Here is a 55,148-nt window from a genome sequence, read left to right on the forward strand (position 1 = left end):
GAGGAACGTCGCCTGCGGGTCCTCCTTGCGGATCGCCCGAAAGGCGGTCGGCGCCGTGAACATCGCCACCGCCTTGTGCTCGGCGATCACCCGCCAATAGGCGCCGGGATCGGGCGTGCCGACCGGCTTGCCCTCGTAGAGGATCGAGGTCGCGCCCAGCAGCAACGGCCCGTAGACGATGTAGCTGTGGCCGACGACCCAGCCGACATCGGAGGCTGTGAACATCACCTCGCCGGGCTTGACGTCGTAGAGCTGCGTCATCGTCGCGAGCAGCATGACCATGTGCCCGCCATTGTCGCGGACGACGCCCTTGGGCCTGCCGGTGGTGCCGGAAGTGTAGAGCACATAGAGCGGATCGGTCGCGGCGACTTCGACGCAATCGGCCTTGCGGCCATTGGCACGGGCAGCGGCAACCAAGGTCCGCCAGTTCTTGTCGCGACTGACATGCATGGAGGCGTCGGCCTGCGGCCGTTGCAGCACGATGCAGGCGTTGGGTTTATGCGTCGCTAGATCGATCGCGGCGTCGAGCAGCGGCTTGTACTCGACCACCCGCGTCGGCTCGACGCCGCAGGTCGCGGTCATGATCAGCTTCGGCGTGGCGTCGTCGATACGGGTCGCCAGTTCCTTGGCCGCGAAGCCACCGAACACGACCGAATGCACCGCCCCGATCCGGGCACAGGCCAGCATGGCGATGGCTGCTTCGGGGATCATCGGCATGTAGAGGATGACGCGATCGCCCTTGCCGACGCCCTGGTCCTGCAGCACGGCCGCGAGCGTCGAGACCTCGTCGAGCATTTGAGCGTAAGTAAAGCTCGCCTTGGTGCCCGTGACCGGACTGTCGTAGATCAGCGCCGTCTGCTCGCCCCGGCCGTCGCGGACATGCCGGTCGAGCGCGTTGAAGCAGGTGTTGCAGCTCGCATCCGGGAACCAGCGGCCATAGATTCCGGCCTCCGCATCGAAAATCTTCTGCGGCGGCCTGATCCACTCGATGCCCCCCGCGATCTCGGCCCAGTAGGCCTCAGGGTCCCGCTGCCAGGCGGCATAGATCTCAGCATAGCGGCTTGCATGGCTGGCAGTCATGAAAAGCGTTCCTCTTCGCCTGCTATCGGCCTAGAGCTGAACTCCGGGCTGGCCGTCTGCGGGCCGGATTTGGCGCGGGATCGTGCCCATGTCCGCTCCTTGCGCGCAAGCGTTCGTCCGTCAGACTTTCAGCGCAACCGGATGGGCTGCGCTGCACACCCGGCCCAGCCGGCAGCCGCGCGGGACGATGACCTTCGACCTCACCTTCTTTGCCGTCATGGTCCCGGCCGTCGTCCTGATGGGGCTATCCAAGGGCGGCTTCTCGGGGCTCGGCCTGCTCTCGCTGCCGCTGATGGCGCTGCTCGTCTCGCCGGTGCAGGCAGCGGCGATCATGCTGCCGATCCTGATCATCCAGGACGTCGTCACCGTCTGGTCCTATCGCCGCGAATTCGACCGCAGGAACCTCGCAACCCTGCTGCCGGGCATGCTGCTCGGCGTGCTCGCCGGCTATCTCCTGGCGGCGAAGGTTTCCGACGCCGTCGTCGGCCTCGCGGTCGGGGTGATCTCGATCGGTTTCGCCTTGCGCCGGCTTCTCGCCGGCAAGACCTCAGCCCAGCCGGTGACGAAGGCGAACTACACGGCCGGCACGGTCTGGGGCGCGATCTGCGGCTTCACCAGCATGATCGCCCACGCCGGCGGCCCGCCCTTCCAGATCTATGCGATGCCGCAGCGCCTGCCTCCGGCGGTTTTCGTCGGCACCGGCGCGCTGTTCTTCGCGCTGATGAACTGGATCAAGGTGCTGCCTTATTTTGTCCTCGGCCAGTTCAGCAGCCAGAACCTGATGGCCTCGACTGCGCTCGCCCCGGTCGCGATCCTCTCGACCATCGCCGGCGTCTGGCTGGTCCGGCGCGTCCCGGCCGAGCGCTTCTACACCATCATTTACTGGCTGCTGATCGCAGTCGGCGTGAAACTGGTCTTCGACGGGCTGCGTCCACTCTTCGGCTGATTGCCCGCAGCGGGCGGCGCTTCTAGGCTGGTTGGCAACGACAGCTGGGAACGCCGAACGCTATGCCGATTTCGCCTTACGACACCGATCTCGACCGCAACCCGGCGAACTTCCAGCCGCTCTCGCCGCTGCCCTTCCTCGAGCGCGCCGCCAGCGTCTTCCCGGACCATATCGCCGTCATCCATGGTCCGCTGAGGCGGCCTTACGCCGAGCTTTACGCCCGCACCCGCCGCCTCGCCTCGGCGCTGAAGCAGCACGGCATCGGCAAGAACGACACGGTTGCGGCAATGCTGCCGAACACCCCAGCCATGCTCGAATGCCATTACGGTGTGCCGATGTGCGGCGCGGTGCTGAACACGCTCAACACCCGCCTCGATGCCGCGATCATCGCCTTCTCGCTCGACCATGGCGAGGCCAAGGTGCTGATTGCCGACCGCGAGTTCTCTGGGACGGTCAAGGAAGCGCTGGCGCTCTGCAAGGCGAAGCCGCTGGTCATCGATTACGACGACCCCGTCTATGACGGCCCGGGCGAGCGCCTCGGCAGCGTCGAATATGAGGATTTTCTCGCGCAGGGCGATCCCGATTTCGACTGGGTCATGCCGACGGACGAGTGGGACGCGATCGCGCTGAACTACACCTCCGGCACCACCGGCGATCCCAAGGGCGTGGTCTACCACCACCGCGGCGCCAACCTGCTCGCGACCTCGAACGTGCTCACCGGCGGCATGGGCCGGCACCCGGTCTATCTCTGGACCCTGCCGATGTTCCACTGCAATGGCTGGTGCTTCCCCTGGACGATCTGCCTGCTCGCCGGCACCCATGTCTGCCTGCGTCAGGTCCGGGCCAAGGCGATATACGATGCACTGGCCGAGCATGGCGTCAGCCATATGTGCGGCGCGCCGATCGTGATGTCGGCACTGCTCAACGCGCCCGATGCCGAGCGCCGCAGCTTCCCGCAGAAGGTGAATTTCTTCACAGCCGCTGCGCCGCCGCCCGAGGCGGTGCTCGCCGGCATGGCGCAGGCCGGCTTCAACGTCGTCCATCTCTATGGGCTGACCGAGGTCTATGGCCCCGCCGTGGTCAACGAGTGGAACGGTGCCTGGGACGCCTTGCCGGGTGGCGAGCAGGCGGCGCTGAAGGCGCGCCAGGGCGTGCGCTATCCGGCGCTGGAAGGGCTCGACGTGCTCGATCCGGAAACGATGGAGCGCGTGCCGCATGACGGCCAAAGCCTCGGTGAGGTGATGTTCCGCGGCAATGTCGTGATGAAGGGCTATCTCAAGAACCCGAAATCGACCGCCGCCGCCTTCGCGGGCGGCTGGTTCCATTCCGGCGATCTCGGCGTGATGCATCCCGACGGCTATATCCAGCTCAAGGACCGCTCCAAGGACATCATCATCTCCGGCGGCGAGAACATCTCCTCAATCGAGGTCGAGGACGCGCTCTACAAGCATCCGGCTGTGCACGCCGCCGCCGTCGTCGCTAAGCCCGACGAGAAATGGGGTGAGACGCCCTGCGCCTTCGTCGAGCTGAAGCCGGGGCAAACCGCCACGCAGGACGAGATCATCGCCTGGTGCAAGACGCTGCTTGCCTCGTTCAAATGCCCACGGACCGTGGTCTTCACCGAGGTGCCGAAGACCTCGACCGGAAAGATCCAGAAGTTCAAGCTGCGCGAGATGGCGCGGGCACTGTGATGAAGCGTCGCGCGATGGCGGCCCGTGCCCATTGGCCGACCCGCGCGACAGCTCATCGACGATTCAGCTCGGGATCAGGACGTTGGAGTAGTGCACGGCGGAAAACGGAAAATCCGTGCTTGCCCATTGGCGCAATGCGCGGAAGAGCTTTGCGTAATAGCCCCTCTCATAGGCCGACGGCGTTACCCACCAGCTGATATCGACTTCGCACTCCGCCAGTTCTTCTGAAAGCGACGTGCGCCTTCCCAGCGGGTAGAGATAACAACAGCCGAGATACTCCCGGTCGACGGTGTATACGGCGTAGCTGAACGAATACCCTTCACGAAATTCGCACTCGTGCCAGACCAGATCGATGAAGTTGCCATCCTCGGTGACCGCAACCGTCGGCCAGCCACCCCCGCGCGTCTTCTGGATCAGCGCGATGCTGGCGTTGATGCCGGCAACATCGTCCGCGAGATGCTCGCGCCCGAGGACCGTCGCGACAAGATCCTCGAAAAACAAGGTCGAAGGTGCGAGGAACTCCGCAGGCAGCAGGATGGGTTTTACGAGTCGAGTATAGTCCACGGTCTCTTCCTACTCGCCGATCAAGCCGACATCTGCCGGCCTCGGCCGCCGACCTTGGCATCATAGAGGGCAGCGTCGGCGCGGTGGTAGACCTCCGCGAGCGTATCGCCGGGCCGGATCTGTGTCAGGCCCGCTGAGAACGAATAGTGGAAGCTTGGCTGCGACGGCAGGGATCCAGGCCGGCCGACCGCTCTGAACAGGCGCTCGATCAGGAGCTCGGCTGCCGCCGGCCCGAGCTGCGGCAGGATCAGCAAGAACTCCTCCCCACCAACCCGCCCGAAGCTGTCGGCGGGGCGCAGATTCCTCTGCACGCTCTTGCCAAAATCGATCAGCACCGCATCGCCGAACTGATGGCCGAAACGGTCATTGATCTGCTTGAAGCGATCGATATCGAGCAGCGCGACGCAGGTTTCGCTGCCCTCGCCGCGGCTCTCCCTGGCAATAATCTCCTGCAGCACGCTCATGCAGTAGCGCCGGTTCGAGATCCCGGTCAGTTCGTCGGTCTGCGAAGCCTTGCGGGCACTGTCCCGGTCTTGCCGCAGACTGCGTTCGCCGGTTCGCAGCTCGGTGATGTCGGACGCTATGCACAGCATCCAGCCGGTCGGCGAAACCGTTTCGGTCATCCATAGCCAGCGGCCATCGGTGATATCGGTCTCGAAGGCGCGGTAGGCGGTTTTCCCGCGGCGGGACCGGGCCGAGGTCAGCCAGTGCTCGAAATCCTCGGTCGCGAAGGCGACACCGCGGCGCTGCTCGAAATTGCGCCGCACGATCTCAGCCCAGCTGATCGCCTCGTGCGCGGCGACACCATAGGCCGCGCGATAAGCAGCGTTCGATCTCCGCAGGATGTCCTGCGGATCGAAAAGCGCCACGAGCGTGCCGCTGGTCTCGAAGAGGCTCTCGGTGATATCGCCGAACAACGCCATGTGCGCCGCACTCCTGACGATACGTTACGTGGGAGTGTTTAGCGGCGGGTAAAACTGTGCTGCGCAAAGCGCGCGTTCGTCGCGAGCTGCCGCGGCTCACGGGCGGCCTCACAGCTCGGCCGCCGCCCAGTCTCCGACCCGCGCAAGGAATTGCTCAGCTGCGTTCAGCTCGGCGAGCGCGATCCACTCATTCGGCTGATGCGCCTGCGCGATCGAGCCGGGGCCGCAGACCAGCGCCGGGATGCCTGCCTGCTGGAAGAAGCCCGCCTCGGTCCCGAACGGCATCGCCATCGGCGGCCATATCCCGCCGAGCCGGCGCGCTACTCCGACGGCTGGACCGGCTGGGTCGCAAGAGAGCGGCGGCACGCGTGCAAGCGGCATCGTCTCAACGCTCACCCCGGCAGCCAACCCGGTCGCTAATCTTTCAATTGCGGCGAGCACAGCGCCGGCAGTCGCTTCATCGGGTGGCCGGAACTCCCAAACGACCTCGCAACGCTCCGGGATGATGTTGATGGCGCTGCCGCCCTCGATCTTGCCTATGTTGACGCTGGTTCCACTACACGCATCACCAAAGGCCGCGAGCGTCGCGACGAATGCCGCCGCCGGCTCGATCGCGCTGGCGCCGAGGCGCGGATCGCTCGAATGGGCGGCGCGGCCGTGGAAGACGCTGCGGTAGCCGTAGAAGCCGCGATGGCTGAGCCCGATGCGCATCTGCGTCGGCTCGCCGATAACGGCGAGCGCCGGAGCCAGATCGCGCGCCTGCATGTCGGCGATCAGGAGTGGGACGCCGAGACAGCCGACCTCCTCATCATAGGACAAAGCCAGGTGGATCGGCCGCCGAAGGTCCCGGGCCCGCCAGCCGGGTACCGCTCCAAGACAGGCGGCGACAAACCCCTTCATGTCGACGGCGCCGCGGCCATGTAGCTGCCCGTCGCTGCTGGTGAGCACGAACGGGTCGCTCGCCCAATCCTGGTCGTCGACAGGAACGACATCGGTATGCCCGGAGAGGACGATGCCGCCCGGCATGTCGGGGCCGATCGTCGCCAGGATATTGGCCTTGGCGCCCGAGGCATCGCTGGTCAGATACACCCGCGCTCCGAGCCCTTCCAGATAGTTGGCGGCCCAGTGGACCAGATCAAGATTGGAATGCCGCGACGTCGTGTCGAAGGCCACGAGCCTGCGCAGGATCCCGGTCGTATCCATGACCACTCTCAGAGCCGGGTTGGGCCGGGTTGAGATGCCGGCCGCTGCCGGGCACCCACCCAATTCCCGGTCGCGAGGAAGAAACCGGCGAGGATCAGCGCCATCCCCATGACGTGGAAGCCGCGTACCGGCTCGCCCAGCGCGATCATCGCGAGCAGGGCCGTGAACAGCGCCACGAGATGGAACGACACACCGGTGACGCTCGGTCCGAGAGTAGCGACGCAATGCCCCCAGAGGATGAAGGCGAGCAGCGAGGCGAACACGCCGATATAGAGAACCGCAGCAACCGAACCCGCATCGGTCGGGATGCGTGCGCCCTGTGCCAGCTCGAGGGCCCAGAACGGCGCGAGCACCAGCAGGCCGGCCGCCATGGTGGCAGCCAGGAACACCAGTGGGCTCAGGCTCGCCGGCTTGCGCCGGAGCAGGACGGAATAGATGGCGTAGTTCGCGACGGCGATGAGCACCAGAAATTCGCCGCCATCGGCCCGCAGGCCACCTAGCTGTTGCAGATCGCCGCGCGCGACGATCCACACGACGCCGGCGAAGGACACTGCGATGCCGGCGAGCGTCCGGCGCGAGACGCGCTCGACGCCGAGCGCGAAGGCCGCGAGGGGCACCATCAACGGCAGGGTCGAGTTCAGGAAGGCGACGCTGGCTGCAGGCGTCGTCCGCAACGCGAGATATCCCAGCGCGTTGTAGCCGGCGACGCCGAAGGCGCCGCAGGCGGTGATCAGGGCAAGATGCTGCCGGAGCAGCGCCCGCTCCCGCCAGGCCTGCTTGCCGATGAAGGGAGCAAGACAGGCCAGCGCCACGAGCCAGCGTCCAATGGCCAGCGAGACCGGCGGAAAGCTCGCACCGAGCGCGCGACCGAGGACGAGATTCCCGGCCCAGAACAGCGGCGGCAGCCAGAGCAGCAGAAGCGGACGCACCCAGAGCCTTTGCAACAAAGCAGACATCGCCGCCTCACACGCCGTCGAGGCCGATGCGCACGCGCCGGTTGTGCCGGCCCTTGTTGTCGATCTTCAGGATCCGCACCGGCCGCGACGCCCCAGTCGAAGCCAGATGCGTGCCGCCGCAGGCCTGGCGATCGAGCCCGACGATATCGACGACCCTGATCTTGCCATCGGCCGTCGGCGGCGGCGTAACCGAGCGCGAGCGGATCAGGCCGGGCTCGTCGAACGCTTCGTCCTCACCGACATAGGTCTCACGGACTGCCAGGTCCTGGGTGATCACGTCGTTGATAGCGCCCTCGAGGCCGCGCAGGCGCTCGTTATCCGCCTCTGGCAGGTCGAAATCGATCCGTGCGGTCCCGTCCTCGTTCATCTGGACGCCGGTCACGAGCGCGCCGTCGAAGCCCTGATAGACCAGCGCATTGACGATGTGCAGATCGGTATGGAGCTCGCGCATGAGCTGCCGGAACGGGCGGTCGACCTGCGCGGCGACGGCGCCCGACAGCATCACCGGCTCGACGAGCAGGTGCCAGATGCCGTCCGTCTTCGTCTCGAAGCCGGCGATCAGGACCTCGCCGCCCGACCAGTGCAACGTTCCCCTGTCGGGGAGCTGGCCGCCGCCACCAGGATAGAACGGCGAGCGATCGAGCCGGACGCGGCCCGGCTCGGCAGCCACGACCGCGGTTTCGAGGTCGAACACCTCCGGCTCGTCCAGGCAGAAATAGCGCGTCACGCGAAGACTCCTTTTCGTTGGGGAGTCTGGCGGGTTGGCTCAGCGCGGTATTGGCGGAAATTGATCGATCAGATGGCAGGGCCGGCCCGTTGGTACTGAAGCGGCGTGATCCCAAACGAGCGCTTGAAGTGCCTGGTCAGCGCGCTCTGGTCATAGAAGCCGCTGGTCAGGGCTGCATCTGCGATGGGCGCGCCGGCCTTCAACTGGCGAATCGCCGCCTTCAGCCGGAGCTGCGTGAGATAGGCGTGAGGCGTTAGCCCGATCGTGCGCTTGAACAGGCCGATGAGCTGGAACGGCGTCATGTCAACCCAGAGCCCCATCTCGTTCAGGTTCAGCCCGTTTTCGGCATGCTGGACGGCCATCCGCCGCGCCACGGCTGCAACCGCCTTCTCGTCGCGTGGGGCGATCGGGATCAACCGGGCACCGTCGCCATGGCGCGCGAACAATTGGCCGAAGCTGGCGACGAGGAGCTCGCGCTCTTCGAGCGGATCCTGACCATCATCGAGCGAGCGATGCAGCCGGGCGAAGGCTGCGATCAGATCGGCATCGCCGAGGACATTGCGCATGAAATAGGCCGGCCGACTGATCCCGAGATCGGCGGTGACCTGATCGATGGCAGGCTGCGTCAGGTAGATCGAGCGGTAGCGCCAACGCTTGCTCCAGCCCATGCGGCCGGAATGGGGCTCGGCGGGATTGAAGACCAGCAGGACGCTCTCCCGGGCCTCGTCGCTGCGCCCGCGGCTCTTGAACTCCGCGCCCCCGCTCTCCGTCACGGCGACGACGAACGCATCGTGCTGGTGCGGGGCGTAGTCATGCGTCGTGAAGTCAGCGTGGAGGCAGCTGAGCCCGTCGACGCCGGCCGCATTCCAGTAGCGAGTGGTGTTGCGTGTATCGACCCGGGCCAACGGCGCATCCCTCGTGGCGCAGCGATTCTTGCACGATCAACGCAGCGCGTCCAAGCCCGGCCGCGCTGGCGACCGGAAGGCTGGTGGCTGGCCCGGTGCTCGACCCCCAAAAAACCGGCCCCTTTCGGGGCCGGTGACGCGCCTTGCGCGGATTCGTCACGGGCCGCCGCGGCCCGCTCTGTCATCTCAGTGCAATGTCGGTGACGGCATGGTCAACCGCACGCGCTCGATCTCGTCCTTCAGCAGCAGCTTCTTTCGCTTCAGCTCGGCCACGCTGAGATCGTTCGACGAGGGGCTCGATACCGCCTGGGCGATAGCTTCCTCGAGCTGGCGATGCTTGCGTTCAAGCTCGGCGAGATGGGTCTGCAGCGACATCTGGATCCTCCTGATGAGCGTTCTGGCAGGTCAAGTCTGACACAGAGCCGGCTTCGCGTCTGCGGGGCAGACGTGCACCGCACCATGAGTTTCTGTGATCCCTTCCGGGACCTTTCCCGAGGCGCGTGAATGCGAGCGAGCCAGCCTTGCATCTGCCCGGGCGGCACCCTTGCCGCGCCGCCCGCACCTGCGCATAGTCGGCCGCGATCGCGGCGATGATGAGACGGCTTCATGGGATTCGAACTGAGCCCGGAGGAGATCGAGGTCCTGGAGGCGGAGCTCGCGCGATTGCGCGAGGAGCATCGCGACCTCGACAGCGCCATCGATGCGCTCGAACGGCTCGGCCCGGTCAACCAGATCCAGATCCAGCGCCTGAAGAAGCGCAAGCTCTATCTGCGCGACCGGATCTCCTATCTCGAAGACCAGCTGACGCCGGATATCATCGCTTAGGCGCGGAAATTCCGCGGGAATCCCGATTCCGCGCTTGCCTGTGACGTTGCGGCCGGTCTAGATCGCGCGCTTCCTCCCTCCTGCCGGGAAGCATCTGATCTCATGGCCGAGCCGACCCCTCCCGTCGCCATCATCATGGGCAGCCAGTCCGACTGGGCAACGATGCGCCATGCCGCCGAAACGCTTGGTGAGCTCGGCATCCCCTTCGATGCGCGCATCGTCTCGGCCCATCGCACGCCCGACCGGATGGTCGACTTCGCCAAGGGCGCGAGAGCAGCCGGATTCAAGGTCATCATTGCCGGCGCCGGCGGCGCGGCGCATCTGCCGGGCATGACGGCTTCGCTCACGCCGCTCCCCGTCTTCGGCGTGCCGGTCGAATCCAAGGCGCTCTCCGGTCAGGACAGCCTGCTCTCGATCGTGCAGATGCCGGGTGGCATTCCGGTCGGCACGCTCGCCATCGGGAAGGCCGGCGCGATCAACGCCGCCTTGCTCGCCGCCGCCGTGCTCGCACTCTCCGACGACGCTCTCGCCGAGCGACTCGACGCCTGGCGCGCCAGGTTGAGCAATGCCGTCGCCGAGCGCCCGAAGGACGAGGCATGAGCCAGCCTGATCCACGCGGTCTCGGCCCTGGCGCCGTGCTCGGCATCCTCGGCGGCGGGCAGCTCGCCCGCATGCTGGCGCTCGCGGCGGCCGATCTCGGCGTACGCGCCCACATCTTCGCGCCCGAGCCCGACAGCCCGGCCTATGAGGTCGCCGCCCGCCACACCATCGGCGCTTATGAGGACGAGGCGGCGCTCGCCAGCTTCGCCGACGCCGTCGATGTCGTGACCTACGAGTTCGAGAACGTCCCCGCTGCGACCGCAGCCTTCCTCGCCGCCCGCACGCCGCTGCATCCCGGCGCCCGGGCGCTCGCGGTGACGCAAGACCGTCTCACCGAGAAACGCTTCGTCGCCGGGCTCGGCCTTGCCGTCGCGCCGTTCGAGCAGGTCGACTCGCTTGCCGATCTGGAGCAGGCCGTCGCCAGGCTCGGCCGCCCCGCCGTGCTCAAGACCCGCCGCTTCGGCTATGACGGCAAGGGTCAGGTCAAGATCGCCGACGACGTCGATCTCGCGCAGGCCTGGGACGAGATCGGCCATTTCCCGGCGATCCTCGAAGGCTTCGTCACCTTCGCGCGCGAGGTCTCGGTCGTTGCCGCCCGCGCTGCCGATGGCTCCTTCGCGGCCTTCGATGTCTGCGAGAACGAACATCGCGACCACATCCTGGCGCTGACGCAGGTGCCTGCCCGCATCGATGTGGCTGCAGCCGACGCCGCCATCGAAGCGGCACGGCGCATCGGCGAGGCGCTCGGTTACGTCGGCGTCTTCGCCGTCGAATTCTTCCTGGTCGAGGGCAAGACCGGCGAACAGGTCGTCGTCAACGAGATTGCTCCGCGCGTCCACAACTCCGGACACTGGACCAGCGAGGGCGCGCAGACCTCGCAATTCCACCAGCATGTCCGCGCCGTCTGCGGCTTTCCGCTCGGCGCGACGACGCGGCGCGGCCGCGTCACCATGGAGAACCTGATCGGCGACCAGGCGAACGACTGGCGCGCCATCCTGGCCGAGCCGGGCACGCATCTGCACCTCTATGGCAAGCGCGAGGCCAGGCCCGGCCGCAAGATGGGCCACGTCACCCGCGTCGTCCCCGAGGACGACTGAGGCGTGACGCCGGATCAGGCGAAACCCGCGTGTTTGCGCGCGTTTTGCCGCGCTGCAGCGTGGACAGGTCACGGGAATTCTGGTATCCGCACGACCTTCGCGGCGATCTTCCGGACGGGAGGTCGCCGCCCCGATTCCGGACCACCGACAACGACGGACTAAGAGACGTGCAGGTTCTCGTTCGCGACAACAATGTCGACCAGGCGCTGCGGGCGCTGAAGAAGAAGATGCAGCGCGAGGGCATCTTCCGTGAGATGAAGCTTCGCGGCCATTACGAGAAGCCGTCCGAGAAGAAGGCGCGCGAAAAGGCCGAGGCCGTTCGCCGCGCCCGCAAGCTGATCCGCAAGAAGCTGCAGCGCGAAGGCCTGCTGCCGGCGCCGGTGAAGCCGAAGCGCCCCGAGCGTCCCGCTCGGCCGGCGGTCTGACCACGCAAGGCTCCGGCCGCCGCCCGCTACCGTTCTGATATCTGTGTGCGCCTGGAGCTTCTCCGGGCGCTGTCATTTTTGTAGCGTCGTTAACCAAACTTTGGCAGGGCTTGGGCGTTTTGGAGGATGGGCGGCGCACCGGGGCGGTCGCGGCGCATGGCAGGCGAGAGCTTGAGCAATGGATAAGAACATGGTCACAGGCAGGAACTGGCTGATCGCGACGGGCCTGGCGCTCGCGCTCGCAGGCTGCGACACGGTGAGCATGGGCTCCGGCGCCGGCGTTGCCGAACTCCAGACCGAGAACACCGAAGCCGCGAGCGTCAATATCGGCTCCCTGAGCGAGGTGGTCAGCCGCAACCCGAACGATCCGCAGGCCTACAATACCCGCGGCGCGGCCTATGCCCGTGTCGGCCGCTATTCCGACGCCATCTCCGACTTCACCAAGGCGGTGCAGATCGATGCCAATTTCGCGCCGGCCTACACCAATCGCGGCCTGGCGCTGCGCCAGAGTGGTCGCAACGACGCTGCGCTGCAGGATTTCAACCGCGCCACCACGGCCAATCCGAACTACGCCCCGGCCTATATCGCCCGCGCCAATCTGCTGCGCCTGCAGGGCAACAGCCAGCAAGCGCTCGCCGATCTCAACACCGCCATCCGCCTCAACCCGGAATCGGCCGAGGCTTTTCATGCCCGCGGGCTGGTCTACCAGAAGGAAGGCCAGCACCAGCATGCCGTCACCGATTTCGACTCGGTGATCGACCGCAATCCCTATACCGCCCCGCCTTACATCGCCCGTGGCGAGAGCCTGAACGCGCTCGGCAAATACGACTCGGCGCTCGAGGACTTCACCGCCGCGCTCAATGTCGACAACCGCAATGCCGCCGCCTGGGCCGGCCGCGGCTTCGCCTTCGAGAAGCAGGGCAAGAAGACCGAGGCGAGCGAGGCCTATCAGCGCGCCCTCGGCCTCGACGGCAACAACCAGATCGCTCGTGCCGGCTCCGCCCGCCTCGGCGGTGGTGGCGGGATGTTCCGCCTCTAAAGCCGGATCCCCGCCTACTGCCGCGCCGCTGCGGTCACCGTCTCGCTGCCGGCCAAGCGTCCGGCATCCAGGTCGGCGAGGAAGCGCCTGATCTCCGGCGCCGAGCCATGCGCCGGCAGGTTCTCGTGATTGCCCTCCGGAAAGCGCACGAAGCGCTTCGGCGGATTCGCCAGCGCAAACAGCGCCTCACCCTGGTTGAACGGGATGACGCCATCGCGCTGGCCATGCAGGACGAGCAGCGGCGCCTTGACCTTGCCGATGACCTGATCCGAGCGGAACTGATCGTGCATGAACAGCCCGACCGGGACGTAAGGGTAGAGCTGCTGCGCCACCGCGGCGGTCGAAAGGTATGGCGCTTCCAGGATCACCGCCTTGAGCGACATTTCCGCCGCCAGCTTCACCACGACGCCGGTGCCGAGCGACTCGCCATAGCCGACCAGCCGCTCGGCGCCGAAACGCGCCACGGCGGCCGCATAGGCCGCGCGCGCATCCTGCGCCAGGCCATCCTCGGTGGGTAAGCCGGTCGAACCGCCATAGCCGCGATAGTTGACCGCGAACAGGCCGGTTCCATCTTCGGTCAACGCACGAAAGCGCGTCTGCCGGATCGGGCGGCCGAAATTGCCGGCATTGCCGTGGAAGAACAGCAGCACCGGCTTGCCCTTGCGCGGCGGCACCACCCAGGCGATCAGCTTCTCGCCATCGGCAGCGGTCAGCGTCGCCTCCTCGACACCCGGCAGATTGGCGCCGGCGATCTCAGCACGCGCCGGATTGCGCGGATACATCATCTCGCGCTGCTTGAGGTAGAGCAGCGCCAGCACGGCGGCATAGGCGCAGAGCGCTCCGATAGCGAGAAGCTTCAGGATCCTGCGCATCACCGGCTTCCTTCAGGCCTCGCCAGAAACGAAAGGGCCGGCATCGAGCCGGCCCTTTGCGACGTTCCAATGACGAGTGCCGCTATCAGTGAGCCATCGCCTTGACGATCTCGTCGGTGACCTTCTTGGCGTCGCCGAACAGCATCATCGTGTTGGGCCTGAAGAACAGCTCGTTCTCGACGCCGGCATAGCCGGCCGCCATGCCGCGCTTGATGAACAGTACGGTCTTGGCCTTCTCGACGTCGAGGATCGGCATGCCGTAGATCGGCGAGGCCTTGTCGGTCTTGGCGGCCGGGTTGGTGACGTCGTTGGCGCCGATGACGAAGGCGACATCGGCCTGGCCGAATTCCGAGTTGATGTCCTCGAGCTCGAAAACCTCGTCATAGGGCACATTGGCTTCCGCCAGCAGCACGTTCATGTGGCCGGGCATGCGGCCTGCCACCGGATGGATGGCGTACTTGACCTCGACGCCTTCCTTCTTGAGCAGGTCGGCCATCTCGCGCAGCGCATGCTGAGCCTGTGCCACCGCCATGCCGTAGCCCGGCACGATCAGGACCTTGCCGGCATTCTTCATGATGTAGGCCGCGTCGTCGGGCGAGCCCTGCTTGACCGGGCGAGCTTCCACCGCGCCGCCCGCACCGGCCACGGCGTCATCGCCGCCGAAGCCGCCAAGGATGACCGAGATGAAGCTCCGGTTCATCGCCTTGCACATGATGTAGGACAGGATCGCGCCGGACGAGCCCACGAGCGCGCCGGTGATGATCAGCGCCATATTGCCGAGCGTGAAGCCGATGCCCGCCGCCGCCCAGCCCGAATAGGAGTTCAGCATCGAGACGACGACCGGCATGTCCGCGCCGCCGATCGGGATGATCAGCAGCACGCCGAGCGCGAAGGAGACCAGGACGATCAGCCAGAACAGGACATGGCTTTCCGTCTTCAGGAAGATCAGCAGCATCACGAAGAGCGCGACGCCAAGGCCGATATTGATGGCGTGGCGCTGCGGCAGCATGATCGGCTTGCCGCTCATTCGCCCGTCGAGCTTGAGGAAGGCGATGATCGAGCCGGTGAAGGTGATCGCGCCGATGGCGACGCCCAGTCCCATCTCGAACAGGCTGGCGCCCTTGATCTTGCCGACCTGGCCGATGCCGAAGGCTTCCGGCGCATAGAGCGCCGCCGCCGCCACCAGCACGGCGGCAAGGCCGACCAGCGAGTGGAAGAAGGCGACGAGCTGCGGCATCTGCGTCATCTGCACGCGCTTGGCCATATAGGCACCGAAGCCGCCGCCGATGGCGATGCCGAGGATGACGAGCAGCCAGCCGGAGAAGCCGGCCGGCGGATAGAAGATCACCGTGGTCAGCACGGCGATCGCCATGCCGATCATGCCGTAGCGGTTGCCCTGGCGCGAGCTCGTCGGATGCGACAGCCCGCGCAGGGCCATGATGAAGAGGACGCCTGAGACGACGTAGAGAAGGGCGGCGAGATTGGCGGCCATGCGCGTCAGCCCTTCTTCTTGTACATGGCGAGCATCCGCTCGGTGACGAGGAAGCCACCGAAGATGTTCACCGAGGCCAGGATCAGCGCGATGAAGCCGAAGACCTTGGCCCAGAGCGGCCCGTCGCCCATGGCAGGCGCCACCTGGACACCGACCGCCAGCAGGGCGCCGACGACGATGACCGAGGAGATCGCGTTGGTGACCGACATCAGCGGCGTGTGCAGGGCCGGCGTCACCGACCAGACCACGTAGTAGCCGACGAAGACGGCGAGCACGAAGATGGCGAGCCGGTAGACGGTCGGATCGACGCCAGTCGCAGCGCCAGCGGCGGCCGCAGCCTGGTCGGCATATTTCTCGGCGAGTTCAGCGGCCTGTTTCGCCAATGCCGCGGCGGAGCGGGCCTGTTCGAGCGCCTGTTCGGGTGTCGGATTAGCCATGACGTGACACTCCCCTATGCAGTGCGTTAGGCCTTCGCCGCGAAATTCGGATGGATGACGGCGCCGTCCCTGGTCAGGCAGGTCGCCTTGACCAGCTCGTCATCCCAGTTCACCGCGAGCTTCTTCTCGGCCTTGTCGATCAGCGTCTCGACGAAAGCGAAGAGGTTCTTGGCGTAAAGGCTCGAGGAGGTCGCCGGCAGGCGGCCGGGCACGTTGAGATGGCCGACGATCTTGACGCCATTGGCCGTGGTCACGATCTCGCCCGGCTTGGCGAGTTCGCAATTGCCGCCGCGCTCGACCGCAAGATCGACGATCACCGAGCCGGGCTTCATGCTCTCGACCATCGCCGCCGAGATCAGCTTCGGCGCCGGGCGCCCCGGGATCAGCGCGGTGGTGATGACGATGTCCTGCTTGGCGATATGGCTCGCCGTCAGTTCGGCCTGCTTGGCCTGATAGTCCTTGGACATCTCCTTGGCGTAGCCGCCAGCGGTCTGCGCCTGCTTGAACTCCTCGTCCTCGACGGCGAGGAACTTGGCGCCGAGCGATTCGACCTGCTCCTTCGTGGCCGGGCGAACGTCCGTCGCAGTGACGATCGCGCCCATGCGCCGCGCCGTTGCGATCGCCTGCAAGCCGGCAACGCCGACGCCCATGATGAAGATCTTCGCCGCCGGCACGGTACCGGCCGCGGTCATCATCATCGGCAGCGCCCGGCCGTATTCGGCGGCGCCGTCGACCACCGCCCGATAGCCGGCGAGATTGGCCTGCGAGGACAAGACGTCCATCACCTGCGCACGGGTGATGCGCGGCATGAACTCCATGGCGAAGGCCGCGACATTGGCTTTCGCCAGCGCTTCGACCTGCGCCTCGCTGCCATAGGGGTCCATGATGCCGACGACGAGCGCGCCGGCCGGCAGGCCCGCGATCTCGCTTTCGGCCGGACGGCGCACCTTCAGCACGATGTCGGCGCCGGCCAGCGCCTCGGCAGCATTCTCCGCCAGTTTGGCGCCTGCCGTCTCGTATTCGCTGTCCGTAATCCCGGAGGCGAGGCCCGCCCCCTTCTCCACTGCGACATCGGCCCCGAGGCCAATGAACTTGCGGACGGTTTCCGGCGTCACGGCGACGCGGGTCTCCGCCCCTTGCGTTTCGGCTGGGACAGCGATGCGCATGGAGGCCAGGCCTTTCGGGCTTAGTAGAGGAGGAGCGCGAGCAGCATCAGAACGAGGGGAACGAGCGTGGCGCGCCAGCCGATCGACGGGGCGGCGATGCCGACGCCGGTGCCGACCAGCGTCAGCAGCGTGCCGATGATGGCGGTACCCCAGGCATGCTTGGCGCCGCCGACAGCGAGCGCCGCGACGATCGCGAGGCAGGCGACGGTGCCGACTTCGGCGAAGTGGATGAAGCCCACGTAGGTGCGCTCGTGCTCCGGGTAGTCCATCTGCGGAATGTCGGCAGCGTGTCCGTGGTCGGCCATGAAAAAAGTCCCGAGTTCAATCCTGTCCTTTACGCCCTGTACCGCACCTGAAAAGGGTCGGCAACGGAGCGCCGGAGCGAGCGCGCCCATTTTGTAGGCAACAGCCGCATGACGCTAAGGAAAAACCGTATCCGGCATGACTTAAATCGATTTAACTGACGATGTCGAGCATGACTTGCCGTGGTAGCCCCGGCGGACCATGTGGCACCGCGTCACAACTGTATTGCCGATTCTGATCGTCAGGAATTCCCAAGACCAACCGTCGCGAGCGCCCCTCTTTGCTCGCTCTCCACCCGCGCGACGCTGAAATTCTCGATCTCCTGCTCGAACAGCCGGTGGAAGTTGAGCTCGGCGTCGAGATGCAGGAAGACGCCGCCCAAGCCGATCGCGGCGCGGTCCATGAAGACGAATTCGCGTGGCACCGTCACCGGCCCGCGCGCCTTCAGCGCCGAATGAACCTGGAAGGCCTGCTTGCGACCGTATTCCGACGGCTTGACGCCCTCGGCGATGCGGCGCGTGCGGTCCTCCAGCAGCGGGCCGTAGATGAACTTCGCCCAGATGTTGAGCGTGTCGATCAGCTCCTTGTTGAGCCCCTTGAAGCCCCAGACCTCGTAGGCATGGACGACACGGGCTTCGTCGCCTTCGAGCAGGCCGCGATAGAGATCGACCACGCCGCCGACGAAGCTCGGCGGAAAGATCCGGATGCAGCCATAGTCGAGCAGGTTGATACCTCCCGGCTCGCCGCCCTCCTGGAAGACTGTGTAGTTGCCAAGATGCGGATCGCCATGGATGACGCCGTGATGGCTGAACGGCCGCCACCAGGCCCGGAACATCGCGGTCGAAATCCGGTCGCGGACCTGCTGGCTCGCCTGCTTGTGGTTGAGGATCTTGTCGCCATCGAGCCAGCCCATGGTCAGGAGCCGGCGCGTCGACAGCTCCGGCACGACCTCGGGCACGTGCACCTCCGGCGTGGCAGCCAGCATGTTCTGGTAGAGCGCGACGTGTTTGGCCTCGCGGCGATAGTCCAGCTCCTCGCGGACGCGGGCGCTGATCTCCTTGGCAATCTCGCTGGTGTCGATCACTGCGCCCATGCGCCGGTGCAGACCGAACAGGATCTCAAGCTGCGAGATGTCGGCTTCGACAGCCGATTCCATGTCGGGATATTGCAGCTTGCAGGCGACCCGGACGCCGTCGAGAGTCGTCGCCCGATGCACCTGCCCGAGCGAGGCTGCCGCAGCCGGCTTAAGATCGAACTCGCCGAAGCGCTCGCGCCAGCTCGGACCAAGCTCGGCCTGCATCCGGCGCTTGACGAAGGCCGCCCCCATCGGCGGTGCCTCCGATTGCAATTTCTGCAGTTCGGCGGCGTATTCCGGCGGCACCACGTCGGGGATGGTGGCGACGAGCTGCGCCACCTTCATCAGCGGCCCCTTCAGCCCGCCGAGCGCCTTGGCCAGCGCCTCGGCATTGGTGGCGTTGCGACCCTCCAGCCCGAACAGCTTGGTGCCGGCGATCCGCGCCGCTACCCCGCCGACATTGGCGCCGACGCGGGCATAGCGCGCCGCGCGGGCGGAGAATCGATTGGCTTCGCTATCGCGTTCGGACATCGGGGCTCGCGCGGCTGATGACGGGCTGCTACCCGATGTAGGCGCTCCGCCAGGGAAAGCCAGCCGACACGCTGTCTCAGGAACGTCCAGTCTTCGCGACCGCCGCCAGCTGCGCCCTGACCTCGGTCACACTTGCCGGCCGCCCACCGGCCGCTTCGACCTTGCTGACCATGTCGGCGATCAGTTTCACATTGCTGCGCCTCTCGCCGAAGCGCGCGTCCTCCAGCCCGGCACGGACATGGACGCCGCGCGCGACCGCCGGGGCTATGATCTCAGAGAGGTCGACGCCGAGCCCGGCGATCATCACCGGAGCCTCAGGTGCACACTCCGCCAGCAGTGCGAGATGGGCCTCCAGCGCATAGGGTTTCGGCGGAAAGCCCCAGGCAAAGGCGTCGGAGAACATCAGCCGGTAGATCGGCGTCGGCATGCCCGGATAGGCCCTGGCCAACGCAGCCCCGAGCCGGGTGAAGCCGGGCTCGTAGATCGCATAGCTCGGATGGATCTTGTGGCGCTGGGCGACGTCCATCCCCTCACGGATATGCTCGCCGGGGTTCTGGTAGATGAAGCCGGCCTCGCCCTTGGGAATGCCCGCAAAGGTCGTCCAGTTGCACGAACCGGGGTCGAGCACGCCCCATTCGACCAGCCCGCGCTTCGCCAATTCCTCGAGATGGGTGTAGCGGCCGGAGCCGATCAGATCGCCGGCATAGCCTGATCCCAGGATCGGAATGGTCGGATAGACGATCGCGTCGACCTTCGCCCTGATGCCCTCGATCGCCTGCGCATAGAGCTCCCAGTCGTCGCGCTGGCGGCCGGTCTCGACATCGTAGACATGCAGATGGACGATCGCGGCGCCGGCCTCGACCGCCGCGATCCCATCCGAGACGATGTCGGGGATCGCGATCGGGATGCCGGGCTGGCGCTCCTTGCCCCAGGGCCCGTTGATCGCAGCCTCGATCCAGATCGGCTTGCTCATGCCGGTGCATCCTTCGGCCAGTTGTCGCGGATCCAGCGCGTCAGCCCCTCCTCCTCGACCTCGCCGGCCGCGAGCGCGAGGATGATCGCGGCGGCATCGGCTTCACTGGGCGCGAACTCGATTCCGTTCAGCCGAAGGAAGATGATCAGCGCCAGCAGCGAGACACGCTTGTTGCCATCGATAAAGGGATGGTTTTTGGCGATGCCGAATGCATAGGCCGCTGCCAGCGCCGCCATGTCAGTCTCGCCATAGGCAAAGCGGTTGATCGGCCGCGCCAGAGCGGATTCCAGCAGGCCGCGATCACGAACGCCGTCGGGGCCGCCGAAGAGCACCAGTTGCTCGGAATGGATATCGGCGACGACATCGGATGTGAGCCAGAACGGCTCGGTCACTTCGCCAGCTCGCGCAACGCATTGGCGTATTGCTTCATTGCCTTGCGGGCGATCGCCATGGTGCGCTCATGCAGGTCGGCGTGCGGCGTCAGCTTGAAGGCGCCTTCAGGCTGCTCGACCACTGTGAGCTTGTCGCCTTCCGCCAGCTTCAATCGCGCCAGCAACTCCTTCGGCAGGATGATGCCGACCGAATTGCCGATCTTCCGGACCTGCAGGACCATGGCCTGCTCGGCCGCGGGCTTCTCGGGCTTGTTCATGGCGCGCTCCGGAGCTTGCCTGTTGTACGAAATGTATAACAGACAAATGCCTAGCAGTCAGCGCCGCTCTCAGTGACGGTTGTCCTCGGCAGCCTCCTTCGAAAAGAGGCTGCCAAGGATAGATACGTTCGCCTCACTCGCCCTTGTTGACCGAGATCGGCTTCAGCACGTTGCTCGGCTGGACATACTTGGCGACCAGCGCGTCATAGGTGCCGTTCGCCTGCAGGCGCTCCAGCGCGCCCTTGACCGCGTCGCGCAGCTGGCCGCCCTCGGCCGTCTTCGGGAACGGGATGCCGGTGAGCGAGCGGGTGAAGGGCTCGCCGAGCGGGATATAGGTGTTCGGCTCGAGCTTCTGGAAATGGCTCATCGTCTCGCTGCCCTGGACGCCGCCCTGCAGGCGCTGCGTCTTGAGCTGGGTGCGGGCGTCGACCGAGCCTTCCGTGCCGACCACGGTGATCGCCGGCTTGCCCTTGGCGACGCAGTTGGCGTCGCTCCACTCGCCGATCTGCTTCGGCCAGTTGGTCGAGCGACTGGCGCCGACGCTCTTGCCGCAGAGATCCTCGACCGACTTGATCGTCGAGGCGAAGGCGGTGACGGTATAGAACTGCGCGCCCGAGACCATGTAGTCGACGAAATCGACCGTCTCGCGCCGGGCCGGCAGGTCGCTCATGCCGGCCATCACCATGTCGACGCGACCAGTCGTCAGCGAGGGCAGCATCTGCGCGAAGGCGGTGTCCTGCCATTCGGCCTTGACGCCGAGCTCCTTGGCGATCGCCTCGCCGAGCTCGTAGTCGAAGCCCACCATCTGGTTGGTCGCCGGATCCTTGTAGACGATCGGCGCGTAGTTCGGCTGGGTCGCGATGACGATCTTGCCGGCGGTCTTGATCCGATCCGGCAAGGCCTGGGCCTGGGCGGCGAGCGCGGTGCCGGCGAGCAGCGCGGCGGCGAGCGAAAGGCGAAGCATGGTGGTCTCCCTCTTGTCTTTGCTTAGGTGCACTTGGTCTTGGGTCACTTGAGGACGGCGGCGATGAAGTCGCGGGTGCGGGCCTGGCTCGGCGCGACCAGCACCTGCTGCGGCGGGCCCTGCTCGACGATCTCGCCCTTGTCCATGAAGACGACATCGCTCGCGACCTCGCGGGCGAAGCCGAGCTCATGGGTGACGACGATCATGGTCATGCCGGAGGCGGCAAGGTCGCGCATCACGTTCAAGACTTCGCCGACGAGCTCCGGGTCGAGCGCCGAGGTCGGCTCGTCGAACAGCATCACCTGCGGCTTCATCGCCAGCGCACGGGCAATCGCGATGCGCTGCTGCTGCCCGCCGGAGAGCTCGATCGGATAGGAATCGCGCTTCTCGGCCAGGCCGACGCGATCGAGCAGCGCCATCGCCTCGGCGATGATCTCGCGCCGCGGCCGCTTCAGCACGGTGAGCGGGCCCTCGATGATGTTCTGCAGCACCGTCATGTGGTTGAACAGGTTGAAGCGCTGGAAGACCATACCGGTCTTCAGGCGCTGGCGCGCGATCTCGGCGTCGCTGAGCTCGTGCAGTTCGTTGCCGACGCGGCGATAGCCGATCAGCTCGCCGGCGACGGTGATCGCGCCGGCATCGATCTTCTCGAGCTGGTTGATGCAGCGCAGCAGCGTCGACTTGCCGGAACCGGACGGGCCGATGATGCATTGCACCGCGCCCGGCTGGACCGAGAGCGAGACCTTGTTCAGCGCCTTCAAGGGGCCGAACTGCTTGGTGACGCTGGCGGCGACGACGATCGGGGACAGCGGAGTCACGCGGCGGCCTCCTCGGCAATCTGAGGCTTGGCGCGGCGCTCGCCCCTGCCCTTCGAGAAGGCGCGTTCGAGGAAGAACTGGCCGATCTGCAGGAGAGTGACGACGAGCAGGTACCAGCCGGCCGCGACGATCAGGAGTTCGATCACGCGGGCATTGGCGTAGTAGACGTTCTGCGCGTTGCGCAGGATCTCGGAGAACTGGATCACGCTGGCGACCGAGGTCAGCTTGACCATGCTGATCACCTCATTGCCGACCGGCGGGATGATCACCCGCATCGCCTGCGGCAGCACGATCCGGCGCAAGGTCGTCAACCGCGTCATGCCGATCGCCTTGGCGGCCTCGGTCTGCCCGACGTCGACCGAGAGGATGCCGGAACGAACGACTTCGGCTGTATAGGCGCCCTGGTTCATGCCGAGGCCGAGCAGCGTCGCCATGAACGGGCCGATGATGTCGATGGTCCGCCACTCGACCACGCCGGGGATGCCGATCGTCGGGAAGACCAGCGCCAGGTTGAACCAGAGCAGGAGCTGCAGCAGCAGCGGCGTGCCGCGGAAGAACCAGATGTAGAACAGCGCGACACCGCGCAGCACCGGATTCGGCGACATGTACATGATCGCGAAGACGACACCGAGCACGATGCCGAGCCCCATGGCGCAGACGGTCATGATCAGCGTGTTGACGAGGCCGGCGAGAATGGCCGGCGCGGTGAAGAACTGCGCCACCACCGGCCAGGCGATCTGCCCCTGCGCGAACGCCTTCACGATCCAGGCCAGCACGAACAGGATCGCCGCAGCGGCGATCCAGCGGCCATAGAAGCGCTTGGGAACGATGGTCAGGCCGGCGAGCTCGGCAAGGCCGCGGTCCGGCATGGTCTGGGTTGCACTGCTCATGCCGCGCGCTCCCTCGTCCACTGCGCAAAGCCGGAAAGCCAGCCGCGGAAACGGCCGATCTGCTCGACGACCCGCGCCGGCGCCGTGCCGCCATGGCCGCTGCGCGCCGCCACCGCCGCATCCAGCGTCAGCACCGCGAGCACGCTCTCGTCGAGGCGCGGATCGATCGCGCGCAATTCCACCGGCTCCAGCCCTTCGAGCTCGCGGCCTATCTCCTCGCAATAGCGCACCAGCGCGCCGCTGATCTCATGCGCCTCGGCGAAGGGCACGCCCTTGCGGGCGAGATGATCGGCGACTTCGGTCGCCAGCGCAAAGCCAGCGCCTGCCTGCGCCCGCATCACCTCGGGCTTGGCCTCCATCGTCGCGACCAGCCCGGCGAAGGCCGGCAGCACCTCGCCAAGCACGTCGACCGCGTCGAAGGCGGCGCGCTTGTCCTCGGCGAGGTCGCGGTTATAGGCGAGCGGCAGGCCCTTCAGTGCGCCCAGCATGGCGACAAGGTCGCCTGTGAGACGGGCCGCCCGGCCGCGCGAGATCTCGGCGATATCAGGGTTCTTCTTCTGCGGCATGATCGAGGAGCCCGTCGCGAAGGCGTCGTCGAGCACGACCCAGCCGAACTGGCGCGAGGTCCAGAGCGTCACCTCCTCTGCCAGTCGCGACAGGTTGGTCGCCAGCATCGCCGAAACGAACAGGAACTCCGCGACATGGTCGCGCGCGCCGACGGCGTCGACCGAGTTTTCGCACGGGCCGTCATAGCCGAGCGCCCTGGCGCTGAGCTCCGGCGTCAGCGCGATCGCCGAGCCGGCGAGCGCAGCGGCACCCAGCGGCGAAAGCGAGGAACGCTTCTCCCAGTCCTGCAGGCGGGAGGCATCGCGCGACAGCGCCTGGCCATGCGCCATCAGCCAATGGCCGAAGGTGACGGGCTGGGCGCTCTGCAGATGGGTGAAGCCCGGGCAGACAGAGGCCGCATGCCGCTCGGCCTGGCCAGCGATGGCATCGAGCAGTTCGGCCAGCATCGCGCCGATCACCCGCGCCTCGGCGCGCAGATAGAGTTTCAGATTATTCGCGGCTTGGTCGTTGCGCGAGCGCCCGGCTCTGAGCTTGGCGCCGGTCGCGCCGATCCGTGCGGTCAGCACGCGCTCGATGAAGGTATGGACGTCCTCATCGCTCTCGTCCGGCGCGAGCGTCCCGGCGGCGAGATCGGCGGCAATCGCTTCGAGCGCCGCGACGATGGTCTTGAATTCGTCCTGGCTGAGCAATCCGGCGCGCTCCAACTCGGCCGCATGCGCCTTGCCGCCGGCGATGTCCTGCGGGGCGAGGCGGGCATGGGCGCCGGCCGCGCTCGACAGCTTCATCATGCGCGGGTCCGGCGACTTACGAAAACGGCCGCCCCAGAGACGCGTATTATGGTTCATGATCTTCTCCCCTACCGGGAACCCTGCCCTCTTGACCGCGCAACCGGCAAACGAAACGATCTCCTCAAGGGTAGTCGTTGAAGGAATATCTATTGGCCGGCCGCAATCTCCCGCCGTCGACCACGGCGCTTAGGGTTTTCCTCGCCGTTGCCCGCCTCGGCTCGACGGCGAAGGCGGCCGGCGAGGTGCATCTGACCCAGAGCGCCGTCTCCAAGCAGATCCAGGCGCTGGAGGAGCATCTCGGCACCGAACTGTTCGAGCGCAGCCCCGTCGGGCTGAAACCGACCGAGGCCGGCACGATCTACCGCCCCTATGCCGAAGCCGCGATCGAGCAGATGGAGCGCGGCGCCCGCCGCCTCGCCGAGCGCGCCGCGATCGGCCGGCCGATCCGCCTGCACATGATCGCCATCGCCGGCGAGCGCTGGCTGATGGAGCGCTTCCCCGAATTCGCCCAGGCCCATCCCGAGATCGACGTCCAGTTCACCAATTTCGTCAGCGAGAACGAGATCGAGGAAGCCGATCTGGAGATCGTCCACGGCTTCGGCCCGTGGCCGGACCGGGAATCGCATTACCTGTTCGGGCGCCAGGTCGCGCTCGTGGCGGCCCCTTCCGCGCTCGAGCGCCTGGGCGGCTTCAATCGCGCCGCCGACATCCAGAAGATGACGCTGCTGCAGCATTTCCAGATGCCGGCCTTCTGGGCCGAGTTCACCGAGGCGCACGGCCTGCGCGGCGCGGTTCCAGCCCACACGGTGCGCTACGGCTATTATTCCGTGATCATCCGAGCCGCCGTCGCCGGGCTCGGCGTCGCGCTCGCGCCGCGCTGCTATGTCGCCGAGGAACTGGCCTCGGGCGCATTGGTCAATCCGCTCGGCCTCAGCTTCGACAGCGCGACCGGCTGCTGGCTGACCGTCACACCGCAGAGCGAGCGCAGCCCGGCCCTCGACGCGCTGGTCGCCTGGCTCTGCGAGGAAGGCCGCCGCTTCGATGCGGCGGGTTGAGCCCCTCCCCGCCATGCTCTAGACCGGCCGCGATGCTTCCGATGGCGAAGGCCCGATGCGCATAGCCGTGACCGGACGGACCGGGCAGGTCGTCCAATCCCTCCTTGCTCGCGCCGGGGCGGCAGGCGTGACCGTCATCCCGGTCGGCCGGCCCGAACTCGATCTGGCGCAGCCGGAAAGCGCCCGGCAGGCGCTGGGCGCAGCGCAGCCCGACTGCATCGTCAACGCCGCCGCCTACACCGCGGTCGACAAGGCCGAGACCGAACCGGACTTGGCGATGTGCATCAACGGCGAGGGTGCCGGAGCTGTGGCGGCAGCCGCTGCATCCCTCGGCGTGCCGCTGATCCATATCTCGACCGACTATCTCTTCGACGGCATGGCGCCGCGTCCCTGGCTGGAAACCGACCCGACCGGCCCGCTCTCGGCCTATGGCCGCTCGAAGCTCGCCGGCGAGGAAGCCGTTGCCGCCTCGACCAACGACTGGACGATCCTGCGCACCGCCTGGGTCTACAGCCCCTATGGCGCCAACTTCGTGAAGACGATGCTGCGCCTTGCCGAAACCAGGGACGAGCTCGGCGTCGTCTCCGACCAGCTCGGTTCGCCGACCAATGCGCTCGACCTCGCCGATGTGATCATCGGGATCGCGAAGGCGCTGGTCGCCCGGCCTAGGGCTGCCTCGCTGCGCGGCGTCTTCCACGCCGCCGGCACGGGCGAGGCAAGCTGGGCCGATCTCGCCGAGGCCGTCTTCGCTGCCTCGTCTGAGCTGGGCGGGCCGAACGCCGCCGTCCGGCGCATCGCCACGATCGACTACCCCACCCCCGCCCGCCGGCCGAGCAATTCCAGGCTCGACTGCAGCCTGCTCGCGCAGCGCCACGGCCTACTCCTGCCGCCCTGGCAGGACTCAGTGAAGACCTGCGTCGCCACGCTGCTCGCGAAATCGCGAAGCTAAAGGAGCCATCATGAAGGGGATCATCCTCGCCGGCGGCAGCGGCACGCGGCTTCACCCGATGACCATGGTGACGTCGAAGCAGCTGCTGCCCGTCTACGACAAGCCGATGATCTACTACCCGCTCTCGACGCTGATGCTCGCCGGCATAAGCGAGATCCTGATCATCTCGACGCCCGAGGACGCGCCGCGCTTCGAGGCGCTGTTTGGCACTGGCGAGCGCTGGGGCCTCAAGCTCTCCTACGCGGTGCAGCCGAAGCCGGAAGGGCTGGCGCAGGCCTATCACATCGGCGCCGATTTCGTCGCCGGCGGCCCGTCCGCCCTGATCCTCGGCGACAATCTCTATTACGGCGACGGCCTCACCGATGTGCTGCACCGCGCCGCCGCCCGCACCAGCGGCGCGACCGTCTTCGCCTATCGCGTCAGCGATCCCGAACGCTATGGCGTTGTCTCCTTCGACGCGACCGGCAAGGCGCTCTCGATCGAGGAGAAACCCAAGGCCCCGCGCTCGCACTGGGCGGTGACCGGCCTCTATTTCTATGACGCCGAGGTGGTCGAGATCGCCCGCAAACTGAAGCCCTCGGCCCGCGGCGAGCTTGAGATCACCGACGTCAACCTCGCCTATCTCGAACGCGGCGCGCTCAGCGTCGAGCGGCTCGGGCGCGGCTATGCCTGGCTCGACACCGGCACGCCGGATTCCCTGGTCGAGGCCTCCGAATTCGTGCGTACGCTCGAGCGCCGCCAGGGCTTCCGCATCGCCTGCCCCGAGGAGATCGCCTTCGAGAACGGCTGGATCGACCGCGAGCAATTGCAGGCGCTCGGCCAGGCCCTGTCGAAGAGCGGCTATGGCCAGTACCTGCTCGGCGTCGCCGGGCGCGATCACTCGGCCTGACACCGCACTTCCCCTGACGATGCAGAGCGCTCATGCTGCATCGGCGCTGGCCGAAGCCGATGGGCTGATCGAGATTGCGTCGCAGCCGCGCCGAAGACGTGCACGAGGACCGAACACCACATGAACGCCCCCGCCAGCACGCCCGGCGCCTCCCGGCATCCCGCTCTCGATGATCTGACCACCGCCCTGCGCGAACTCCTCGGCCCGCGCTGCTCCACCTCGGACAGCGAGCGCGAACATCACGGCCATGGCGAGTCCTATCACCCGACCAAGGCGCCCGATGTCGTCTGCTATCCGCAGACCACCGAGGAGGTCAGCCAGATCGTGAAGCTCTGCCATCAGGCGAAGGTGCCGGTCATTCCTTTCGGCGCCGGCACCTCGCTCGAAGGCCATGTCGTCGCGCTGCATGGCGGCGTCTGCATCGACCTCTCGCGCATGAACGCGATCACCGCCGTCAATGCCGAAGACCTGGACTGCACAGTCGAGGCCGGCGTCACCCGCAAGCAGCTCAACGAGCACCTGCGCGACACCGGCCTGTTCTTCCCGGTCGATCCCGGTGCCGACGCGACGCTCGGCGGCATGACCGCGACGCGCGCCTCGGGCACCAATGCGGTGCGCTATGGCACGATGAAGGACAATGTGCTGGCGCTGACCGTCGTGCTCGCTGACGGCACGATCCTGAAAACCGGCGGCCGCGCCCGCAAATCCTCGGCCGGCTACGACCTCACCCGCCTCTTCGTCGGCTCCGAGGGCACGCTCGGCGTCATCACCGAGATCACGCTGCGGCTCTATGGCATTCCAGAAGCCAGCTCGGTCGCGGTCTGCTCCTTCCCGGACATCGCCAGCGCGGTCAATTGCGCGATCGAGACGATCCAGTGCGGCATCCAGGTCGCCCGCGTCGAACTGCTCGACGAGACCTGCATGCGTGCGATCAATCGCCACAACAATCTGAGCTATCCCGAGACGGTCGCGCTCTTCCTCGAATTCCATGGCACGGAAGCGGCTGTGGTCTCACAGGCTGAAACCGTGCAGATGCTGGCCGAGGGCCATGGCGGCGAAGGCTGGCGCTTTGCGACCAGCTCCGAGGAGCGCAACAAGCTCTGGCAGGCGCGGCACAATATGCACTACGCGCTGCTCGCCTTGCGTCCCGGCGCCAGCAGCTGGGGCACCGACACCTGCGTGCCGATCTCCCAGCTCGCCGCCTGCATCACTGAGATCAAGGAGCACGCCAAGGACGCGCCCTTCCCGGTCACGGCGCTCGGCCATGTCGGCGACGGCAATTTCCACATGGGCTTTCTGATCAGGATGGATTCGCCGGACGAGATCCGCGAGGCCGAGCGGCTGAACGGCCTGCTGGTCAACCGCGCCATCGAGCTCGGCGGCACCTGCACCGGCGAGCACGGCGTCGGCTATGGCAAGGCGAAGTTCCTGCGCAAGGAGCATGGCGACGCCGCCGTCGAGGTGATGCGCACGCTGAAGGCGAGCCTCGACCCCGACAACATCATGAACCCCGGCAAGGTGCTGCCCGCCTGACGCTCCGTCGTGGAATGACCGGGTTCGGCGGGCCGTTCACGGTTATTGCGGATCAAGTCAGGTCACGGTTCAGGCCGGCTTGATTTTCGCGCTACGAACGACGTCTCCCCATTTCGCAGTCTCGCGCGCGACGAAGGCCGCATAGTCGGCCGGTGTTCCGCCGACCGGTTCGGCGGTCTGGATCGCAAATCTGCGCTGCACCTCCGGCAAGGCGAGCAGCTGGTTGAAGACGGCATTGATCCGCGTCACGAGCTCGGGCGCGGTTTCCCCGGCGACGTGGATGCCGTGCCAGGTCAAGGCCTCGAAGCCGGGCACGTCGAGGCCGATCGGCCTCACCTCCGGCAAAGCCTTCACCGGCTGGGTGTTCCCAACTCCGATCGCCCTGACCGAATTCGCCTCGATGAAGCTGCGCGAGGTCGAGATCGTCGAGATCGCCAGCTGCACCTCGTTGGTCATCGTCGCCTGCAGCACCGGCCCGCCACCACGATAGGGGACATGCGCGATCTCCACCTCCGCCGAGCGCTTGAACAGCTCCATCATCAGGTGCGACGCTCCGCCAGGGCCGGCCGAGGCGTAGTTCAGGCTTCCGGGTTTCGCCTTGGCGAGAGCGATGGCGCCCTTCACGGTTCCGTCCGAGACGCTCGGATGCGCGATCATCACCATCGGCAGGTTGGCCAGATGGATCGCATGCCGGAAGCTGCTTTCGACATTATAGGGCAGGCTGGCGAAGAGCGACTGGGCGACAGCATTCGCCCCGATGTCGCCGAGCAGGAGCGTGTGCCCATCGGGCATGCTGCGCGCGACCTCGGCCGCGGCGAGCGTGCCGCCGGCTCCTGGCTTGTTCTCGACGATGAGCGGCTGCCCCGCCGCGTTCTGGAACTGCTCGGACAGGATCCGCGCCAATGCATCTGCCGCGCCGCCGGCAGCAAAGGGGATCAGGATGCGAACCGGCCGATTGGGCCACGCGCCCTGCGCCCGCGAAACGGCCGGGAACGCGGCCAGCCCGCAGCTCATCATCCCGCTAGTGAACGCCCGTCGTGTCGGTCCCCTCATGACCTATCCTCCCATGTTCTGTTTTCTTGGCGATGACATCGTCATGGCGCCCGATGCCGAGCAGCTGCCGTGCCATGGCCGGCGACGCCAGCGGACGCCCCTGTCTTGCTGCATGCGCCACCCATTGCCTGACCAGCGCGGCATTGCCCGGAGCGACTGAGCCGTCGTTCAGCCGCCGGATATCCTCGAGCCCGGTCCGCACATGCCCACCCTGTGCCACCGCCAGCTCGAGGATGGCGACATGCGTCGCGATGTCCGAACCGGTCTGCGCCGACACCGACCATTCGCTCTCCTCCGGCAGTTCGCGAAGGAGCCATTCCAGCAGCGTGGCGTCCGGCTTCAGCGTGCCGGGCAATCCCATCACGAACTGGAAGAAGAGCGGCCGGCCGATGCCCGCTGCAGCCAGCCGCGGAACGCATTGGAGATGGGCGCTGTCGAAGATCTCGATCTCCGGACGCAGCCCGACCCGAGCAATCGCCGCCGCCAGCGACATCTGGAAGCTCGGATGATTATCGTAGAGGCGATCGGCGATGTTGAAGCTGCCACCGGCGAAGCTGACGATCTCGGCGCCGGTCCCGACCACCGCCAGACGCTGGGCATGCGAAGCGCGCCCGCCATCGTCGCCAGCCGAGAAATCGAGCACGGCATCGCAGCCACTGGCCCGGATCGCAGCAGCGATGGCGGAATAGACGGCCGGTTCCATCGTGGTCTCGCCGGTCGTCAGCCGCGCATGGATGTGGATGACGGCCGCCCCAGCCGCGTGGCAGGCGATCGCATCCGCGACGATCGCGCCTGGGTCGAGCGGATGTCCAGGGCCGGCGGCCAGAGGCGATATGCCGCCGGTGAGAGCCGCACAGACGATCAATGGCTTGCCTTCCGACCGATGCTGGGCTGTCACGATCATTCTCTGACTGCTTATGATAACGTTAACAGTGAACGTTATCATTCGTGATTGTCAAGACGATCGCCAGCACGCAATGTGGAGTGAGGATCACGAGCGAGGACAGCCACGCCGCCATGCGCGACTCCGTGGATCAAGGCGCCGGCAACGCGACGATACGCGACGTCGCGAAACGCGCCGGCGTTTCCATCATGACGGTGTCGCGCGCCTTCAGCTCTCCCAAGACCGTGGCGGCGGCAACGCTGCTTCGGATCGAAAGCGCAGCCGACGAGGTCGGCTATGTGCCGCATCGGCTGGCGGGCGCGCTGCGCTCAGGCGTGTCGCGCATGGTCGCCGCCATCGTTCCTTCGCTGGAGAACAGCTTGTTCGCAGCCTTTCTTCAGGGCCTTTCCGATGGGCTTGCAGAGAACGGGCTGCTGCTGACGGCCGGCGATGCCGGACGCCGTCCCGACGCGGAAGACCGCCTGATCGCGGAATACCTTACCCTGAAGCCCCGCGCACTCGTGCTGCACGAAACCGCGCACAAGCCGGAAACGGTCGCGCGCCTGCGCCGGCTCGACGTGCCGGTGATCGAGGTCGGCGATCTCGTCGACGATCCCATCCAGCACAATCTCAGCTTTTCCAACAAGGATGCGGCAGCGACCGTGACGGGCCATCTGCTGCAGCGCGGCCGCCGCCGGATTGGCTTCCTCACCTTGCCGACAGCGGTCTCGACCCGGGCCAGCCGACGTCTCGATGGCTACTACGCCGCCTTGCACGAGGCCGGCGTCGAGATCGTGCCAGAGCTGATCATCGAAAGCGCCGGCGGATACGAGGCAGCCATCGCCGCTGCCGAGCGGCTCCTCGGCTCCGGTGCGCGACCCGATGCGATCCTCGGCGCCGGCGACGTGTTCGCGATCGGCGCGCTGCTCGCCTGCCAGAAGGCGGGACGTCGCGTGCCGGAAGAGATCGCGATAGCCTCCTTCGACGATCACGAGATCTGCCAGCAGCTCTCGCCTGCCCTGACGGCCCTCTCGATTCCACGCCGCGAGATCGGTTTTCGCACCGCCAAGCTGATCGCCGGGCTCGGCGAGGGCAAGGCTGCCGGGATCGCCATCCGCGAAGACGTCGGCTTCACGCTTGCGGCGCGCGCCAGTTCCTGAGGCTCACCAGTCGCTGGCTTCATGCGGATGCCGCAGAAGCCCAGCGGCCGCCCTTGACAGCGGCCACGACAACTCCATATCTACACCTAACGTCAGGTTTATATGAGACTAGAATTGCCGTCGCTCATGCAGATTGGCGAGCTCTCCGAGCGCGCCGGGGTCAGTCATCGCACGATCCACTACTATGAGAGGTTAGGCCTGCTGGCGCCAACCGAGCGCGAAGGCGCGGGCTATCGCTATTACGGCGAGGTCGCCCTGAAACGGCTGGAGAAGATCGCCGCCTTGAAGCGCCTCGGGCTCAGCCTCGACGACATCGCGGCCGTGATCGACCTCTACTTCGAGGATGCGAGCGGCATCAAAGGCAAGGAGAAGGTGCTGGAAATCCTGCAAGCCCAGCTCGCCAAGGCGGATGCCCAGCTGCATGAGCTGAACGCATTCAAGCGCGATCTGGAAAGCAATATCGCCCGCATGCACACGCTGATCGAGCAAGCCAGGCAAGCATAGGCAGGAGGAGGTTCGGCATGAATGCGTCCAAAATCTACACTTGACGTTAGATTACATATTCAGCTCCCACCTCGACCCGAAGGAGTCTTCGACATGCCCCGCATGCCCCTCATCGCGCTCGCCACACTCGGCCTCACCGGCGGAGCCGATATCAGCCCTGCACTTGCAGATGTGCCGAAAGGAAAGGCTATGACAGCACCGATCCCGACGACCCGGCCGGCCACCTCCACCACTGAGGCCTTCATGCCTGCCGGATATCGCGAAGTTGCGCGCCGCGCCGTTACCGTGGACGGCGACAGCGCCGAACTCGTCCGCTATGAGCGCGCCGACGGTCGCAATGCCTCACTCGGCGGCGAGCATTTCAGCACGGTCATCGCCGCCAATGGCCGGCTCAAGGGTTTTGCCCGGATGGACCTCGATCTGGTCGGCCGCCCCCTGCCCTCCCGCGGCGAGGCCCAGGCCATCGCCATGGATTTCCTGCACGCTACGGCGCCAGACCTGTTGCCGGGGATGGAAATCAGCTGGATCGACACGCATGACGAGCCGCTGCGCGTGAACCGCAATGGGCGCACGGAGAACCTGACACTCACCGGCATGAAGGTGAAGATGCGCAATGCCGCCGACAATCGCTGGATGTGGGTCATCGTCGGGACTGACCGCAAGGTCATGGTGTTCGAGCGCGACATTCACTGGATCACGTTCCCCGGCCACCGCGGCACGGAAAAATGGCTCCACGACGCCTGGCTCGCAAAACAGGGGCAGCGCGCACGTCAATCCTGATCGTGATCTGGGCTTGCCCGGACGCCCGCTGCGATAGATTGCTGCCCTCGCGCCGAAGCATGAACGGACCCGCATGCGGACTTATCGGCAACGGGTCCATGCACGAACCTTCAAGCTTACTACGTCGTGGTGCCCGCATAGACCCCCGCCTCGTCGCGGAGCCAGCCGACGAAGGCCTGAACGTTGACGTTCTCGTCGAAGCGCTTGGGGTAGACGACGTAGTACGCGTCCTCGCAGCGCATCCGATGTGGACAAGCAACCATCAGCGCGCCTGACTGGATCTCTTCCCGGACCAGGAAATCCGGGAGGATCGCGACGCCGATGCCAACGATCGCAGCCTGGATCACCAGCGAATAGTACTCGAATTTCGGCCCGGCGATGCCATTGACACCGCTGGCGCCCGCATCGGCTAGCCAGTCGCGCCAAAGATAGGGCCGCGTCGTGTGTTGCAGCAATGGCAGGCGAGCAAAACCGTCGGGGCTGGCCAACGCCTCGCCGCCGATCAGCTGGGGCGCGCAGACGGGGATGACATGCTCGTCCATCAGGTGGTGGATGCGCGCGCCTGGCCAAGTCGGGCTGCCGAAATGGATCGCGGCGTGCGCCTTGTCCTCCTCGAAACTGAACGGGCGGATCTTCGAGATCAGGTTGATGTCGATCGTCGGGTGCTCGGCGATGAACCGCGCCAGCCGCGGCACCAGCCAGCGCGAGCCGAAGGTCGGCAGGCAGGCGACCGTCAGCACGCCGCCCTTGCGGCCATGCGACAGCAGCCTGGTGGTCGCGACCTCGACCCGGTTCAAGAGGCTGCGCAGCTCCTCGGCATATTCCTCGGCTGCAATGGTCGGGGTCAGCCGCTGCTTGTCGCGCAGGAACAAAGGCTGGCCGAGCAATTCCTCCAGCGCGGCTAGGCGGCGACTGACGGCGCTCTGCGTCAGGTTGAGCTCGGCTGCCGCCCGCGTGACGCTGCGATGGCGTGCGACCGCCTCGAAACAGGCGAGATCCCGGGTCGGCGGCAAGGTCCTGCGCACGGGGCTCGCTCCATCCCGCTCATTCCAATCCGGAATGATCTGCATCGGAAATCAGCAATGGGCAAGCCGCCCGGCCAGCCCTAGCCTCCCGAGCGAGGGAACGCGACACGCAGGTGGACACACACGCTCGGAACAGGGCGCGGGGCCGTCTGCTGGTTCAGAAAACAAGAAGGGGGAGGGCGATGAAGCTGGCGACGGCATTCGCGGGCGCGCTGATCGGGCTGGGCACCAGCATGGCCCTGGCACAGCAGCCGGTTCCGGAGATCAAGGTGCTGACCTGGCCCGCCGCCAAGTACCAGCACTATTTCGAGACCTCGAACTATGTCGCCGAAGGCTGGCGCAAGCTCGGCCTCAAGGTCACGCTCGACCCGCAACCCTTCCCCAATCCGATGCTGTCGAAATGGTTCAAGGAGCATGATTTCGACGTGGTGATGTCGGTGCTGTCGGGCTCGCCGCAGCGCTCGGAGCCGGACTTCTTCACCAACGCCCAGTTCAATTCGCGCAACAGCGCGCCGGGCGATTCCAATGTCGGCTCCTTCTCCAGCCCGAAGGTCGACGAACTCGGCGCCAGGCAGCTCGCCCTCTACGACGCGCAGGAGCGCCGCAAGGTGATCCACGAATTGCAGCGCGTGCTGGCCGACGAGCAGCCCGAGGCGGTCCTCGCCTATGTCGTCAACACCTTCGCGATGAACACGGCCAAGGTCGAGATCCCCGGCTATGAGGACACCTCGGACGGGCCGCGCTCGCTCTGGAACATGCTGCGCCTGACCTCGAAGGCCGGCACGGCGGTGAAGATCGGCCGCACCATCGACCAGGGCACCTTCAACCCGCTGGCGGCGACGATCGTCGAGGACTTCAACACGCTGAGCCTGGTCTACGACAAGCTCGTCGAGCTCGGCCCCGACGGCTCGCCGCGCATGTGGCTGGCAGAGGCGCTCGAGGTGGTCGATCCGACCACTGTGGTGGTGAAGCTCCGCCAAGGCCACAGTTTCAGCGACGGCAAGCCGGTCACCGCAGAGGACGTCAAGTTCTCCTTCGACTATCTGAAGCGCTGGGACGCCGCCTATTTCAAGAAATACTTGGAGAAGCTCGCCTCGGTCGAGGTGGTCGACGCCACGACGGTGCGCTTCAAGCTGACTGAAGCCTACGCGCCCTTCATCATCAACACGCTCGGTCAGGTCCTGATACTGCCCAGGCATGTCTGGGGCGACGTGGTCGAGAAGACCGGCATCGCCAAGCCGCAGGATTTCCGCAACGCGCCGCTCGTCGGCAGCGGCCCCTACACGCTGCGCTATTGGCGCGAGGGCCAGGAGATCTCGCTGCTGCGCCGGGCCGATCATTTCGCCAAACCGGCTTCCGACTTGCTGATCGTCGTCTTCGGCTCGGCCGAGCTTGTCGGCGCCGCGCTCAAGAAGGGCGACATCGACGTCTCCTTCCAGCCGATCGTGCCGACCGTGGTCAAGGAATTCGCGGCCGAGAAGAACGTCAAGCTGATCCAGGCGCGCTCGAACGGCCATATGTCGATGCGCTACAACACGGCGCGCCCGGCGCTCGCCAGCAAGGCGCTGCGCCAGGCCATGGCGCATGCCATCCCCTATGACGCCATCATCGAGGAGGTTCTGGGCGGCGATGCCGGCCGCAGCGCGACGCCGATCGTGCCGGTCAACGCCTTCTGGCACGACGTCTCGATCCCGCTGCCGGCCTATGACATCGACAAGGCCAAGGCGATCCTGAAGGCGGCCGGCTACAGCTGGGGCCCGGACGGCGCCCTGCGCGCCCCGGCGAAGTGATCGCCTCTGGTCCCGCGATGATCGACGTCCGCGACCTGACCAAGCACTATGCCGCAGCGGCGGGCTTGCGCTCGCTGCTGCCCGGCCAGCGCGGCGAGGTCACGCGGGCGGTCGAGGGCGTCAGCTTCGAGATCGCCGCCGGCGAGGTGCTCGGCCTCGTCGGTGAATCCGGCTCGGGCAAGTCGACCACCGGGCGCCTGCTGGTCGGGCTCGAGACGCCGACCTCAGGCACGATCCGGATCGACGGCACCGACAGCGCCGCCGCCCGCGCCCGCGACAAGAAGGCCTTCCACCGCCAGGTCCAGATGATCTTCCAGGACCCCTATGGTGCCCTCAACCCGCAGCACACCGTCGATGACCTGGTCGGCCGGCCACTGCTCTACCAGGGCGTCCGCGACCGCGCCAAGGTCGCAGCGAGCGTCCGCGCCGTCCTCGCGGAAGTCGGCCTCAATCCACCCGAGAGCTATCTTGGCAAGCACCCACATCAGCTCAGCGGCGGCCAGCGCCAGCGTGTCTGCATCGCCCGCGCGATCATTCTGGAGCCGCGCTTTCTCGTCGCCGACGAGCCGGTCTCGATGCTCGACGTCTCCATCAAATGGGACATCGTCCGCCTGCTCAAGCGCCTCGCTCGCGACCGCGGCATCGCCATGCTCTACATCACCCATGACCTTGCGACCGTCGGCGCGGTCTGCGACCGGCTCGCTATCATGTATCGCGGCCGCATCGTCGAGACCGGCCCGGTCGAGGCGGTGCTGTCGGCGCCGCGCGATCCCTATACCCGCACGCTGATCGCGGCGATCCCCTCGGCCGATCCCGACATCGTCCGGGTCCCGCCGCCCGCCCTCCGGCAAGCGGCGCTCTGAGCCATGGCCGGCTATCTGCTTCGCCGCTTCTGGCACATGGTCCTGACGCTGTTCGCCATGGCGACGCTGATGTTCTTCCTGTTCCGGCTCCTGCCGGGCGACCCGACCGCGACCGTGATCAGCCCCTCGCTCTATCCCAAGGCGCAGGAGGCGATGCGCCAGCAATTCGGGCTCGATCGGCCACTCTTCGAGCAATACCTGATCTATCTCCGCAATCTCTGCCTCCTCGATTTCGGCTTCTCCTTCCAGACCAACCGGCCGGTCTTCGAGATGATCCAGGGCCGGCTGCTCAACACGATCCTGCTGATCCTGCCCTCGATGCTCGCCGCCTACCTGCTCGGCGCCGTCATCGGCGCGATCGCCGCCTGGAAGCGCGGCGGCGCGGCCGAGGTCAGCCTCGTCTTCACCGCGACCGCGCTGCAATCGGCGCCGCTGTTCTGGCTCGGCATGCTCGCGATCCTGCTGTTCTCGATCAAGCTCGACCTCTTCCCGATCGGCCATATCGTCACGCCGGGGGCGTTCCCCGAGCAGGACTGGCGGATGTATCTCTCCGCCGACTTCCTGCACCATCTGGCGCTGCCCTTCCTGGTCAACACGCTCTACCAGCTCTGCTTCCCGCTGCTGCTGATGCGCTCGACCATGCTCTCGACCATCGGCGAGGACTATATCGAGCTCGCCCGCATGAAGGGGCTGAGCGAGCGCCGCGTCCTCTTCGGCCATGCCGCCCGCAACGCGCTGCTGCCGCTGGCGACGACGCTGCCGATGATCCTCGGCTGGGCCGTGGCCGGCTCGGTGGTGATCGAGACGGTGTTCTCCTGGCCCGGCCTCGGCCTGCTGATGATCGAGGCGATCAGCCGCGCCGATTATCCGGTCGCGCAGGCCGCCTTCCTGCTCATCGCCGTGCTGACCGTGCTCGGCACCTTCATCGCGGACCTGCTCTACGGTCTGCTCGATCCACGCATTGTCTACGCCTGACCATGCCGACCATCATCCTCGACTTCTTTCGTGCGGTCTGGCGCGGCCCCTTCGGCCCCACCGGCCTGGTGATCCTCGGTCTCTGCGTCGCGCTGGCGATCCTGGGGCCCGCGATCGCGCCTTATGATCCGGTCGCGCGCAATTACGATGCCGCCGGCAAGCTCCTGCGCCTCGCCCCGCCCTCCTGGCAGCACTGGCTCGGCACCACCCTGCTGGGCCGCGACGTGCTCAGCCAGATGCTGGTCGGCGCCCGACCGGCTTTGCTGGTCGGCGGTTTGACGGCGCTCGGCACCGTCGTGATCGGCGTCAATATCGGCCTGATCTCCGGCTATTTCGGCGGCCGCATCGATTCCTTCCTGATGCGGCTGACCGACATGTTCCTCGGCCTGCCCTTTCTGCCCTTCATCATCATCGTGCTCTCGCTCACCGGCCGCAGCCTGACGACGATGGTGATCGCGATGACGCTGGTGATGTGGCGCTCGACGGCGCGGGTGGTGCGCGCCCAGGTGCTGTCGCTGCGCGAGATGCCCTTCATCGCCGCCGCGCGCATCACCGGCGCCAGCGATCTCGCCATAATCTATCGCGAGATCGCACCGAACATCATGCCGATCGCTTTGGTCAGCGTTGCCTTCGCGCTCGCCTGGGCGATCATCACCGAGGCCAGCATCGGCTTCCTCGGCTTCGGCGATCCCTCCGTGGTAAGCTGGGGCTCGATCGTCTACGACGCCTATGCCTCGCAGATGATGTACCGCGCGCCCTGGTGGGTGGTGCCGCCGGGCATCGCGATCATGGTGCTGGTCTCGGCGGTCTATTTCGTCGGCCGCGCCTATGAGCAGGTCGTCAACCCGCGCCTGAGGACGGGCTGACGCCATGGCAGGAAACGAAATCCGTCCCCTGCTCTCGATCGCCGGCCTCTACGCGAGCTACGAGACCCCGCGCGGCCCGGCCAGTGCCTTGGCCAATATCGACCTCGAACTCGACAAGGGCGAGAACCTCGGCCTGATCGGTGAATCCGGCTGCGGCAAGAGCACCTTGCTGAAGGCCGTGATGGGCGTGATGCCCGGCAATGCCCGCATCGACGCCGGCAGCATCGCCTTCCAGGGTCGCGACCTGGTCACGGCCAGCACCGAGCAGCGCCGCAGCGTTCGATGGGCCGGCATCTCGATGGTGACGCAGAGCGCCCTCAACGCGCTCAATCCTGTCCTGCGCGTCGGCGACCAGATCGCCGAGGCGATCCTCGCCCATCGCCAGGTCTCCCGCGCCGAAGCCTGGCGCCGCACGCAAGAGCTGCTGGCCATGGTCGGCGTCGCGCCGGAGCGGGCGCGCGACTATCCCCATCAGTTCTCAGGTGGCATGCGCCAGCGCGCCATCATCGCCATGGCATTGGCGCTGGAGCCGCCGCTGGTCCTCGCCGACGAGCCGACCACCGCGCTCGACGTCGTCGTCCAGGACCAGATCTTCCGCAGCCTGCGCGAGCTCCAGCAGCGGCTCGGCTTCTCGCTGCTCTTGGTGACGCATGATCTCGCTCTGGTCATCGAGAATTGCGAGCGCGTCGCGGTGATGTATGCCGGCGAGATCGTCGAGACCGGCCCGACGCGTGACGTCATCCGCCGGCCGGCCCATCCCTATACGCTCGGCCTGAAGAACGCCCTGCCGCGCCTCGGCAGCCGCGCCGAGCCGATCGCGATCCCGGGCGGTCCGCCGGATCTCGTCGAGCCGCCACCCGGCTGCCGCTTCGCCGCGCGCTGTCCTTTCGCCTTGCCGCTATGCCGGAGCGAGCCGCCGCCGCTGGCCGCCATCGCGCCGGGCCGGCAGGCCCGCTGCCATCGCGCCGCCGAGATCGACGCGCTCGCTCCACTCGCAGCCCTGCCGCAGACCTGGGACGCCCTGCGCGAGGGGTGCGCTGATCCCCGCCCGAGATTGCAATGCGGCCAGCCTCTTCAAGATCCAACCCCGACATGGAGACCGACGTGAACTACTTCGCCTATGCCAACCTGATGGACATCGACCTGATCCGCGGCGTCGCGCCCTCGGCGAAAGCGCTCAGCATCGCCTGCCTGAAGGACTATGAGCTCTCCTTCGGAACCACGACGGATGGCGCCTACAACGGCGCGCGGCTCGCCCCCATCAAAGGCGCCGAGACCTGGGGCGTTCACTACGAGCTCTCCGACAGCGATATGGCGGCCATGGACAAGTCGGCGGGCACCGACAAGGGCCATTGGGCACACAGAACTATCGTGCTGCACACGGTCAGCGGCGAGGTCGTGAAGTCGACGACTTATGACATGCCCAATCCGTCGGGACCGGCCGGCGCGCCGGCGCACTACATCGAGCCGCTGCTCAAGGGCGCCCGCGCCAACAAGCTGCCGCCGGCCTATATCGAGAAGCTGGAGAGATTGCTGAAAGGCGCGTGATCGCCGCTCTCGGAATATTTCCGCTCGCTTCGGAATAAGCGCGCTCGCGCGACGTTTCCGTCGCTATGACGATGCTCTCCTCCTCTCCGCCCGCCGACCTCCCCCTGGCCGGCGGCCTTCGTTCCGATCACTGGCGCGTCGCCCGGGTAGCACTCCGTTTGGGCTTGCCCATCCTGATCGCCGGTGCTCTTGCCGTCGCCATCTGGCTCGGCCTGCCGCTCGATGCCCGGGCGAAGACGGCCCTGATCGTCTTCGCGTTCGCCATCGTCGGCTGGTGCCTGACCGCTCTCGATGACACGCTGATCGCCCTGGCAGCCGCCGTGGCCCTTGTGCTCTGCGGGCTGACACCAGCCCGCAATTTGCATGCAGCGCTCGGCAACGAACTCACCTGGCTGCTGATCGGTGCCTTCGTCATCGCGGCAGTGCTACGCGCCTCCGGCCTGACCGAGCGCCTGGCCTCGGCTGCGTTGAGCCATGCCAAGAGCGTGCGCGCGCTGTTCCTCGCCACGAGCGGCGTGATCGTCGCAACCGCTCTCTTCGTGCCCTCGACCTCGGGGCGCGCGGCGCTGCTGCTGCCGGTCTATCTCGCTCTGGCCGCCGTCATCGAGGACAGGCGCATCCGGCGGGCGCTCGCGCTGCTGTTCCCGACAGTGATCCTGCTCTCGGCCGGCGGGAGCTTGATCGGCGCCGGCGCCCATCTGATCGCGATCGAGATGATCCAGCGCAGCGGCGGCCCCGGCCATGGTTATCTCGGCTGGCTGCTTATCGGGATGCCGCTCGCCCTTCTGGCGAGCTTCGGCGCCGCTTTCACAATCCTGTTTGCTTTCCTGCGACCAGAGGAGCGGGCGCAGATCATCAGGCTGCCAGCGGCCGCGGTTGAGCCGCTTTCCGGCCGGCAGCGCTATGTCGGGGCGCTCGTGGGGCTGGTCGTCATCGGCTGGTGCACGCAGCCGCTGCATGGCGTCGATGCTGCGTTGGTTACGCTTTGCGGCGCGATCGGGCTGACCCTGAAGCCCTTCGCGCCGATCTCGATGAAGCAGGCGGTGAAATCCGTCGAGTGGCAGCTCATCCTCTTCCTCGCCGCGACCACACTGATGGGGCAGGCGCTGATCGAGACTGGTGCCGCGAGCGGCCTGCTCCAGCCTGTGCTCGCCGCATTGCCGCCCGACACCCTGGCGCACCCGGCGACGGTCGCCGCGCTGGTCACGGCCGTCGCCCTGCTGTCGCATCTGCTGATCACCTCGCGCAGTGCCCGGGCCACGGTCCTGATCCCGCTGCTGGCGCCGCCTTTGGCCGCGCTCGGCTATGATTTCGGCGCGCTCGCCATCCTCATCGTGATGGGGACCGGTTTCTGCCAGACGCTCCCGGTCAGCGCCAAGCCAGTCGCACTCTATGCCGATCTCGAGCACGAAACCTATCGACCGCGCGATCTCATCGGGCTGTCATTGCTCCTGCTGCCGATGATGGGCGCGCTGTTGCTCGCCTTCTCGCTGTGGATCTGGCCACTGGCCGGCCTGGCTCTGCGCTGATCGCATCTCTCGAAAAAATTGAGCCGGCAACGGAATAAGACACCCAGGCCGTCGTTTTCAGCTGCAGAGGCGTGTGACGGCCTCGGGATTCCGAGAGGATTTGCAATGACCCTCAATATTCTGATCGCTCCTTCCGGCTTCAAGGAATGCCTGGACGCCAGCGATGTCGCCCGGGCCATCGCCGAGGGAGTCAAGACGGCGATGCCGCAGGCCAGGACGATGCTGGCGCCGCTGGTCGATGGCGGCGAGGGCTTCACCCGGGCACTCTGCGCCGTGACCGGTGGCATTCTGCACGAGCGCGCCGTGACCGGTCCGGTCGGCGATCCCGTGCAGGCGTTCTTCGGCTTTCTCGGTGGGACCGGCCCGAAGACTGCGGTGATCGAGATGGCGGCAGCGGCCGGCCTGGCGCTGGTTCCGCGCGACCAGCGTGACCCGACGCTGACGACAAGCTACGGCGTCGGCGAGCTGATCGCGGCGGCGCTCGATGCCGGGGCGGAGCGCATCCTCCTCGGCTGCGGCGACAGCGGCATCAATGACGGCGGCGCCGGCATGGCAGAGGCGCTGGGCGTACGCCTGCTCGACGAAGGAGGCGCGCCGATCGGCCGGGGTGGCGCGGCACTTCGCAAGCTCGCCCGCATCGACCTCGCCGGGCGCGACCCGCGCCTCGACATCGTCCGGATCGACGCGGCGGTCAACTGGCACAATCTGCTGCTTGGCCCCCGCGGGGTCGCCCGCGTCTTCGCTCCGCAGAAGGGCGCGAGCCCCGAGCAGGTCGAGCTTCTCGAAGCGGCGCTCGAACTCTATGCCGACAGGCTGTACGCGGCGACCGGCCGGGATGTCTCGACTGCTCCTGGCTGCGGCGCCTCTGGCGGGCTCGGCGCCGGTTTGTATGCGCTGTTGGGCGCGACGCTCCACCCGCGTTATGACATCGTCATGCGATATCTCTCCTTCGAAAGCATGCTGCGCCGGGCCGACCTGGTCATCACCGCCGAGGGCTGCCTCGACGAGCAGACCCCGTTCGGCAAGATCCCGGCCGAGGTGGCGCGCCAGGCGCGCGCTCGTGGCATCCCGGTCGTTGCGCTGGCTGGTACGATCGGGCGCGGCAAGGTCCGGATCAATTTCGAGCATGGGATCGACGCCTTCGCCAGCATCCTCAAGCGGCCCTGCACGCTGGAGGAGGCGATCGCAGAGTCCGAGAAGCTGCTGCGTCGCGCCGCCGAGGACGCGATCCGGATGATCGGCGTCGGCATCCGGCTTCGGCGCGAGAAGGTCGCGGCATGAGCCGCGTCCCCCTTCGCTCCGCTCTGCGAGCCTCGCTGCTCGGCCTCGCGCTCGCCGGCGCGCCCTTCATGGGCGTGCCGGACGGCGCGGGGCGCCTCTTTCCTGCGATCGCGGACGACAGCGATGGCGACGACGGTGGTGACGGCGGTGGCGGGGCCGGCGGCGGGAGCGGAGGCGGTCAAGGCAGTGGTGGCGGCAGCTCGGGCCGTTTCCGCACCGGGGGCGAGCACCGGATCGACGCCGGTCGCCTGCTGCGCTTCTTTGGCGTCGAGGCGAGCCGGCCCCGTCGCGCCCAGCGCAGCGCGCCGCGCCCGGCCACTGTGGCGGTGCCGCGCGAGATCGTCGCGGCCGGACTGACGCAAGCCGAGCTCGATATCCTCAGTGGCGAAGGCTTCCGCATCGTCGCGCAGCGCAATCTCGGCCTGCTCGCCAATCTCACCGTCCGGCTGCGCGCGCCCGCCCGGTTATCGATGCAGCGCGCTCTCGAGCGCATCCGCGCACTCGCACCTGCAGCGCTAGTCGACCTCAACCATCTCTATCGCGGCGCTGCCAGGCCTTGCTCCGAGGAGCAATGCTTTTCACTGGTGGCGCAGGACGCCCGGATCGCAGGCGCGTGCTCAGCGCGCGGCGTCATCGGCATGGTCGATACCGGCGTCGACACCGAGCATCCGGCGCTCGTCGACAGGCCGGTTGAAACGCAGACGATCCGTGGCCCGGGCCATCTGGCCGCGCTCAAGCAACACGGCACCGACATCGCCATCCTGCTGACGCGCGGTGTCCAGAATGACGGCCGGGCGCAGATCATCGCGGTCGATGCGTTCCATCGGCGCGCTGGCAGCGACAATGCCGACAGCTTCGACCTCGTCGGTGCGCTCGACCTGCTGGCGCAGCGCGGGGTCCGCGTCGTCAACCTGAGCCTTGCCGGGCCGGCCAATGTGCTGGTCGAGCAGATCGGGCAAACAATGCATGAGCGCGGCGCCGTGCTCGTGGCGGCCGCCGGCAATGACGGGCCTGGCGCCGAAGCGCGCTACCCGGCCGCCTATCCCTGGGCCGTCGCGGTGACCGCGATCGACCGCGACGAGCGCATCTATGCCCGCGCCAATCGCGGCAGCCACATCGCTTTCGCCGCGCCGGGCGTGCGCATCCAGATGAGCGACAAGGCGATGCGCCCGGGCGTACCGCGCTCGGGCACTTCTTATGCGGCGCCGCTGGTCACCCTCGCCTTCGCGCAAAGGGCCGCACGCGAGGACGCGACGAGGCCGCAGACTTTGCTGGCCGCCCTGTCGGTGGAGGCGCGGGACCTGGGCGAGCCCGGTCATGACCCGGTCTTCGGCTGGGGCCGCCTCTCCTGCAACCCCTGACGCTACCGGGCCACGGCAATGCACGAGACCGGCATCGATCGACAGGGATATCCCGCACCTTCGCAAAGCGCGTCGTCGCCCTTCGCGACGGAGTTGATTTCGCTGCTGCCGCGCCTGCGGCGCTATGCGATGACGCTGACGCGCTCGACCAGCGAGGCGGAGGATCTGACGCAGGCCGCTTGCGAGCGGGCGCTGAGGGCACAGGCACAGTGGCAGGAGGGCTCGCGGCTGGACGCCTGGCTTTTCAGCATCGCCCGCAACCTCTGGATCGACCAATTGCGCAAGCGCCGGCGGGAGGGAGCAAGCGAGACGCTGGATCTGCATCCGGAGCTGCAGGGCGAGGATGGCAGGCAGGTCACCGAGACGGCCCTGACTGCCGGCTCGGTCCAGCAGGCCCTGGAGGACATGCCGTCCGAGCAGCGCGACCTGCTGCTGCTCGTCTGCGTCGACGGCCTGAGCTACCGCGACGCCTCCGACCGACTGTCGATCCCGATCGGGACCGTGATGAGCCGGTTGTCGCGCGCACGCCTCGGTTTGGCGAAGAGACTGGGAATGGAGCCGACATGACGAACCTCGCTGTGACCGACGAGGAGCTGGTGGCGCTGGCGGACGGCGAGCTTGCCCCGGACGCGGCCGAACGCCTGCATGCGCGCATCGTCGCCGACCCCGACCTGGCGGAACGCTTCGCGATCCTGGCGGAAACCCGCTTCCTGCTGGAGGCAGAGAGAGCGGAAACGCCGGCGAGGCCGGACCATCTTGCGGCAGCCGTCGCCACCGCGGACAGCCCGCCGGCTGCGGCGCGCCTGTCGGTGATCCCAGGAGGAAAGCCGGCGACCCCGGACGCGCCTTCGCGCCGCTGGCCACGCCTCGCCTTGCCGCTCGCCGCCAGCTTCCTGTTCATGGCTGGCGGGCTAGCGGGCTATCTCGCAGGCGGCCGCGGGCGGCCCAGCGCCGGTATCGCGCTGGCGGGGTTCTCCCGCGATGGCATCGATGCGGCCTTGTCGCAGGTCGCGAGTGGCGGGGACGTCAGCCTGCCGGGCGGCAAGCTGCGCGTGGTCGCCTCGTACAAGCTTGGGGATGGCCGCTTCTGCCGCGAATACACGCTGGCGCGCGCAGCCGAGCCGGGCTGGGATGCGGTCGACTGCCGTGAGGCCGGCAATTGGCGCACGGAATTCCTCGCCGCTAAGGCGCTGGCGGCGACCGGTTATGCGCCCGCGAGCGGCGAGGCCAGTGCCGAGGCGTTTCTCAGTGGGCGTGGCGCCGAACCCTTGTCGCCCGAGGAGGAAGGCAGGCTGCTCGGCGCCAGCAGATAATATGGCCGAGGGTGTAGAGCCAGCGCCCTTGCAATGGTTGCCGAAGCGCTGAGAGGGGGCTCACGAGCCGCGTCGCGGCCAAATCTCGCCGCGCAGTGCGTCAGTTCTCACCAAGTTCTTGGAAAAGAATGGCGCTCCCATGGGGAGCCAAAGAGCCAAGTGAAGACAAGTAGTTAGCAGAAAGTGGGACGAATTCTCGTCCCATGAAATCCTTATGCTTTCTATCTCACCTGTCCCACCGATTTTTGGACATCTCCCCCCACCCGCAATTCCGCCGGTGGGCTCGCTTCCACATGGAGACTGCGAATTGCAGGTCACCGAACTCTGGCCCGAGCACTGGGCCGGATCGAACGTCGTCGCGCGCTTCAGCGTGCGCCTTACCGACGAGCTCAAGCTTGTCGGCCTCAAACTCCATCGCAAGGACGATGGATCGTTCCGCGTGCGCCCGCCAAACCGGTCGGGCGCGGCTGCCTTCCACATTGGGCCGAAGCTGGCTCGCGAGATCACTGAAGCCGCTGTGGCGGCGATGACTGGAGGGCGTGCGCCCCGTGACGTTGCCAATTGAACTGACCGACGAAGAGCGCCTGGATTACATCCAAACGGCGTCACCGCTGATTTTTGGCGGCGACGAAACACCGGAAGAGCGCGCAGCGATTGTCGCTGAGTACACCTCAATGCGGGTCGCGATAATCGAAGCAGAAGCCGCGGCCGAGGCCAAGATTGAAGCTGCTCGAGCTCCCGCGATTCCCTCATCCCGCCCGAACTGGTTCCCGGCCGCCAACGACAATCTCAAGAGCACCGCCATCGACGGCGAAAGCCTCCTGGCGATGGAATTCGAGCCGGTGCGTTATGTCGTGCCGGGCTACATTGCTGAGGGGCTGACGATCCTCGGTGGTCGGCCGAAACTGGGCAAATCCTGGCTCGCACTCGATTTCGGTATCGCCGTCGCCAGTGGCGGCGTGTCGTTAGGCGTCCGCTGCCGGCAAGGCGATGCGATCTATTTCGCATTGGAGGACAACCGCCGTCGGCTGCGCGACCGGCTTCTGACCGTTCTGCCGAAGAGCGATAGGCCGGACATCGCCCGTCTGACGCTCGAGACTGAAGCGCCCAAGGTCAACGCGGGACTTATCGCGCGTCTAGACGCTTGGCGTACCGCTGCTTCGGATCCCCGTCTTGCAATCATCGATACATTCGCGATGGTCCGCCCCGCCCGCGGCCAAAAGCAGGATTCCTATGCTGCGGACTACGAGGCACTATCACCGCTGCAGCGTTGGGCGAGCGAGCACAACATCGCGCTCATCGTTGTCACTCACGTTCGAAAAATGGAGGCCGAAGACCCGTTGGAGATGATCTCCGGCACCAACGGCCTGACGGGCGCCGCCGATTCCATCCTTGTGCTCAATCGCACTTCCGACGGCCCGAAGCTGTATGGACGCGGGCGTGATATCGAGGAGATCGAGAAGGCGCTGCAGTTTGACGGGGGCCGCTGGTCGGTGTTGGGCGACGTCGCCGAAGCGAAGCGATCAGACGAGCGTCGCGCCGTTCTCGGTGCTCTACGGGACGGTCACCGATCACCCGTCGAGATCGCAGGCGCGATCGGCAAGCCTGCAACCAGCGTCCAATACCTGCTCGGCAGGATGGTGAAGGCGGGCGAAGCTGAGAAGTCCAAATATGGACTCTATACACTCCCCTCAGAGTCCTCAGACTCCTCAGAGTTAGATTCCTGATATCAATTTCCCCTCAGAGTCCAAGACTGAGGACTCTGAGGGGTCTTAGGGGGTGTATCTAGAATTGTCGACGTTGCACCGTTTTGCAGTGACCATAGTGTATCAACGATCCGCCAGCGGTTGTGAAAGCTGACTCGATCTTTCCGGTGTAACGGTTCAATCTAAAGCTCTGGCGGATGGGCACTTCACCGATGATATAGGAAGTCTCTCCGCTGATCTCAGAATCACTAGCGTTAACCGTGAACTCAGCACCTAGCCTTTGCCTCTTTGCAGTGCCCTTATTTTCCGATTGAAACGTAATCGTGTAGAACGTTGAGCCTCTGGTCGGCTCAATTGAGTTCTTCGTCGTGTCAAATGTTTCGATCCATCCACAATCGATATTGAGCGTGGCTTGAGCGCTGGCAGTGCATGGAGATAAAGACGCTGCCCCAAAGAGTATGGTTCGCTGCAACACCTTCGCCCAGCAAATCATCGGAAAATTCACATCCCTGGTTGTATCGCTTCAAGTTGCAAGCTTATCCTTGCGGCATCTGAGGTTGTGGGGATCGAAATGTCAAAGGGCGACGACGACAAGCCGCAGTTGCCGACAATCCGAGACAGGCTGTCAGAATGGTTGGGCGTCCAGCTTCCCGGTCTCCCTTCGATGCCGCAGACGCTCAAAAACTTAGACAAGGCGGTTAGCAACGTCGTTCTGTCACTGGGCGACAACGCTAAGGCTCGTATCGACGCTAACACGGGCAAGGTCCAGGCGGGTGGTAAGATCGGTGTTGACGACCTCGTCCGCAATGCAGAGGAGCGGCGCAAACTGGAGAACAGAGCTGCGATAACGCACATTGCGGTCGAAGAGGTTAAATCGAATCCCGGCAAGATCGACGCCGGCGCGGAGATTGAAACAGACTGGCTCAACACCTTTGCGCGAATGTCAGAAGAAAAAAGCTCAGAGGATTTGCGACTCCTGTTTGGAAGAATATTAGCAGGCGAGATAAGAAAGCCTGGATCTTTCTCATTGAGAACCCTTCAATTCGCTTCAGCTCTATCGAAACAAGAAGCCGAAATAATTTCGGGATTCTTTTCATACGCTTTAAATGGGTCTTTTGTTCCATTTTTGGACGATGAAAGCCGTGATCCAAACATCGCGAAAAGAATCGCAATGCAGGAATTGGGCTTGGCAAGCAATGCCAATTCGCTTGGTGGCCTAGCTTGGACGGCAACTATTCCGCCAGGAGGTCATGTTCCAATCCAGGCAACTCATTTGGGGTAGTAGTTACAAATAAATCTTCCCTTGAGATCAATCTCAACGTGTCATGCCAAGTGTTAAGTCAAACCGCAAAGGATCTTCTTTCAATTGCAACTCCGCCACCTATGCCTCAAGAATTTGCACGCGACGTTGGCAATATTATACTTAAGGATCTGAACTCAAAGTATTCAACCCAATCAAAATCAAAGGAGGTAGCCGTTGTGCTGGTCATACACGATCAGGCCGCCGGCAAGCTATTACCGTTCGAGACACTTGAGCTGCCTGACGAGGCTGGATAGCTGCATTCCCCGCCCCCTCCCATCTTGCCCGCCCCTCACCTGCCGGAACGGCACTGTCCACGAGCACGATCGCTAACGCAGAAAATCCTATGAGGAGAAAGCCGGAGCCGCCGGTCAAACGGAGCTCAATTGCCAAGCAATGTCATCTTCGATTTCCAATGTCACGAAGCGATACTCGTCCGCGAGCACTGGCGCGTTCGGCAGTGTTGACTTGGCCCAATAATATGTCGCAGCGCAGGCTAGTTCATAAGCTTCAAACAAGTCCTGCAGTACCGGTTGCTGTGAACGATCGCGAAGGCGATCACGCCACTGTGGGCGGCGGAGCATCAGCCGAGCGAGGCCAGATCTTCCAATGTTGGTCATGGCGCAAATGGCGTTTGGTCGACGCGATGAGTATCGCGCAGACATCAATGCCCGGCAATCATGTCGAAGCCCGTGCGCGCCAGCGCGCGCGAGGCTAGCGTAGGAAGATTAGAGGCAGGAGGACGCCCACTCCCAGCACGGCAACAACCGCAACCCTGATCAGGACGCCCCAAACGCCGCCACTTACCAACATTGCAGTCTCCTCTGGCGCGCATGAACGCGCCAAAGCGAGACTGGTTCCGGGGGGCACCGAAATCGCCGCACATGACATTAGGAGATAGACCTGCCTCGTTCTCACGCGCGACTAAATCGGGATTTTTGATTTTTTGATTGCGGTAAAGGAGCAACAGCCGATCGAATCCGTAAGGACCATCAAGTGGTTATGATGCGCCTTGAAGCTTATCCCCTTGATCCACATCTTCCTACTAGATGTAGCGGTTCCTTGACGTTTCGCTCGCTGAGGGACTAAATTTAGTGAGAGCCTCATAGCCGGCCACCTGGTCCGCTCTACCACCACCCTACCAACCACATCAAGAAAAGCCGCCAGCGCCCGCCTGTGGGCTGGGAAGCGGCCATCAATACTATGACGCCAGGCAATGGCGCTTTGAATCAACAAAGTCTTGGGGACGCCATGAATATCAAAGTCACTGCTGCCGGCGGAAAATCGCTGGCAGAGCAACTCAAAGCGCTGATCGCCTATCGCAATCGTCCAGAAGGTCCATTTGAAGCGCTGGGCACAAATTGGACGACCGTACCGACAAACGACAACGCCTCCCCCGATGAGATCGCAGACCTTCGCCATGAGCGGAAGCTGCTGATCACGCCGTCCGCAGACGAAATCATGAAGCACGTCGCGGCAGGTGACATTGAACGGAACGATGCGGGCCAGATCGTGCGCATTGGGAACCTGCGCTTCAGCGACGGAACGCAGGCTGAGTGGGCGTATCGGCGGCAGGAAGGCAGCACTAGCAAAGTTGAAGGCTACTATCGGCGAATGCCGGCAGGCGCCCTGCTCGCCAGCCGCGAAGAGGTTGACGTGGCCAAGGGCGGGCCGGGCTACAGCAGTGCCGAGTTGACGGCCAGCAATCGCTATTTCGCCGAGATGCTTGGAACGCTTCCAGCCCGCTTCATCAAACGCGTCCGCCGACCGAAATGGAAGCTCGTTACGCGTCACGATGCTCAGAGATGGCTAGACGAGGCCATCTCGAATACGCCCGTCATGCCGGCAGTCACCTACTACCCCCCCGGCCTGCCGTGTGGATCCAAGCGCATTTCGGACAGCTTCAATGGGATGAAGGTCGCCGCAACTGGACAGTCGGGCGCTATCGCCTGGCAGGACATAACCGGCGCCATCGCGCAGCGCGAGATTTGGGAAGAGACGCTTGCGGCGATGAGGGCGGAGGACGTGGCGACGCTCGAGACCGCGATGACGGCCCGCAGCTTTGCAGAGGTTGGCGTCGCCGCTGGTCAATCGCCTGCATACGCCGACAAAAGGAGCGGCGGAAAGCGCCGCCTGCTCGCCGCGAACGACAATCTCTCCGCTGCGCTGAAGAAATCTGCGGCGTGAGGTAGGGATTCAGCTTTTTGGGGGAGAGTATAGTGAGAGGGAAGAAATTCCCTCCCGGCAGACCCCTGACTTCAACGCCCTGGCTCATCGCCGGGGCGTTTTCTTCGGCGGGCTGCCACCGGCCGGCTCAAGTTACGACCTCGAGCTTAAAAGTTGAACGCGAGTTGCCCCGGGTGCGACCGCCAATGAGCACATACATGCTCCCGGCGGCCGAACCGGGTTCGCAGGTAGGCGCGAACCCGAACAACTTTTGACTTCAGCACGAACCTCATGCCTACGCCTCCGTCTTCTTCTCGACGGGGGTGAGCCCCGCCGCCCCAGCCCTGCTTGACGCAGTTCCGTGTCGCGTATGGGTGCGAATCGCTTCGCTCGAATAGACGTCGCCGGCGGCAACCCGACTTTACGTAAGCGCACGAATTGCGTGCATGCAACCTTGCTTCCACACGCTACCCCGTGGGGAGGCTTTCTTTTCGCCTATTTGATGCGGAGTGCCGCACCTCTCGCCGCGCAGAGCGTCCCGCTGCGTGGCCGCCCGGCGTTGAGTCTCTGGCTCCGCCGGGCACCCCATTCAGGAGATCATATGGAGCGCGCTTATAGCCAGCGCCTGGCCGACATCACTGGCCGCAGCTTTTCGTCATGCCGCCAGCAGCTTCGCTGCCTGCGCGAAGACGGACTCGTTCCGGGCCACGGCGAGACACCGACCGCCGCCAACGTCGCCAACATTGTCCTCGCGCTCTCCGCCGACACAATCGGCACGGCACCGGAGCGCGTCCGGACTTTATCCGCGCTTCCGCAAGCTTCGACCACCAGCCTCCCGCCAACAGCCGGCGCAATGCTCGCCGGGCTGCTGAACGCCTGCAAGACCGGACCAGTTTTTGGCTACTTCGACGTCGAAGACGGCTTCCTGCATCTGGGGCCGGGCAATGTCGTATTGGAGTGTTTAACTCTCGTCGGCAAGCGCGCCTGTGTCCGCTACGGCTCCGATCCGGCAGGCATTTCCAAAGCAACGACGATCCCGTTGCCGGTCGTCGCCAAATTCTCACACCTATTCTGAGGCATTATGAAGCCAATCGATATTCCGAAAATCAAAGACTGTTCAAAAGTTCTCGCCGGCCTGGAAACAAAGCGCGACGAGATCAGTCAGCTCATCGAAAAGAAATTTGCCGAGCAACTCGCTATCGGCGCTGAGCCAGACGACGCGCCGCCGTCGGACCCTGCCGAAGCCCGGGTGGCCGCTCTGCTCGGCAGACCGCCTGTCCCCGTTACGGGATCGAAGCGCGAGCGACTAGGCAAATTGACGCTCGAACTGTCGGACCTCCGGCGCGCTCTCGAAACGCTCAGCCAGCAGATTTACGTCGAGCGCAGCAAGGCCATGCGGGTGCAGCGCGCCCATGTGCGACCTGAGTTCCTTCGCCGAATGCAGGTTTTTTGCCGGGCACTCGCTGGCGTTCACGCGGCAAACCTGTCCCTCAAGGACCTTGAAGACGCCGTTGAAGAGGCGGGCTGCAACGCTCACCATGAAGAGCTCCGCGTACCGAACGGCATCGGCTCGCCCACGGATAAGAGCGGGCCGTTGGCCCGTTTCTTCAAGGAAGCCGCAGAAGCCGGCGCGATACCTGCGCGTGACATTCCGGCGGAGTTGCGATGACCATTTCTATCGCGTTGCCGCGCGCCGTCACCTCGTTCCGGCAGCGTATGTCCGGCAACGATAAGCCAGCCCGCCAAACCCCGTCAGCCCCAGCCGTCGCACGCAGGCGCTTCCTGTCTTCAGACGGTCGCGAAATTGCGCATCCAGCTGTACAGGGCTGGGCATGCTTTCATGGCCGGGCCTTCTTCGCCAATGACCGTTTCCGTGTCGTTCGCGCCGGTGGGTTCGCCAACACGCTAGAAGATGGGAAGCGGAAGGCGCTGCTTTTCGATCACGATGAACGCCAGGATTTTGGCGGCACAGATAACGGCCTCGAATTTGCTGCCTGTGCCCAAGGCCTGGCATTCCGAATGCCCCTCAACAACGACGCCGCAGGTCGCGCGATCTTCGACACCGTGATGTCGAATGAGCGCCCTTGCGTGTCGATCGGCGCCGATGTGACCGAGAAGAAAATCCGCTGGGCGGCTGGTATCGAATACGACGATTGCACCAGGGTCGCTCTTCGCGAAATATCCCTCGTGCCCGAGGGAGCCGTTGCTAACACCTACGCGGCGATTGTCGACCTGGACCAAGAGAATCCTTATCTCTTTCTCGCCTGCCGATCGGCGAGCTTCGCGACACAGGCGGCCGTGGCGAACGTGACGGCTCGCGGATCTCGCCTCGTCGACAAATTGCAGCGCCTGAGGGCGCCAGCATGATTGGCGAGGTTATCAGCGTCACACCATCCGGTGCCCGCATCCGGGCCGATGGTGAAACTGGTGCGGGGCTTTGGCTGCATCGTTCGGCCTTCGGCACGCATGAACCGATGCTTGGCGACCGGATCGAATACGAGACGTACGCTACGGCGTCAGGTCAGGTTTTTGCCCAGCATCTGAATGTTCTCACCGCCGAACAGGCGGAGGTCGCTCGATGTCTCGGCTGACGGACAAGCGGCCATGGCTTCGACTGTATGGCACGGCGCGCTGGAAGCGCATTCGCGCAAGCCAGTTGGCTGCTCAACCATTATGCGAGCGCTGTCTCGCCATGGATCTTGTAGAAGAGGCGACGGTGGTCCACCATCGCACAGCACATAAGGGCGACGAGGCGTTGTTCTGGTCGGGTCCGTTCGAGTGCCTTTGCGCCACCCACCATAATCGCGACGGCCAGCTCGAGGACCACGGCAAGGTCGTCGTGACGTTCGGCGCAGACGGCTGGCCGCTGTGACCCCCCGGGGGCACTCAATTCTTCAGAGGCACCGTTCCGCCCGCAACGGGCCGGTACCAACGCCCATAGCGCCGCAGTTGAAATCATGACCCCAAAAGGAAACTTAGATTATGCCAATGCCGCGTACGCCGCTGGCAAAGGCCCGTCTTACTGGCCGCGATAAACGCGATCCGGCCCGTTTTGCAGGCCGTAACGAACCACTGATCGATGATGACCTAGGTGATGCCCCAGACTGGCTCGTCAACACCGACTCGACGAAGCCGCTGGAGGCCTGGGAGCAACTGCGCTCGAGCATCCCTTGGCTCAATAGCAGCCATCGCGGGATCGTCTCGATAGCGGCGACTGTCATGGGCCGCATGATCGGCGGTCAGGAGGTCGGCATCCAGAGCATGAACTTACTCCGGCAATGCCTGGGCCAGATGGGCGCCACGCCAGCCGACGCAGGCCGCATCACCTTGCCCGATGCGCTTGGCGAGCCCGATCCGGCCGACGAATTCTTCGACTAGCTATCCCCGCCCCCCGCTGGCTTTTCCTCTGGCGGCACTTGGGCGTGGTTCCGCTTGCCGCGCGACGTGGCCCCTAACGGCTTCGCCGGTGGGTTCAATTCCAGGGTCTCTGCTGGTGGCACCACGATCGAGGCGGGTAGCGCTTCCGTGACCTGGTATGGAATGGCATGGCGCATCGCGTAGTTGTTGTCGCGATCGATCCTATAGTCGTCGACGTGGCGGCGAGCTAATCTCGCCGCCCTATCGCCTAAACTTAGCCCTTAGCCTTCGCGCGAGCGCGTGCAGGCGGGGTCTTCCGGCGCTGTTGGCCCAAGCCCATCTTCTTGGCAAGCTGAGAGCGCGCCTCAGCATAGGCCGGCGCGACCATCGGATAGTCAGGCGGGAGCCCCCACTTGGCGCGGTATTCTTCTGGCGTCATGTCGAACGCCGTGCGCAGATGCCGCTTCAGTGACTTGAACTTCTTTCCGTCCTCGAGACAAATCAAATAATCCGGCGTGATGGATTTCTTGACCGGCACAGCGGGCACGGCTTTTTCCTCAGGAACAGGTGCGGGAGCCTGCCCGAGGCCAGCTAGCGCGGCGTGCGTACTCGCAATCAGGGCGGCCAACTCGTTTTGCGGCACGCTATTGTTCGCAACGTAGGCGGACACGATGTGAGCCGCCAGTTCCACTACGTCCTGATCATTCTCCGACATTTTCTTTTCCACTTTGACAAAGCGATCGATCTTAATCTGCT

General features: G+C 65.7%; 60 protein-coding genes (1 of these 60 cut by a window edge). 35 read left to right on the plus strand and 25 right to left on the minus strand.

Annotated features, from left to right (window positions below):
• Window positions 1–1,080, minus strand: the 5' portion of a protein-coding gene (locus AC07O0_RS12715; RefSeq protein WP_494623476.1) for a propionyl-CoA synthetase. 837 nt of this gene lie to the left of the window's left edge; the window shows 1,080 of its 1,917 coding nt (coding positions 1–1,080); its start codon is at window positions 1,078–1,080; its stop codon lies beyond the left edge, outside the window.
• Between the two features lie 187 nt (window positions 1,081–1,267).
• On the opposite strand from AC07O0_RS12715, the gene AC07O0_RS12720 reads away from it, so the two are divergent.
• Together AC07O0_RS12720 and AC07O0_RS12725 are read left to right on the plus strand one after the other, a co-directional pair.
• Window positions 1,268–2,026, plus strand: coding sequence for a sulfite exporter TauE/SafE family protein (locus tag AC07O0_RS12720; RefSeq protein WP_494623478.1), 759 nt, complete (start codon window positions 1,268–1,270; stop codon window positions 2,024–2,026).
• A 62-nt stretch (window positions 2,027–2,088) separates the two neighbouring features.
• Window positions 2,089–3,717 (plus strand): acyl-CoA synthetase, encoded by a 1,629-nt coding sequence (locus AC07O0_RS12725; RefSeq protein ID WP_494623480.1) that lies wholly within the window; start codon window positions 2,089–2,091, stop codon window positions 3,715–3,717.
• 63 nt (window positions 3,718–3,780) lie between these two features.
• On the opposite strand, the gene AC07O0_RS12730 is transcribed toward AC07O0_RS12725, so the two are convergent.
• The 7 genes from AC07O0_RS12730 to AC07O0_RS12760 all read right to left on the minus strand — a co-directional run bounded on the left by AC07O0_RS12730 (window position 3,781) and on the right by AC07O0_RS12760 (window position 9,370).
• Window positions 3,781–4,281, minus strand: a complete 501-nt coding sequence (locus AC07O0_RS12730; protein WP_494623482.1) for a GNAT family N-acetyltransferase — start codon at window positions 4,279–4,281, stop codon at window positions 3,781–3,783.
• A gap of 20 nt (window positions 4,282–4,301) precedes the next feature.
• Entirely contained in the window at window positions 4,302–5,204 is a 903-nt protein-coding gene (locus tag AC07O0_RS12735) for a GGDEF domain-containing protein (RefSeq protein ID WP_494623484.1), read from the minus strand.
• A gap of 108 nt (window positions 5,205–5,312) precedes the next feature.
• Complete coding sequence (gene argE, locus AC07O0_RS12740; RefSeq protein ID WP_494623486.1) at window positions 5,313–6,407, minus strand: acetylornithine deacetylase; 1,095 nt, start codon at window positions 6,405–6,407, stop codon at window positions 5,313–5,315.
• A gap of 8 nt (window positions 6,408–6,415) precedes the next feature.
• Window positions 6,416–7,363, minus strand: coding sequence for a DMT family transporter (locus tag AC07O0_RS12745; RefSeq protein WP_494623488.1), 948 nt, complete (start codon window positions 7,361–7,363; stop codon window positions 6,416–6,418).
• Between the two features lie 7 nt (window positions 7,364–7,370).
• On the minus strand, window positions 7,371–8,090 hold the full coding sequence (locus AC07O0_RS12750) for an alanyl-tRNA editing protein (RefSeq protein WP_494623490.1): 720 nt from the start codon (window positions 8,088–8,090) through the stop codon (window positions 7,371–7,373).
• A gap of 68 nt (window positions 8,091–8,158) precedes the next feature.
• Entirely contained in the window at window positions 8,159–8,995 is an 837-nt protein-coding gene (locus AC07O0_RS12755; RefSeq protein WP_494623492.1) for an AraC family transcriptional regulator, read from the minus strand.
• Between the two features lie 186 nt (window positions 8,996–9,181).
• Window positions 9,182–9,370: a YdcH family protein gene (locus AC07O0_RS12760; RefSeq protein ID WP_494623494.1), complete on the minus strand. Its 189-nt coding sequence runs from the start codon at window positions 9,368–9,370 to the stop codon at window positions 9,182–9,184.
• A 231-nt stretch (window positions 9,371–9,601) separates the two neighbouring features.
• Here AC07O0_RS12760 and AC07O0_RS12765 point away from each other — a divergent pair, with 231 nt between their 5' ends.
• From AC07O0_RS12765 to AC07O0_RS12785, 5 genes are all read left to right on the plus strand, one after another.
• Window positions 9,602–9,820, plus strand: coding sequence for a YdcH family protein (locus AC07O0_RS12765; protein ID WP_110488657.1), 219 nt, complete (start codon window positions 9,602–9,604; stop codon window positions 9,818–9,820).
• A 102-nt stretch (window positions 9,821–9,922) separates the two neighbouring features.
• Complete coding sequence (purE, locus tag AC07O0_RS12770; RefSeq protein ID WP_454024791.1) at window positions 9,923–10,420, plus strand: 5-(carboxyamino)imidazole ribonucleotide mutase; 498 nt, start codon at window positions 9,923–9,925, stop codon at window positions 10,418–10,420.
• On the plus strand, window positions 10,417–11,517 hold the full coding sequence (locus AC07O0_RS12775) for a 5-(carboxyamino)imidazole ribonucleotide synthase (protein ID WP_494623497.1): 1,101 nt from the start codon (window positions 10,417–10,419) through the stop codon (window positions 11,515–11,517). Before purE ends, AC07O0_RS12775 begins: the two co-directional genes overlap by 4 nt.
• A 167-nt stretch (window positions 11,518–11,684) precedes the next feature.
• Window positions 11,685–11,942 carry a 30S ribosomal protein S21 gene (gene rpsU / locus AC07O0_RS12780; protein ID WP_092161278.1) on the plus strand — a complete coding sequence of 86 codons (258 nt, stop codon included), beginning with the start codon at window positions 11,685–11,687 and terminating at the stop codon, window positions 11,940–11,942.
• 190 nt (window positions 11,943–12,132) lie between these two features.
• Entirely contained in the window at window positions 12,133–12,981 is an 849-nt protein-coding gene (locus AC07O0_RS12785; protein WP_494623500.1) for a tetratricopeptide repeat protein, read from the plus strand.
• 14 nt (window positions 12,982–12,995) lie between these two features.
• On the opposite strand, the gene AC07O0_RS12790 is transcribed toward AC07O0_RS12785, so the two are convergent.
• The 13 genes from AC07O0_RS12790 to argH form a co-directional block, all read right to left on the minus strand.
• Complete coding sequence (locus tag AC07O0_RS12790) at window positions 12,996–13,853, minus strand: alpha/beta hydrolase (protein WP_494623502.1); 858 nt, start codon at window positions 13,851–13,853, stop codon at window positions 12,996–12,998.
• Window positions 13,854–13,938: 85 nt separating this feature from the next.
• On the minus strand, window positions 13,939–15,345 hold the full coding sequence (locus tag AC07O0_RS12795; RefSeq protein ID WP_494623504.1) for an NAD(P)(+) transhydrogenase (Re/Si-specific) subunit beta: 1,407 nt from the start codon (window positions 15,343–15,345) through the stop codon (window positions 13,939–13,941).
• A gap of 5 nt (window positions 15,346–15,350) precedes the next feature.
• A complete protein-coding gene (locus AC07O0_RS12800; protein WP_494623506.1) occupies window positions 15,351–15,782 on the minus strand; it encodes an NAD(P) transhydrogenase subunit alpha part 2 in 432 nt (143 codons plus the stop codon).
• A 26-nt stretch (window positions 15,783–15,808) separates the two neighbouring features.
• Window positions 15,809–16,948: a Re/Si-specific NAD(P)(+) transhydrogenase subunit alpha gene (locus AC07O0_RS12805; RefSeq protein ID WP_494623508.1), complete on the minus strand. Its 1,140-nt coding sequence runs from the start codon at window positions 16,946–16,948 to the stop codon at window positions 15,809–15,811.
• A 20-nt stretch (window positions 16,949–16,968) separates the two neighbouring features.
• On the minus strand, window positions 16,969–17,253 hold the full coding sequence (locus AC07O0_RS12810) for an aa3-type cytochrome c oxidase subunit IV (protein WP_494623510.1): 285 nt from the start codon (window positions 17,251–17,253) through the stop codon (window positions 16,969–16,971).
• A 239-nt stretch (window positions 17,254–17,492) separates the two neighbouring features.
• Complete coding sequence (locus tag AC07O0_RS12815; protein WP_494623512.1) at window positions 17,493–18,857, minus strand: ABC1 kinase family protein; 1,365 nt, start codon at window positions 18,855–18,857, stop codon at window positions 17,493–17,495.
• Window positions 18,858–18,933: 76 nt separating this feature from the next.
• Window positions 18,934–19,830: a beta-keto acid cleavage family enzyme gene (locus AC07O0_RS12820; RefSeq protein ID WP_494623514.1), complete on the minus strand. Its 897-nt coding sequence runs from the start codon at window positions 19,828–19,830 to the stop codon at window positions 18,934–18,936.
• Window positions 19,827–20,222: a type II toxin-antitoxin system death-on-curing family toxin gene (locus AC07O0_RS12825; RefSeq protein WP_494623516.1), complete on the minus strand. Its 396-nt coding sequence runs from the start codon at window positions 20,220–20,222 to the stop codon at window positions 19,827–19,829. Before AC07O0_RS12825 ends, AC07O0_RS12820 begins: the two co-directional genes overlap by 4 nt.
• Window positions 20,219–20,443, minus strand: a complete 225-nt coding sequence (locus AC07O0_RS12830) for an AbrB/MazE/SpoVT family DNA-binding domain-containing protein (RefSeq protein WP_494624197.1) — start codon at window positions 20,441–20,443, stop codon at window positions 20,219–20,221. The genes AC07O0_RS12825 and AC07O0_RS12830 overlap by 4 nt, the downstream gene beginning before the upstream one ends.
• 169 nt (window positions 20,444–20,612) lie before the next feature.
• Window positions 20,613–21,443: an ABC transporter substrate-binding protein gene (locus AC07O0_RS12835; RefSeq protein WP_494623518.1), complete on the minus strand. Its 831-nt coding sequence runs from the start codon at window positions 21,441–21,443 to the stop codon at window positions 20,613–20,615.
• Between the two features lie 44 nt (window positions 21,444–21,487).
• Window positions 21,488–22,252 (minus strand): amino acid ABC transporter ATP-binding protein, encoded by a 765-nt coding sequence (locus AC07O0_RS12840; protein ID WP_494624199.1) that lies wholly within the window; start codon window positions 22,250–22,252, stop codon window positions 21,488–21,490.
• 5 nt (window positions 22,253–22,257) lie between these two features.
• Entirely contained in the window at window positions 22,258–23,151 is an 894-nt protein-coding gene (locus AC07O0_RS12845; RefSeq protein ID WP_494623520.1) for an amino acid ABC transporter permease, read from the minus strand.
• Window positions 23,148–24,563 (minus strand): argininosuccinate lyase, encoded by a 1,416-nt coding sequence (argH, locus tag AC07O0_RS12850; RefSeq protein ID WP_494623522.1) that lies wholly within the window; start codon window positions 24,561–24,563, stop codon window positions 23,148–23,150. The genes AC07O0_RS12845 and argH overlap by 4 nt, the downstream gene beginning before the upstream one ends.
• A gap of 92 nt (window positions 24,564–24,655) precedes the next feature.
• Here argH and AC07O0_RS12855 point away from each other — a divergent pair, with 92 nt between their 5' ends.
• The 4 genes from AC07O0_RS12855 (at window position 24,656) to AC07O0_RS12870 (ending at window position 28,932) form a co-directional block, all read left to right on the plus strand.
• Window positions 24,656–25,561, plus strand: a complete 906-nt coding sequence (locus AC07O0_RS12855; protein WP_494623524.1) for a LysR family transcriptional regulator — start codon at window positions 24,656–24,658, stop codon at window positions 25,559–25,561.
• A 55-nt stretch (window positions 25,562–25,616) separates the two neighbouring features.
• Window positions 25,617–26,510 carry a dTDP-4-dehydrorhamnose reductase gene (gene rfbD / locus AC07O0_RS12860; protein ID WP_494623526.1) on the plus strand — a complete coding sequence of 298 codons (894 nt, stop codon included), beginning with the start codon at window positions 25,617–25,619 and terminating at the stop codon, window positions 26,508–26,510.
• Window positions 26,511–26,520: 10 nt separating this feature from the next.
• Window positions 26,521–27,399: a glucose-1-phosphate thymidylyltransferase RfbA gene (rfbA, locus tag AC07O0_RS12865; RefSeq protein WP_494623528.1), complete on the plus strand. Its 879-nt coding sequence runs from the start codon at window positions 26,521–26,523 to the stop codon at window positions 27,397–27,399.
• Between the two features lie 120 nt (window positions 27,400–27,519).
• A complete protein-coding gene (locus AC07O0_RS12870; RefSeq protein ID WP_494623530.1) occupies window positions 27,520–28,932 on the plus strand; it encodes an FAD-binding oxidoreductase in 1,413 nt (470 codons plus the stop codon).
• A gap of 69 nt (window positions 28,933–29,001) precedes the next feature.
• On the opposite strand, the gene AC07O0_RS12875 is transcribed toward AC07O0_RS12870, so the two are convergent.
• Complete coding sequence (locus AC07O0_RS12875) at window positions 29,002–29,985, minus strand: Bug family tripartite tricarboxylate transporter substrate binding protein (protein WP_494623532.1); 984 nt, start codon at window positions 29,983–29,985, stop codon at window positions 29,002–29,004.
• Window positions 29,954–30,889 carry a beta-keto acid cleavage family enzyme gene (locus AC07O0_RS12880; protein ID WP_494623534.1) on the minus strand — a complete coding sequence of 312 codons (936 nt, stop codon included), beginning with the start codon at window positions 30,887–30,889 and terminating at the stop codon, window positions 29,954–29,956. The genes AC07O0_RS12875 and AC07O0_RS12880 overlap by 32 nt, the downstream gene beginning before the upstream one ends.
• Before the next feature lie 113 nt (window positions 30,890–31,002).
• Here AC07O0_RS12880 and AC07O0_RS12885 point away from each other — a divergent pair, with 113 nt between their 5' ends.
• From AC07O0_RS12885 to AC07O0_RS12895, 3 genes are all read left to right on the plus strand, one after another.
• Window positions 31,003–32,028 (plus strand): LacI family DNA-binding transcriptional regulator, encoded by a 1,026-nt coding sequence (locus AC07O0_RS12885; RefSeq protein ID WP_494623536.1) that lies wholly within the window; start codon window positions 31,003–31,005, stop codon window positions 32,026–32,028.
• 114 nt (window positions 32,029–32,142) lie between these two features.
• Window positions 32,143–32,532, plus strand: coding sequence for a MerR family transcriptional regulator (locus AC07O0_RS12890; RefSeq protein WP_494623538.1), 390 nt, complete (start codon window positions 32,143–32,145; stop codon window positions 32,530–32,532).
• 93 nt (window positions 32,533–32,625) lie between these two features.
• On the plus strand, window positions 32,626–33,312 hold the full coding sequence (locus AC07O0_RS12895) for a hypothetical protein (protein WP_494623540.1): 687 nt from the start codon (window positions 32,626–32,628) through the stop codon (window positions 33,310–33,312).
• A 119-nt stretch (window positions 33,313–33,431) separates the two neighbouring features.
• On the opposite strand, the gene AC07O0_RS12900 is transcribed toward AC07O0_RS12895, so the two are convergent.
• Window positions 33,432–34,337, minus strand: a complete 906-nt coding sequence (locus AC07O0_RS12900) for a LysR substrate-binding domain-containing protein (RefSeq protein ID WP_494623542.1) — start codon at window positions 34,335–34,337, stop codon at window positions 33,432–33,434.
• 182 nt (window positions 34,338–34,519) lie between these two features.
• Here AC07O0_RS12900 and AC07O0_RS12905 point away from each other — a divergent pair, with 182 nt between their 5' ends.
• The 21 genes from AC07O0_RS12905 to AC07O0_RS13005 all read left to right on the plus strand — a co-directional run bounded on the left by AC07O0_RS12905 (window position 34,520) and on the right by AC07O0_RS13005 (window position 54,413).
• Window positions 34,520–36,127, plus strand: a complete 1,608-nt coding sequence (locus AC07O0_RS12905; protein WP_494623544.1) for an ABC transporter substrate-binding protein — start codon at window positions 34,520–34,522, stop codon at window positions 36,125–36,127.
• A gap of 17 nt (window positions 36,128–36,144) precedes the next feature.
• Entirely contained in the window at window positions 36,145–36,990 is an 846-nt protein-coding gene (locus AC07O0_RS12910; RefSeq protein ID WP_494623546.1) for an ATP-binding cassette domain-containing protein, read from the plus strand.
• A gap of 3 nt (window positions 36,991–36,993) precedes the next feature.
• Entirely contained in the window at window positions 36,994–37,965 is a 972-nt protein-coding gene (locus AC07O0_RS12915) for an ABC transporter permease (RefSeq protein ID WP_494623548.1), read from the plus strand.
• A 2-nt stretch (window positions 37,966–37,967) separates the two neighbouring features.
• Entirely contained in the window at window positions 37,968–38,831 is an 864-nt protein-coding gene (locus tag AC07O0_RS12920; RefSeq protein WP_494623550.1) for an ABC transporter permease, read from the plus strand.
• Window positions 38,832–38,835: 4 nt separating this feature from the next.
• A complete protein-coding gene (locus AC07O0_RS12925; RefSeq protein ID WP_494623552.1) occupies window positions 38,836–39,939 on the plus strand; it encodes an ABC transporter ATP-binding protein in 1,104 nt (367 codons plus the stop codon).
• The gene (locus AC07O0_RS12930; RefSeq protein ID WP_494623554.1) at window positions 39,936–40,379 is read left to right on the plus strand and encodes a gamma-glutamylcyclotransferase; all 444 of its coding nucleotides are present in this window, start codon (window positions 39,936–39,938) and stop codon (window positions 40,377–40,379) included. Before AC07O0_RS12925 ends, AC07O0_RS12930 begins: the two co-directional genes overlap by 4 nt.
• A gap of 158 nt (window positions 40,380–40,537) precedes the next feature.
• Entirely contained in the window at window positions 40,538–41,908 is a 1,371-nt protein-coding gene (locus tag AC07O0_RS12935) for an SLC13 family permease (RefSeq protein ID WP_494623556.1), read from the plus strand.
• A 105-nt stretch (window positions 41,909–42,013) separates the two neighbouring features.
• Window positions 42,014–43,189 (plus strand): glycerate kinase family protein, encoded by a 1,176-nt coding sequence (locus tag AC07O0_RS12940; RefSeq protein ID WP_494623558.1) that lies wholly within the window; start codon window positions 42,014–42,016, stop codon window positions 43,187–43,189.
• A complete protein-coding gene (locus tag AC07O0_RS12945; protein WP_494623560.1) occupies window positions 43,186–44,550 on the plus strand; it encodes a S8 family serine peptidase in 1,365 nt (454 codons plus the stop codon). Before AC07O0_RS12940 ends, AC07O0_RS12945 begins: the two co-directional genes overlap by 4 nt.
• Before the next feature lie 93 nt (window positions 44,551–44,643).
• Window positions 44,644–45,117 (plus strand): RNA polymerase sigma factor, encoded by a 474-nt coding sequence (locus AC07O0_RS12950; RefSeq protein ID WP_494623562.1) that lies wholly within the window; start codon window positions 44,644–44,646, stop codon window positions 45,115–45,117.
• Window positions 45,114–45,863: an anti-sigma factor family protein gene (locus AC07O0_RS12955; protein ID WP_494623564.1), complete on the plus strand. Its 750-nt coding sequence runs from the start codon at window positions 45,114–45,116 to the stop codon at window positions 45,861–45,863. The genes AC07O0_RS12950 and AC07O0_RS12955 overlap by 4 nt, the downstream gene beginning before the upstream one ends.
• A gap of 307 nt (window positions 45,864–46,170) precedes the next feature.
• Window positions 46,171–46,428, plus strand: a complete 258-nt coding sequence (locus AC07O0_RS12960) for a hypothetical protein (RefSeq protein WP_494623566.1) — start codon at window positions 46,171–46,173, stop codon at window positions 46,426–46,428.
• The gene (locus tag AC07O0_RS12965; RefSeq protein WP_494623568.1) at window positions 46,412–47,590 is read left to right on the plus strand and encodes an AAA family ATPase; all 1,179 of its coding nucleotides are present in this window, start codon (window positions 46,412–46,414) and stop codon (window positions 47,588–47,590) included. The genes AC07O0_RS12960 and AC07O0_RS12965 overlap by 17 nt, the downstream gene beginning before the upstream one ends.
• A 550-nt stretch (window positions 47,591–48,140) precedes the next feature.
• Window positions 48,141–48,851, plus strand: coding sequence for a DUF2806 domain-containing protein (locus tag AC07O0_RS12970; protein WP_494623570.1), 711 nt, complete (start codon window positions 48,141–48,143; stop codon window positions 48,849–48,851).
• Window positions 48,852–50,120: 1,269 nt separating this feature from the next.
• Window positions 50,121–51,056: a hypothetical protein gene (locus tag AC07O0_RS12975; protein WP_494623572.1), complete on the plus strand. Its 936-nt coding sequence runs from the start codon at window positions 50,121–50,123 to the stop codon at window positions 51,054–51,056.
• A gap of 580 nt (window positions 51,057–51,636) precedes the next feature.
• Window positions 51,637–52,110 carry a hypothetical protein gene (locus AC07O0_RS12980; protein WP_494623574.1) on the plus strand — a complete coding sequence of 158 codons (474 nt, stop codon included), beginning with the start codon at window positions 51,637–51,639 and terminating at the stop codon, window positions 52,108–52,110.
• Window positions 52,111–52,116: 6 nt separating this feature from the next.
• A complete protein-coding gene (locus tag AC07O0_RS12985) occupies window positions 52,117–52,704 on the plus strand; it encodes a hypothetical protein (RefSeq protein WP_494623576.1) in 588 nt (195 codons plus the stop codon).
• On the plus strand, window positions 52,701–53,402 hold the full coding sequence (locus AC07O0_RS12990) for an HK97 family phage prohead protease (RefSeq protein ID WP_494623578.1): 702 nt from the start codon (window positions 52,701–52,703) through the stop codon (window positions 53,400–53,402). Before AC07O0_RS12985 ends, AC07O0_RS12990 begins: the two co-directional genes overlap by 4 nt.
• Window positions 53,399–53,626: a hypothetical protein gene (locus AC07O0_RS12995; RefSeq protein ID WP_494623581.1), complete on the plus strand. Its 228-nt coding sequence runs from the start codon at window positions 53,399–53,401 to the stop codon at window positions 53,624–53,626. Before AC07O0_RS12990 ends, AC07O0_RS12995 begins: the two co-directional genes overlap by 4 nt.
• Window positions 53,614–53,907 carry an HNH endonuclease gene (locus AC07O0_RS13000; protein ID WP_494623583.1) on the plus strand — a complete coding sequence of 98 codons (294 nt, stop codon included), beginning with the start codon at window positions 53,614–53,616 and terminating at the stop codon, window positions 53,905–53,907. The genes AC07O0_RS12995 and AC07O0_RS13000 overlap by 13 nt, the downstream gene beginning before the upstream one ends.
• 116 nt (window positions 53,908–54,023) lie before the next feature.
• Window positions 54,024–54,413, plus strand: coding sequence for a hypothetical protein (locus tag AC07O0_RS13005; RefSeq protein WP_494623585.1), 390 nt, complete (start codon window positions 54,024–54,026; stop codon window positions 54,411–54,413).
• Between the two features lie 253 nt (window positions 54,414–54,666).
• Here the strand turns inward: AC07O0_RS13005 and AC07O0_RS13010 are convergent, their stop codons facing one another.
• On the minus strand, window positions 54,667–55,107 hold the full coding sequence (locus AC07O0_RS13010) for a Ros/MucR family transcriptional regulator (protein ID WP_494624201.1): 441 nt from the start codon (window positions 55,105–55,107) through the stop codon (window positions 54,667–54,669).
• Window positions 55,108–55,148: the final 41 nt, after the last annotated feature.

The sequence above is a fragment of the Allobosea sp. GW821-FHT10B12 genome (genome assembly GCF_059415545.1).

What these genes read in the sequence shown, in the direction of transcription:
- AC07O0_RS12845 (WP_494623520.1), bottom strand. Translation starts at nt 23,151, where the DNA reads ATGAGCAGTGCAACCCAGACCATGCCGGACCGCGGCCTTGCCGAGCTC.
- AC07O0_RS12995 (WP_494623581.1), top strand. Translation starts at nt 53,399, where the DNA reads ATGATTGGCGAGGTTATCAGCGTCACACCATCCGGTGCCCGCATCCGG.
- argE (WP_494623486.1), bottom strand. Translation starts at nt 6,407, where the DNA reads ATGGATACGACCGGGATCCTGCGCAGGCTCGTGGCCTTCGACACGACG.
- AC07O0_RS12875 (WP_494623532.1), bottom strand. Translation starts at nt 29,985, where the DNA reads ATGAGGGGACCGACACGACGGGCGTTCACTAGCGGGATGATGAGCTGC.
- AC07O0_RS12920 (WP_494623550.1), top strand. Translation starts at nt 37,968, where the DNA reads ATGCCGACCATCATCCTCGACTTCTTTCGTGCGGTCTGGCGCGGCCCC.
- AC07O0_RS12760 (WP_494623494.1), bottom strand. Translation starts at nt 9,370, where the DNA reads ATGTCGCTGCAGACCCATCTCGCCGAGCTTGAACGCAAGCATCGCCAG.
- AC07O0_RS12820 (WP_494623514.1), bottom strand. Translation starts at nt 19,830, where the DNA reads ATGAGCAAGCCGATCTGGATCGAGGCTGCGATCAACGGGCCCTGGGGC.
- AC07O0_RS13000 (WP_494623583.1), top strand. Translation starts at nt 53,614, where the DNA reads ATGTCTCGGCTGACGGACAAGCGGCCATGGCTTCGACTGTATGGCACG.
- AC07O0_RS13005 (WP_494623585.1), top strand. Translation starts at nt 54,024, where the DNA reads ATGCCGCGTACGCCGCTGGCAAAGGCCCGTCTTACTGGCCGCGATAAA.
- AC07O0_RS12955 (WP_494623564.1), top strand. Translation starts at nt 45,114, where the DNA reads ATGACGAACCTCGCTGTGACCGACGAGGAGCTGGTGGCGCTGGCGGAC.
- AC07O0_RS12880 (WP_494623534.1), bottom strand. Translation starts at nt 30,889, where the DNA reads ATGATCGTGACAGCCCAGCATCGGTCGGAAGGCAAGCCATTGATCGTC.
- AC07O0_RS12815 (WP_494623512.1), bottom strand. Translation starts at nt 18,857, where the DNA reads ATGTCCGAACGCGATAGCGAAGCCAATCGATTCTCCGCCCGCGCGGCG.
- AC07O0_RS12970 (WP_494623570.1), top strand. Translation starts at nt 48,141, where the DNA reads ATGTCAAAGGGCGACGACGACAAGCCGCAGTTGCCGACAATCCGAGAC.
- AC07O0_RS12990 (WP_494623578.1), top strand. Translation starts at nt 52,701, where the DNA reads ATGACCATTTCTATCGCGTTGCCGCGCGCCGTCACCTCGTTCCGGCAG.
- AC07O0_RS12810 (WP_494623510.1), bottom strand. Translation starts at nt 17,253, where the DNA reads ATGGCCGACCACGGACACGCTGCCGACATTCCGCAGATGGACTACCCG.
- AC07O0_RS12870 (WP_494623530.1), top strand. Translation starts at nt 27,520, where the DNA reads ATGAACGCCCCCGCCAGCACGCCCGGCGCCTCCCGGCATCCCGCTCTC.
- AC07O0_RS12925 (WP_494623552.1), top strand. Translation starts at nt 38,836, where the DNA reads ATGGCAGGAAACGAAATCCGTCCCCTGCTCTCGATCGCCGGCCTCTAC.
- AC07O0_RS12735 (WP_494623484.1), bottom strand. Translation starts at nt 5,204, where the DNA reads ATGGCGTTGTTCGGCGATATCACCGAGAGCCTCTTCGAGACCAGCGGC.
- AC07O0_RS12800 (WP_494623506.1), bottom strand. Translation starts at nt 15,782, where the DNA reads ATGGCTAATCCGACACCCGAACAGGCGCTCGAACAGGCCCGCTCCGCC.
- AC07O0_RS12905 (WP_494623544.1), top strand. Translation starts at nt 34,520, where the DNA reads ATGAAGCTGGCGACGGCATTCGCGGGCGCGCTGATCGGGCTGGGCACC.
- AC07O0_RS12720 (WP_494623478.1), top strand. Translation starts at nt 1,268, where the DNA reads ATGACCTTCGACCTCACCTTCTTTGCCGTCATGGTCCCGGCCGTCGTC.
- AC07O0_RS12830 (WP_494624197.1), bottom strand. Translation starts at nt 20,443, where the DNA reads ATGGTCCTGCAGGTCCGGAAGATCGGCAATTCGGTCGGCATCATCCTG.
- purE (WP_454024791.1), top strand. Translation starts at nt 9,923, where the DNA reads ATGGCCGAGCCGACCCCTCCCGTCGCCATCATCATGGGCAGCCAGTCC.
- AC07O0_RS12980 (WP_494623574.1), top strand. Translation starts at nt 51,637, where the DNA reads ATGGAGCGCGCTTATAGCCAGCGCCTGGCCGACATCACTGGCCGCAGC.
- AC07O0_RS12775 (WP_494623497.1), top strand. Translation starts at nt 10,417, where the DNA reads ATGAGCCAGCCTGATCCACGCGGTCTCGGCCCTGGCGCCGTGCTCGGC.
- AC07O0_RS12765 (WP_110488657.1), top strand. Translation starts at nt 9,602, where the DNA reads ATGGGATTCGAACTGAGCCCGGAGGAGATCGAGGTCCTGGAGGCGGAG.
- AC07O0_RS12785 (WP_494623500.1), top strand. Translation starts at nt 12,133, where the DNA reads ATGGTCACAGGCAGGAACTGGCTGATCGCGACGGGCCTGGCGCTCGCG.
- AC07O0_RS12885 (WP_494623536.1), top strand. Translation starts at nt 31,003, where the DNA reads ATGCGCGACTCCGTGGATCAAGGCGCCGGCAACGCGACGATACGCGAC.
- AC07O0_RS12835 (WP_494623518.1), bottom strand. Translation starts at nt 21,443, where the DNA reads ATGCTTCGCCTTTCGCTCGCCGCCGCGCTGCTCGCCGGCACCGCGCTC.
- AC07O0_RS12745 (WP_494623488.1), bottom strand. Translation starts at nt 7,363, where the DNA reads ATGTCTGCTTTGTTGCAAAGGCTCTGGGTGCGTCCGCTTCTGCTGCTC.
- AC07O0_RS12795 (WP_494623504.1), bottom strand. Translation starts at nt 15,345, where the DNA reads ATGGCCGCCAATCTCGCCGCCCTTCTCTACGTCGTCTCAGGCGTCCTC.
- AC07O0_RS12985 (WP_494623576.1), top strand. Translation starts at nt 52,117, where the DNA reads ATGAAGCCAATCGATATTCCGAAAATCAAAGACTGTTCAAAAGTTCTC.
- AC07O0_RS12915 (WP_494623548.1), top strand. Translation starts at nt 36,994, where the DNA reads ATGGCCGGCTATCTGCTTCGCCGCTTCTGGCACATGGTCCTGACGCTG.
- AC07O0_RS12945 (WP_494623560.1), top strand. Translation starts at nt 43,186, where the DNA reads ATGAGCCGCGTCCCCCTTCGCTCCGCTCTGCGAGCCTCGCTGCTCGGC.
- rfbA (WP_494623528.1), top strand. Translation starts at nt 26,521, where the DNA reads ATGAAGGGGATCATCCTCGCCGGCGGCAGCGGCACGCGGCTTCACCCG.
- rfbD (WP_494623526.1), top strand. Translation starts at nt 25,617, where the DNA reads ATGCGCATAGCCGTGACCGGACGGACCGGGCAGGTCGTCCAATCCCTC.
- AC07O0_RS12725 (WP_494623480.1), top strand. Translation starts at nt 2,089, where the DNA reads ATGCCGATTTCGCCTTACGACACCGATCTCGACCGCAACCCGGCGAAC.
- AC07O0_RS12910 (WP_494623546.1), top strand. Translation starts at nt 36,145, where the DNA reads ATGATCGACGTCCGCGACCTGACCAAGCACTATGCCGCAGCGGCGGGC.
- AC07O0_RS12975 (WP_494623572.1), top strand. Translation starts at nt 50,121, where the DNA reads ATGAATATCAAAGTCACTGCTGCCGGCGGAAAATCGCTGGCAGAGCAA.
- AC07O0_RS12895 (WP_494623540.1), top strand. Translation starts at nt 32,626, where the DNA reads ATGCCCCGCATGCCCCTCATCGCGCTCGCCACACTCGGCCTCACCGGC.
- AC07O0_RS12790 (WP_494623502.1), bottom strand. Translation starts at nt 13,853, where the DNA reads ATGCGCAGGATCCTGAAGCTTCTCGCTATCGGAGCGCTCTGCGCCTAT.
- AC07O0_RS13010 (WP_494624201.1), bottom strand. Translation starts at nt 55,107, where the DNA reads ATGTCGGAGAATGATCAGGACGTAGTGGAACTGGCGGCTCACATCGTG.
- AC07O0_RS12940 (WP_494623558.1), top strand. Translation starts at nt 42,014, where the DNA reads ATGACCCTCAATATTCTGATCGCTCCTTCCGGCTTCAAGGAATGCCTG.
- AC07O0_RS12805 (WP_494623508.1), bottom strand. Translation starts at nt 16,948, where the DNA reads ATGCGCATCGCTGTCCCAGCCGAAACGCAAGGGGCGGAGACCCGCGTC.
- argH (WP_494623522.1), bottom strand. Translation starts at nt 24,563, where the DNA reads ATGAACCATAATACGCGTCTCTGGGGCGGCCGTTTTCGTAAGTCGCCG.